Annotated in this window: 57 protein-coding genes and 1 tRNA gene (1 of these 58 only partly in view); 35 read left to right on the top strand and 23 right to left on the bottom strand. The window is 71.1% G+C overall.

Annotation, left to right across the window (positions count from 1 at the left end):
* From AB0A65_RS09060 to AB0A65_RS09050, 3 genes are all read left to right on the top strand, one after another.
* On the top strand, positions 1–940 hold the 3' portion of the coding sequence (locus AB0A65_RS09060) for a ComEC/Rec2 family competence protein (RefSeq protein WP_359948647.1). The gene continues 1,376 nt to the left of window position 1, outside the view; the window shows 940 of its 2,316 coding nt (coding positions 1,377–2,316); the start codon falls outside the window, past its left edge; it ends in the stop codon at positions 938–940.
* 156 nt (positions 941–1,096) lie between these two features.
* The gene (holA, locus tag AB0A65_RS09055; RefSeq protein WP_359948645.1) at positions 1,097–2,086 is read left to right on the top strand and encodes a DNA polymerase III subunit delta; all 990 of its coding nucleotides are present in this window, start codon (positions 1,097–1,099) and stop codon (positions 2,084–2,086) included.
* Complete coding sequence (locus tag AB0A65_RS09050; protein WP_359948642.1) at positions 2,079–2,330, top strand: hypothetical protein; 252 nt, start codon at positions 2,079–2,081, stop codon at positions 2,328–2,330. Before holA ends, AB0A65_RS09050 begins: the two co-directional genes overlap by 8 nt.
* 200 nt (positions 2,331–2,530) lie before the next feature.
* Here AB0A65_RS09050 and rpsT read toward each other — a convergent pair whose 3' ends face one another.
* Positions 2,531–2,803: a 30S ribosomal protein S20 gene (gene rpsT, locus AB0A65_RS09045; protein WP_359948639.1), complete on the bottom strand. Its 273-nt coding sequence runs from the start codon at positions 2,801–2,803 to the stop codon at positions 2,531–2,533.
* A 203-nt stretch (positions 2,804–3,006) separates the two neighbouring features.
* Complete coding sequence (locus AB0A65_RS09040) at positions 3,007–3,603, bottom strand: TetR/AcrR family transcriptional regulator (protein ID WP_359948636.1); 597 nt, start codon at positions 3,601–3,603, stop codon at positions 3,007–3,009.
* A gap of 84 nt (positions 3,604–3,687) precedes the next feature.
* Here AB0A65_RS09040 and AB0A65_RS09035 point away from each other — a divergent pair, with 84 nt between their 5' ends.
* Both AB0A65_RS09035 and lepA read left to right on the top strand, forming a co-directional pair.
* Complete coding sequence (locus AB0A65_RS09035; protein WP_359948633.1) at positions 3,688–4,710, top strand: hypothetical protein; 1,023 nt, start codon at positions 3,688–3,690, stop codon at positions 4,708–4,710.
* A gap of 211 nt (positions 4,711–4,921) precedes the next feature.
* Positions 4,922–6,754 carry a translation elongation factor 4 gene (lepA, locus tag AB0A65_RS09030; RefSeq protein WP_359948630.1) on the top strand — a complete coding sequence of 611 codons (1,833 nt, stop codon included), beginning with the start codon at positions 4,922–4,924 and terminating at the stop codon, positions 6,752–6,754.
* Between the two features lie 63 nt (positions 6,755–6,817).
* Here the strand turns inward: lepA and AB0A65_RS09025 are convergent, their stop codons facing one another.
* The 5 genes from AB0A65_RS09025 to AB0A65_RS09005 all read right to left on the bottom strand — a co-directional run bounded on the left by AB0A65_RS09025 (position 6,818) and on the right by AB0A65_RS09005 (position 13,012).
* Entirely contained in the window at positions 6,818–8,464 is a 1,647-nt protein-coding gene (locus AB0A65_RS09025) for a hypothetical protein (RefSeq protein ID WP_359948628.1), read from the bottom strand.
* 182 nt (positions 8,465–8,646) lie between these two features.
* On the bottom strand, positions 8,647–9,384 hold the full coding sequence (locus AB0A65_RS09020) for a hypothetical protein (protein ID WP_359948625.1): 738 nt from the start codon (positions 9,382–9,384) through the stop codon (positions 8,647–8,649).
* 187 nt (positions 9,385–9,571) lie between these two features.
* Complete coding sequence (locus tag AB0A65_RS09015) at positions 9,572–11,233, bottom strand: alkaline phosphatase D family protein (protein ID WP_359948623.1); 1,662 nt, start codon at positions 11,231–11,233, stop codon at positions 9,572–9,574.
* Between the two features lie 124 nt (positions 11,234–11,357).
* Positions 11,358–12,212 (bottom strand): hypothetical protein, encoded by an 855-nt coding sequence (locus AB0A65_RS09010; RefSeq protein ID WP_359948620.1) that lies wholly within the window; start codon positions 12,210–12,212, stop codon positions 11,358–11,360.
* Positions 12,191–13,012, bottom strand: coding sequence for an enoyl-CoA hydratase-related protein (locus tag AB0A65_RS09005; protein ID WP_359948617.1), 822 nt, complete (start codon positions 13,010–13,012; stop codon positions 12,191–12,193). Before AB0A65_RS09005 ends, AB0A65_RS09010 begins: the two co-directional genes overlap by 22 nt.
* A 42-nt stretch (positions 13,013–13,054) precedes the next feature.
* On the opposite strand from AB0A65_RS09005, the gene hemW reads away from it, so the two are divergent.
* The 13 genes from hemW (at position 13,055) to AB0A65_RS08940 (ending at position 23,852) form a co-directional block, all read left to right on the top strand.
* Complete coding sequence (hemW, locus tag AB0A65_RS09000) at positions 13,055–14,215, top strand: radical SAM family heme chaperone HemW (protein WP_359948730.1); 1,161 nt, start codon at positions 13,055–13,057, stop codon at positions 14,213–14,215.
* A 201-nt stretch (positions 14,216–14,416) separates the two neighbouring features.
* Positions 14,417–15,538 (top strand): CapA family protein, encoded by a 1,122-nt coding sequence (locus AB0A65_RS08995; protein ID WP_359948614.1) that lies wholly within the window; start codon positions 14,417–14,419, stop codon positions 15,536–15,538.
* A 114-nt stretch (positions 15,539–15,652) separates the two neighbouring features.
* Positions 15,653–16,669 (top strand): heat-inducible transcriptional repressor HrcA, encoded by a 1,017-nt coding sequence (hrcA, locus tag AB0A65_RS08990; protein WP_359948611.1) that lies wholly within the window; start codon positions 15,653–15,655, stop codon positions 16,667–16,669.
* Between the two features lie 15 nt (positions 16,670–16,684).
* Positions 16,685–17,818 (top strand): molecular chaperone DnaJ, encoded by a 1,134-nt coding sequence (gene dnaJ, locus AB0A65_RS08985; RefSeq protein ID WP_359948608.1) that lies wholly within the window; start codon positions 16,685–16,687, stop codon positions 17,816–17,818.
* 69 nt (positions 17,819–17,887) lie between these two features.
* Complete coding sequence (locus AB0A65_RS08980; RefSeq protein WP_359948605.1) at positions 17,888–18,364, top strand: hypothetical protein; 477 nt, start codon at positions 17,888–17,890, stop codon at positions 18,362–18,364.
* A gap of 20 nt (positions 18,365–18,384) precedes the next feature.
* Positions 18,385–19,110, top strand: a complete 726-nt coding sequence (locus tag AB0A65_RS08975) for a 16S rRNA (uracil(1498)-N(3))-methyltransferase (protein WP_359948603.1) — start codon at positions 18,385–18,387, stop codon at positions 19,108–19,110.
* Positions 19,111–19,122: 12 nt separating this feature from the next.
* Positions 19,123–19,476 carry a histidine triad nucleotide-binding protein gene (locus AB0A65_RS08970; protein ID WP_359948600.1) on the top strand — a complete coding sequence of 118 codons (354 nt, stop codon included), beginning with the start codon at positions 19,123–19,125 and terminating at the stop codon, positions 19,474–19,476.
* A 142-nt stretch (positions 19,477–19,618) separates the two neighbouring features.
* The gene (locus AB0A65_RS08965) at positions 19,619–20,674 is read left to right on the top strand and encodes a PhoH family protein (protein WP_359948597.1); all 1,056 of its coding nucleotides are present in this window, start codon (positions 19,619–19,621) and stop codon (positions 20,672–20,674) included.
* On the top strand, positions 20,652–21,125 hold the full coding sequence (gene ybeY, locus AB0A65_RS08960) for an rRNA maturation RNase YbeY (protein ID WP_359948594.1): 474 nt from the start codon (positions 20,652–20,654) through the stop codon (positions 21,123–21,125). The genes AB0A65_RS08965 and ybeY overlap by 23 nt, the downstream gene beginning before the upstream one ends.
* 6 nt (positions 21,126–21,131) lie before the next feature.
* A complete protein-coding gene (locus AB0A65_RS08955) occupies positions 21,132–22,433 on the top strand; it encodes a hemolysin family protein (protein ID WP_359948591.1) in 1,302 nt (433 codons plus the stop codon).
* Entirely contained in the window at positions 22,426–22,764 is a 339-nt protein-coding gene (locus AB0A65_RS08950; RefSeq protein ID WP_359948589.1) for a cytidine deaminase, read from the top strand. The genes AB0A65_RS08955 and AB0A65_RS08950 overlap by 8 nt, the downstream gene beginning before the upstream one ends.
* Positions 22,757–23,656, top strand: coding sequence for a GTPase Era (gene era / locus AB0A65_RS08945; RefSeq protein WP_091053491.1), 900 nt, complete (start codon positions 22,757–22,759; stop codon positions 23,654–23,656). The genes AB0A65_RS08950 and era overlap by 8 nt, the downstream gene beginning before the upstream one ends.
* A 122-nt stretch (positions 23,657–23,778) precedes the next feature.
* Positions 23,779–23,852, top strand: a tRNA-Met gene (locus AB0A65_RS08940).
* 143 nt (positions 23,853–23,995) lie between these two features.
* Here AB0A65_RS08940 and AB0A65_RS08935 read toward each other — a convergent pair.
* From AB0A65_RS08935 to AB0A65_RS08920, 4 genes are read right to left on the bottom strand one after another with little or no spacing between them, the layout of a single operon-like run.
* Positions 23,996–24,499 carry a hypothetical protein gene (locus AB0A65_RS08935; protein WP_359948586.1) on the bottom strand — a complete coding sequence of 168 codons (504 nt, stop codon included), beginning with the start codon at positions 24,497–24,499 and terminating at the stop codon, positions 23,996–23,998.
* 13 nt (positions 24,500–24,512) lie between these two features.
* The gene (locus tag AB0A65_RS08930; RefSeq protein WP_359948583.1) at positions 24,513–25,079 is read right to left on the bottom strand and encodes a hypothetical protein; all 567 of its coding nucleotides are present in this window, start codon (positions 25,077–25,079) and stop codon (positions 24,513–24,515) included.
* Between the two features lie 11 nt (positions 25,080–25,090).
* Complete coding sequence (locus tag AB0A65_RS08925; protein ID WP_359948581.1) at positions 25,091–25,804, bottom strand: hypothetical protein; 714 nt, start codon at positions 25,802–25,804, stop codon at positions 25,091–25,093.
* Between the two features lie 19 nt (positions 25,805–25,823).
* The gene (locus AB0A65_RS08920) at positions 25,824–26,138 is read right to left on the bottom strand and encodes a type VII secretion target (RefSeq protein WP_359948578.1); all 315 of its coding nucleotides are present in this window, start codon (positions 26,136–26,138) and stop codon (positions 25,824–25,826) included.
* Between the two features lie 194 nt (positions 26,139–26,332).
* On the opposite strand from AB0A65_RS08920, the gene AB0A65_RS08915 reads away from it, so the two are divergent.
* Positions 26,333–26,818, top strand: coding sequence for a hypothetical protein (locus AB0A65_RS08915; protein WP_359948575.1), 486 nt, complete (start codon positions 26,333–26,335; stop codon positions 26,816–26,818).
* Positions 26,819–27,053: 235 nt separating this feature from the next.
* Positions 27,054–27,404, top strand: a complete 351-nt coding sequence (locus tag AB0A65_RS08910; protein ID WP_359948572.1) for an Rv3235 family protein — start codon at positions 27,054–27,056, stop codon at positions 27,402–27,404.
* 92 nt (positions 27,405–27,496) lie between these two features.
* Here the strand turns inward: AB0A65_RS08910 and AB0A65_RS08905 are convergent, their stop codons facing one another.
* From AB0A65_RS08905 to AB0A65_RS08885, 5 genes are all read right to left on the bottom strand, one after another.
* Positions 27,497–28,228, bottom strand: coding sequence for a hypothetical protein (locus tag AB0A65_RS08905; RefSeq protein WP_359948569.1), 732 nt, complete (start codon positions 28,226–28,228; stop codon positions 27,497–27,499).
* A gap of 88 nt (positions 28,229–28,316) precedes the next feature.
* Entirely contained in the window at positions 28,317–29,564 is a 1,248-nt protein-coding gene (locus AB0A65_RS08900) for a phytase (RefSeq protein ID WP_359948566.1), read from the bottom strand.
* Between the two features lie 84 nt (positions 29,565–29,648).
* A complete protein-coding gene (locus tag AB0A65_RS08895) occupies positions 29,649–31,745 on the bottom strand; it encodes an iron ABC transporter permease (protein ID WP_359948563.1) in 2,097 nt (698 codons plus the stop codon).
* A complete protein-coding gene (locus AB0A65_RS08890) occupies positions 31,742–32,731 on the bottom strand; it encodes an iron-siderophore ABC transporter substrate-binding protein (protein ID WP_359948560.1) in 990 nt (329 codons plus the stop codon). Before AB0A65_RS08890 ends, AB0A65_RS08895 begins: the two co-directional genes overlap by 4 nt.
* 10 nt (positions 32,732–32,741) lie before the next feature.
* On the bottom strand, positions 32,742–33,569 hold the full coding sequence (locus AB0A65_RS08885) for an ABC transporter ATP-binding protein (protein WP_359948557.1): 828 nt from the start codon (positions 33,567–33,569) through the stop codon (positions 32,742–32,744).
* A gap of 273 nt (positions 33,570–33,842) precedes the next feature.
* On the opposite strand from AB0A65_RS08885, the gene AB0A65_RS08880 reads away from it, so the two are divergent.
* Positions 33,843–34,103, top strand: a complete 261-nt coding sequence (locus AB0A65_RS08880) for a helix-turn-helix domain-containing protein (RefSeq protein ID WP_359948554.1) — start codon at positions 33,843–33,845, stop codon at positions 34,101–34,103.
* A gap of 105 nt (positions 34,104–34,208) precedes the next feature.
* Here AB0A65_RS08880 and AB0A65_RS08875 read toward each other — a convergent pair whose 3' ends face one another.
* Together AB0A65_RS08875 and AB0A65_RS08870 are read right to left on the bottom strand one after the other, a co-directional pair.
* Entirely contained in the window at positions 34,209–34,490 is a 282-nt protein-coding gene (locus AB0A65_RS08875) for a Smr/MutS family protein (protein WP_359948551.1), read from the bottom strand.
* Positions 34,491–34,499: 9 nt separating this feature from the next.
* On the bottom strand, positions 34,500–35,441 hold the full coding sequence (locus AB0A65_RS08870) for a cation diffusion facilitator family transporter (RefSeq protein ID WP_359948548.1): 942 nt from the start codon (positions 35,439–35,441) through the stop codon (positions 34,500–34,502).
* Positions 35,442–35,820: 379 nt separating this feature from the next.
* On the opposite strand from AB0A65_RS08870, the gene AB0A65_RS08865 reads away from it, so the two are divergent.
* On the top strand, positions 35,821–37,038 hold the full coding sequence (locus tag AB0A65_RS08865; protein ID WP_359948545.1) for an MFS transporter: 1,218 nt from the start codon (positions 35,821–35,823) through the stop codon (positions 37,036–37,038).
* Positions 37,039–37,073: 35 nt separating this feature from the next.
* Positions 37,074–37,817 carry a hypothetical protein gene (locus tag AB0A65_RS08860; RefSeq protein ID WP_359948542.1) on the top strand — a complete coding sequence of 248 codons (744 nt, stop codon included), beginning with the start codon at positions 37,074–37,076 and terminating at the stop codon, positions 37,815–37,817.
* Here the strand turns inward: AB0A65_RS08860 and AB0A65_RS08855 are convergent.
* Complete coding sequence (locus AB0A65_RS08855; protein WP_359948540.1) at positions 37,814–38,503, bottom strand: Pr6Pr family membrane protein; 690 nt, start codon at positions 38,501–38,503, stop codon at positions 37,814–37,816. The genes AB0A65_RS08860 and AB0A65_RS08855 overlap by 4 nt on opposite strands.
* Before the next feature lie 41 nt (positions 38,504–38,544).
* Complete coding sequence (locus AB0A65_RS08850; RefSeq protein ID WP_359948537.1) at positions 38,545–39,510, bottom strand: AraC family transcriptional regulator; 966 nt, start codon at positions 39,508–39,510, stop codon at positions 38,545–38,547.
* Positions 39,511–39,641: 131 nt separating this feature from the next.
* Here AB0A65_RS08850 and AB0A65_RS08845 point away from each other — a divergent pair, with 131 nt between their 5' ends.
* Positions 39,642–40,064, top strand: coding sequence for a DUF6069 family protein (locus AB0A65_RS08845; protein WP_359948534.1), 423 nt, complete (start codon positions 39,642–39,644; stop codon positions 40,062–40,064).
* Positions 40,065–40,251: 187 nt separating this feature from the next.
* The gene (locus AB0A65_RS08840) at positions 40,252–40,782 is read left to right on the top strand and encodes a hypothetical protein (protein WP_359948531.1); all 531 of its coding nucleotides are present in this window, start codon (positions 40,252–40,254) and stop codon (positions 40,780–40,782) included.
* A gap of 57 nt (positions 40,783–40,839) precedes the next feature.
* On the opposite strand, the gene AB0A65_RS08835 is transcribed toward AB0A65_RS08840, so the two are convergent.
* Together AB0A65_RS08835 and AB0A65_RS08830 are read right to left on the bottom strand one after the other, a co-directional pair.
* The gene (locus AB0A65_RS08835; protein WP_359948528.1) at positions 40,840–41,754 is read right to left on the bottom strand and encodes a glycoside hydrolase family 19 protein; all 915 of its coding nucleotides are present in this window, start codon (positions 41,752–41,754) and stop codon (positions 40,840–40,842) included.
* Between the two features lie 99 nt (positions 41,755–41,853).
* Positions 41,854–42,588 (bottom strand): DUF2071 domain-containing protein, encoded by a 735-nt coding sequence (locus tag AB0A65_RS08830; RefSeq protein ID WP_359948525.1) that lies wholly within the window; start codon positions 42,586–42,588, stop codon positions 41,854–41,856.
* A 44-nt stretch (positions 42,589–42,632) separates the two neighbouring features.
* Between AB0A65_RS08830 and AB0A65_RS08825 the strand changes: the two genes are divergently transcribed.
* Complete coding sequence (locus AB0A65_RS08825; protein WP_359948522.1) at positions 42,633–44,324, top strand: FtsK/SpoIIIE domain-containing protein; 1,692 nt, start codon at positions 42,633–42,635, stop codon at positions 44,322–44,324.
* Here AB0A65_RS08825 and AB0A65_RS08820 read toward each other — a convergent pair.
* Complete coding sequence (locus AB0A65_RS08820) at positions 44,321–45,076, bottom strand: VOC family protein (RefSeq protein ID WP_359948519.1); 756 nt, start codon at positions 45,074–45,076, stop codon at positions 44,321–44,323. The two genes, AB0A65_RS08825 and AB0A65_RS08820, sit on opposite strands and share 4 nt — an antisense overlap.
* 111 nt (positions 45,077–45,187) lie before the next feature.
* Here AB0A65_RS08820 and AB0A65_RS08815 point away from each other — a divergent pair, with 111 nt between their 5' ends.
* The 9 genes from AB0A65_RS08815 to AB0A65_RS08775 all read left to right on the top strand — a co-directional run bounded on the left by AB0A65_RS08815 (position 45,188) and on the right by AB0A65_RS08775 (position 55,998).
* The gene (locus AB0A65_RS08815) at positions 45,188–45,799 is read left to right on the top strand and encodes a hypothetical protein (RefSeq protein WP_359948516.1); all 612 of its coding nucleotides are present in this window, start codon (positions 45,188–45,190) and stop codon (positions 45,797–45,799) included.
* Complete coding sequence (locus tag AB0A65_RS08810) at positions 45,796–46,905, top strand: PrsW family intramembrane metalloprotease (protein WP_359948513.1); 1,110 nt, start codon at positions 45,796–45,798, stop codon at positions 46,903–46,905. Before AB0A65_RS08815 ends, AB0A65_RS08810 begins: the two co-directional genes overlap by 4 nt.
* Positions 46,906–47,134: 229 nt before the next feature.
* Positions 47,135–47,845: a hypothetical protein gene (locus AB0A65_RS08805; RefSeq protein ID WP_359948510.1), complete on the top strand. Its 711-nt coding sequence runs from the start codon at positions 47,135–47,137 to the stop codon at positions 47,843–47,845.
* Positions 47,846–47,974: 129 nt separating this feature from the next.
* Entirely contained in the window at positions 47,975–48,592 is a 618-nt protein-coding gene (locus tag AB0A65_RS08800) for a LysE family translocator (protein ID WP_359948507.1), read from the top strand.
* Between the two features lie 207 nt (positions 48,593–48,799).
* Positions 48,800–49,612: a methyltransferase domain-containing protein gene (locus tag AB0A65_RS08795; protein WP_359948504.1), complete on the top strand. Its 813-nt coding sequence runs from the start codon at positions 48,800–48,802 to the stop codon at positions 49,610–49,612.
* A 102-nt stretch (positions 49,613–49,714) separates the two neighbouring features.
* Positions 49,715–50,653: a hypothetical protein gene (locus tag AB0A65_RS08790; protein ID WP_359948501.1), complete on the top strand. Its 939-nt coding sequence runs from the start codon at positions 49,715–49,717 to the stop codon at positions 50,651–50,653.
* A 6-nt stretch (positions 50,654–50,659) separates the two neighbouring features.
* Positions 50,660–51,958, top strand: a complete 1,299-nt coding sequence (gene fxlM / locus AB0A65_RS08785) for a methyltransferase, FxLD system (protein WP_359948498.1) — start codon at positions 50,660–50,662, stop codon at positions 51,956–51,958.
* 247 nt (positions 51,959–52,205) lie between these two features.
* Entirely contained in the window at positions 52,206–54,077 is a 1,872-nt protein-coding gene (locus AB0A65_RS08780; protein WP_359948495.1) for a potassium transporter TrkA, read from the top strand.
* A gap of 136 nt (positions 54,078–54,213) precedes the next feature.
* Positions 54,214–55,998 carry an ABC transporter ATP-binding protein gene (locus AB0A65_RS08775; protein WP_359948492.1) on the top strand — a complete coding sequence of 595 codons (1,785 nt, stop codon included), beginning with the start codon at positions 54,214–54,216 and terminating at the stop codon, positions 55,996–55,998.
* Positions 55,999–56,071: the final 73 nt, after the last annotated feature.

Below are 56,071 nucleotides of genomic sequence, written 5' to 3'. Positions count from 1 at the left end.
GGCCGAGGTGCCGGGGGCGCTGCTGCCGGTCCCCGGCGGGCTGTGGTGGGGGATCGGGTCAGCGCTGGTGCTCGCGCTGGTGATCGGGCTCCTCCAGATGCGGCGGTTCCGGCGGGCCGTGGTGGCGGTGCTCCTGGCCGCGGGGCTCGGGACCGTCCCGGCCTGCCTGTCGTCGGGAGGCGCACCCTCGGGCTGGGTGGTGACGATGTGCGATGTGGGCCAAGGGGATGCCTTGGTGCTTCCGGCCGGGGACGCAGCGATCGTGGTCGACGTCGGGCCCGATCCGGAACCGGTCGACGCGTGCCTGGAGGCGCTCGGGGTGGACCGGGTGGCGCTGCTCGTCCTCTCGCACTTCCACATCGACCACACGGCCGGGATCGGCGGGGTCATGGAGGGCCGCGAGGTGGCCGCGATCCTGGCGCCGCCGCCGGGGGAGGCCCGGTACGGGTACGAGTTGGTGGAGGAGCGGGCCGGTGAGGTGCCGGTGCTGGAGGCCGTCCCGGGCGAGGTGTTCGCGTTCGGGGACACGAGGCTGGAGGTGCTGGGGCCGCCCGCGGACCCGTTGAGCGGCACCCGGTCGGACCCGAACAACAACTCGGTCGCGCTGCGGGCCGAGGTCGCAGGGACGAGCGTCCTCCTCGCCGGGGACGTGGAACTGGAGGGCCAGCGGGCGCTGCTGAACCGCGGGGCGGGGCTCGGCGTCGACGTGCTGAAGGTGCCGCACCACGGGTCGTCGTTCCAGGTGCCGGAGTTCCTGGAGGCGGCCGATCCGGCGGTGGCGCTCGTCGGCGTCGGGGCGGGCAACGAGTACGGGCACCCGGACCCCGGTCCGCTGGGGCTCTTGGAGAAAGGGGGAGCGCTCGTCTTCCGGACGGACGAGGACGGGCGGATCACGGTGGCGCGCAGCGGCGGACGGATCGAAGTGCGGACGGAGGCATGATGTGAGGGATCGATTACACGGCGACGCCGTTCGGGTGATTGGGTGACGGACTCGCCGGGGTGAACCGGGATCTTCCGGCAGGATGCGGGCGCTGCGAGGAAGGCGCCGGACCGGTCGCGGCCCGGGGCGGCCCGCACCGCATGCAAGGATGGTGCCGTGGCTGCACTCGAACCCATCCGACTGATCCTGGGCGACGACGAGTTCCTCGCCGAGCGGGCCGCCGCCGAGTACGTCAAGGCGGTGCGGGCCGAGATGCCCGAGGGCGACCCCGCCCCGGCCGTCAACCGCGTCCCGGGCGCCGACCTCACCGCCGGGGCCCTGACCGAGCTGACGAGCCCGACCCTGTTCGGCGGCGCGGTCGTCGGCATCGTCGAGTCGGGCCAGGACGTCGACAAGGACACCATCGCGGCGGTCCTCGCCTACGCGAAGCAGCCCGCGCCGGAGATCTACCTGGCCGTCTGCCACAACGGCGGCAACAAGGGCAAGGCGCTCTCGGAGGGCCTGAAGAAGCTCGACGTGCCGATCGTGCGCGCCGCGAAGATCAAGCGGCAGCCCGACCGGGTCGCGTTCGTGCGCGGGGAGCTGCGGGACGCCGGGGCGTCGCCGCGGTCGGCGTCGGCGGAGATCGCCGACACGATCATCCAGGCCGTGGGATCGGACCTGCGCGAGCTCGCCTCGGCGTGCGCGCAGCTGGTCGCCGACACCGACGGGAAGATCACCCAGGAGAGCGTCGCGCAGTACTACTCGGGCCGCGCCGAGGTCTCCGGGTTCACCGTCGCCGACGCGACGATCGCCGGGGACGCGGCCGAGGCGCTCGGCGCGCTGCGGTGGGCCATGCAGGTCGGCGTCGACCCGGTGCCGATCGCCGACGCGCTGGCGATGGCGGTGCGGAACCTGTCGCGGGTCGCGTCCGAGCGGGGCGGGGCGGCGCAGCTCGCCGGTCAGCTCGGCATGGCGCCGTGGCAGATCGAGAAGGCCCGCAAGCAGGCCCGGAACTGGACCGCGGACTCGCTCGCGGAGGCGATGCAGGTGTGCGCGCGGCTCAACGGCGAGGTGAAGGGCGGCGCGGACGACCGCGGCTGGGCCCTGGAGCACGCGATCCTCCAGATCACCCGGTTGAGTGCCGCCGGGAGGGGTCGTGTCTGAGTACCGCCACGGACGGGTGAGCCGGCCCCGCAGGCCCTGGTACGCGAAGGCGCTGGGGATCAAGCACCTGTACCTGTCGAATTTGATGTGCGTGCTGCTGTTCGAGGGGACGGTCGGGCTCGGGGTGCTCATGGCGCTGACCGAGCTGGTGACCTGGTGGGTCGTGCTGATCCTGCCGCTCTCGGTGGCCGCCATGGTGAAGCTCAACGACCTCGTCGCGGGGGCGCTCAGCCGCCACGGCTGACGGCGGGCACGGCGAGAGGTCGGCACGGCCGGATCGAGCCGCCCCCGGATGAATGGTGCCTTCGGGGTGTGACATGACAATGGCGCGGGTGTGGGTGTGGGTGTGGGTGTGGGTGTGGGCGCGGTGGGGGCAGAAGACGCCGAAGGCCCGGGGCCGAGCCCCGGGCCTTTGAAGCTTTGTCGCTGTCTGCGGCGTCGCGGTTAGGCGGCGGCGGAGAGCTTGTTGAAGGAGGCGGCGAGCTTGGACTTGCGCTGCGCGGCCTGGTTCTTGTGGATGACGCCCTTGGTCGCGGCCTTGTCGAGCTCGCGGCTCGCGGCGCGGAAGTGGGTCTCTGCGGCAGCGACGTCGCCGGTGGCAGACGCCTCACGGAACTTCCGGACGGACGTCTTGAGCGACGACTTCACAGACTTGTTGCGGATGCGGCGCTTCTCGTTCGTGAGAATGCGCTTTTCCTTGGACTTGATGTTCGCCACGCGTGAAGCCTCAGTTTCGTGATTGCTTGGGTTCCTTAATTGATCGCGTCGGAGGCAGAGGGCACTCCGGAGCGCCTGTCAACGTTACCAGGACCCGAGCAACACGCACGCCCTGGGAGCATGACCGCGAGCCAGGTTACACCAGGTCGCGGGCGTCGGCCGAGCCAAGGCCCCGGGCTGTCGCGCACATTACCCCCGCGGGGTCAGACTTGGGCGCCGCGCGCCCGCAGGGCGGGGAGGACCACCTCGTCGACGATGCTCTCGATCGCCTCCCGCGGCACGGTCCCGTAGATGATGAACTCGTTGCGCACCAAGTCGATCGGGAGCCTGCGCAGGCGCTCGGTGAGGTGCTCCTCGGCAAGCTCGCCCCGCGCGATCGCGCGCTTGTACACGGCCCGGTCCAGGAGGTTCGCGAGCTCGCTCACCAGGGACCCGACCAGGATCTTGCGGACCTCGGGGTCGGTGCTGACGTCGGTGAGCATGCCGAGCATCGCGGTCTGGCCGACCAGGCGCATGCGCCGGTGCGCGACCGTGACCAGCGCGACGATGTCGCCGCGGATCGACCCGGTGTCCGGGACGGTCTCCGCCTGCGGGAGGCGGCTCGCGATGCACGCCATGAGGATGTGGACCCGGCTCGGCCAGCGCCGGTACACGACGGGCTTGCTGGTCCCGGCCCGCTTCGCGACGCCCTCCATGGTGAACCCGGCGTAGCCCGCGTCGCGGAACTCGTCGAACGCGGCGTCGAGGATCGCCTGCTCCAGTTCCTCGCCGCGACGCCTGGACGCTCCCTTGCGCTCCAACCCGACCCCCCTAGATACCGATGGTTTCTTATGTTAGCTTGAGGAAAGCAAGATACGGACAGTATCTTACGAGAGGAAACCATCATGGAAACCGCCCCCGAGCGCACCTCGATCGGACGCGTGATCGGACTCAGCGCCGGTCTCGCCCTGATCGTCGGCGCCGTCACCCTCGCCTTCGCCTGGCCCTCCGCGGGCATGGGCCCGAACGAGGTCCCGATCGCCGTCGTCGGCCCCGCCGAGGCGGCCGTGCAGGTCCAGGACCAGCTCGACCAGGCCGAGCCCGACGGGTTCGACGTCACCGCCGCGGCCGACGCCGACGAGGCCGCCCAGCTCATCGAGGACCGCGAGGTCTACGCGGCCCTCCAGATCGGCCCCGACGGGGTCACCGCCTACACCGCCTCGGCCGCCTCACCCACGGTCGCGCGGCTCGTCACCGGCATCGCCGACCAGATCGCCGCCCAGATGGGCCAGGCGAGCGGCCAGATCGTGCAGGTCACCGTCGAGGACCTGGTCGCGCTCCCCGCCGACGACCCGAACGGCGCCGGACTGGCCGCCTCGGGCCTGCCGCTCGCCGCGGGCGGCATCATCATCGCCGCGCTCATCGGCTCCGCCGTGCGCGGCTCGGGCCGCCAGGCCGCCGCCGCGGTCCTCGGGCCGCTCGCGATCGGCGCGGGCGTGGCCGCGATCCTGCTGTACGTCCTGGAGTCCATCGAGGGCGACTACCTGACGATCGCCGCCGCGATCAGCCTCGCGGCGGCCGCGACGGGCTGGTTCATCCTCGGGCTGCGCAAGCTCCTGGGGACGGCCGGGATCGCCGTGGGCGCGGTCGTCGTGATGCTCGTGGGCAACCCGATCTCGGGCCTGACCAGCGCGCCGGAGCTGCTGCCCGCCCCGTGGGGCGAGGTCGGCCAGTACCTGCCGCCGGGCGCGGGCGCGACGCTGCTGCGCTCGACCGCGTACTTCGACGGGGCCGGGGCGCAGACCGCCGTGTGGGTCCTCGCCGCGTGGCTCGCCGCCGGAGTGGTGATCTTCACGATCGGGGCCGTGCGCAGCCGCGTCAGGGCCGTCGAGGTCCCCGAGCGGGAGGCCGCGGCGGTCGCCGCCTGACCCGCACCCGACCACCAGGAGACCGGAGGCCGTTCCCGCGACGTGGCGGGGACGGCCTTTCGCGCTGGGTGTGCGGGGGCACCGGGGCCGGTAAGGCAGAATTGTCAAGCCCGCCCCTTACACGACCGGACCGTGACCATGAACGGCCCGACGGCGGGGGAGTGGCGACGCTTGCGCGCCACAGTCCGTGCAGCCGAGAGGGAAGGTCAACGTGACCAACGCGCCAGGTTCGACCGCGCCGGAGTCGATCCGGAACTTCTGCATCATCGCGCACATCGACCACGGGAAGTCCACCCTGGCCGACCGCATGCTGCAGATCACCGAGGTCGTCGACGCCCGCCAGATGCGCGCGCAGTACCTCGACCGGATGGACATCGAGCGCGAGCGCGGCATCACCGTGAAGTCCCAGGCCGTGCGCATGCCCTGGACGGTCCGCTCCGGCGCGGCCGAGGGGCAGGGCTTCGTCCTCAACATGATCGACACCCCCGGGCACGTGGACTTCACGTACGAGGTGTCGCGGTCGCTCGCCGCCTGCGAGGGCGCGATCCTGCTGGTCGACGCCGCGCAGGGCATCGAGGCGCAGACGCTCGCGAACCTGTACCTGGCGATGAACAACGACATGACGATCATCCCGGTGCTCAACAAGATCGACCTCCCCTCGGCCGACCCGGACCGGTACGCCGAGGAGATCGCGCACCTCATCGGGTGCGAGCCCGAGGAGGTCCTGCGGGTCTCCGGCAAGACCGGCGTCGGCGTGGCCGAGCTGCTGGACGCGGTCGTCGCGCAGGTCCCGGCGCCCGTGGGCGACCCGGACGCGCCCGCGCGGGCGATGATCTTCGACTCGGTCTACGACGTGTACCGCGGCGTCGTCACGTACATCCGGGTGGTGGACGGCAGGCTCAACGCCCGCGACCGCATCCGCATGATGTCGACCCGCGCCGACCACGAGCTGCTGGAGATCGGCGTCATCAGCCCCGAGCCGGTCGTCTCGAAGGCCCTGAGCGTCGGCGAGGTCGGGTACCTGATCACCGGCGTGAAGGACGTGCGCCAGTCCAAGGTCGGCGACACCGTCACGCTCAACAAGAACCCGGCGGCCGAGGCCCTGCCCGGCTACACCGAGGCCAAGCCGATGGTCTACTCCGGGCTGTACCCGATCGACGGCTCCGACTACGGGAACCTCCGCGAGGCCCTCGACAAGCTCCAGCTCAACGACGCCGCGCTCCAGTACGAGCCCGAGACGTCGGCGGCGCTCGGCTTCGGGTTCCGCGTGGGCTTCCTGGGCCTGCTGCACCTGGAGATCATCCAGGAGCGCCTGGAGCGCGAGTTCAACCTCGACCTGATCTCGACCGCCCCGAACGTGGTCTACCAGGTCGTCAAGGAGGACGGCGAGGAAGTCGAGGTCACGAACCCCTCGGAGTTCCCCGAGGGCAAGATCTACTCGATCACCGAGCCGGTCGCCAAGGCCACCATCCTGACCCCGAAGGAGTACATCGGGCAGGTCATGGAGCTCTGCCAGACGAAGCGCGGCGTGCAGATCGGCATGGACTACCTCTCGACCGACCGGGTCGAGATCCGGTACACGCTGCCGCTCGCGGAGATCGTCTTCGACTTCTTCGACCAGTTGAAGTCCCGCACCAAGGGCTACGCGTCGCTCGACTACGACATCGACGGCTCGCAGGAGTCCAACCTCGTGAAGGTCGACATCCTGCTCCAGGGCGAGAAGGTCGACGCGTTCGCCGCGATCGTCCACCAGGACCAGGCGTACTCCTACGGGGTGCGCCTCTCGGAGCGCCTCAAGAAGCTCATCCCGCGCCAGCAGTTCGAGGTGCCGATCCAGGCGGCGATCGGGTCGCGGATCATCGCCCGCGAGACGATCCGCGCGCTGCGCAAGGACGTGCTCGCCAAGTGCTACGGCGGCGACATCTCCCGCAAGCGCAAGCTCCTGGAGAAGCAGAAGGAGGGCAAGAAGCGGATGAAGAACATCGGCCGCGTCGAGGTCCCCCAGGAGGCGTTCATCGCCGCCCTGCGCACCGACGAGGACTAGAGCGAGAACAACGAGGCGGCCGCCCCCTGTGCCGGGGGGCGGCCGCCTCTCACTGTGCCGGGCCTATAGATCGACCACGGCGCCGCCGATGGTCACCACGAGGGTGCCCCCGGAGTTGAAGCTCCAGGCGAGGGAGCCGCCGTAGGCCGAGCAGCGGGAGCCGTTGGAGCCGGTGTCCCACTGGTTCGACGAGTCGGAGTTGCCGACGATGCGGTCGTTGGAGCCGCTGTCGCACGAGGTGTTGCCGCGGAACACCGAGGTGCCCGCGTCGAAGTTGAAGTTGCGCTCGGTGTTGCGGACGCTCAGGTTGTTCGAGATCGTCATCGAGCCGGGGTTCGAGTTGTACGTGAACCCGTGCTTGCCGTTCTCGAACGCGATGGACCGCACGACCGTGTGGTTCACCGCGATGTCCTCGCCGCCGAGCTTGTAGCCGTTGCGGTCGCCGTTGCCGGCCTGCCCGCCGTTCGAGAGCGTCCCGTTGTCGTACGCGAGGGAGTCCTCGATGGTCACCGGGCCGATGGCGCCGGTGTCCGGCTTGGTGTACAGGTCCCAGCCGTCGTCGATGTTGTTGTGGGACACGCAGAACCGGAAGACGTTCCCGGAGCCGGAGGTGAGCTTCGCGGCGAAGCCGTCCGCGTCCTCGCCGTCGGAGTCGACGTTGTCGTGCGACTCGGACGAGAGGATGAGGTTGTTCGCGGGCCACTCGCTGGAGGGCGCGCCCGCGGTGTACCGGGCGATCTGGAGGCCCGTGTCGGCGTTGTGCCTGGTCACCACCCGCTCGATGATGTTGTTGCTGCCGCCCAGGAGGATCCCGTTGTCGCCGGCGTGCTCGACGGCGAAGCCCTTGAAGTGCCACCAGTCGCCGCCCATGGCGATGCCGCGGTTGGCGTCGGCCTCGGCCTGCGCCGAGAAGTTGAGCACGGGGGACTCGCCGGGGTAGGCGAACAGCTCGGTGCGGTTGCCCGAGGACCCGTCCTTGCCCGGCGGGATCGCCAGGGTGCTCGACAGGTTGTAGGTGCCGCCGCGCAGGTAGATGGTGCCGCCGGAGGCGATGCGGTCGACCGCCGAGGCGATCGTCGTCGGGCTCGCCAGAGTGCCGGGGGCGCTGGCGCTGCCGTTGGGGGACGCGTAGAGCGCGTCCGAGGTCGGCGGGGGCGTGGTCGTGCCGGGGTCGCCCGGGGTCGTGGGCTCCTCGGTCGGTTCGCCGTCCGGCGTGCCGGAGTAGGTCGCGAACTCCGCGATCCGGGGCGTGCCGGTGGCGCTGGAGATGACGAAGTTGATCTTCTTGAGGGACGTGGCGGCGAAGGTGATGGTGCCCGCGCCGGTGCCGGAGGCCAGCACGGCCCCGTTGTCGTTGTTGACGACCTGCCAGTTGCCGATGGTGCCGCCGCCGGAGGCGGAGGTGATGACGACGGTGGAGACGCTGACGGCCGAGCCCCACTTGACGGAGATGCGGCCGGTGGACCCGCTGGGGGACCAGTAGGTGCTCGCGTTGCCGTCGATGACGTTGCCGTAGCTGGTGCCGCTGGCCTTGCTGCTGCCGTCGGCGCCTGCGCCGAGGCTGAGGTTGGTGCCGAGGGCCTGGGCGGAGAACGACGGCTCGTCGGCGGTGTCCGCCGCCGCCATCGTCATCGACATGGCGGTTCCGGCGATCACCACCGCCGCCGCGGCCAGGGCCGCTCCGATCCGTAGTCTGGCTGTGCGTCGCATGCGCGTGACCTCTCGTGAGGGAAATATTGAGGCATTTGAATGAATCTAAGGCAAGGGCTTTCATGCGGTCAAGGGTCTGGGTGCAACCGATTGCCTAAATTTTTTCGCCGCCCCCTCGGCACGGCCCGGGCACGAAGAAGGGGCGGAACCGATCCGGTTCCGCCCCTTGGCGTCTCAATGCCCTACTGCTGCGGGTAGCCCGGCGGCGGCGGGACCTGGCCCGGCGCCGGGGGCTGCTGCTGCGGGTAGCCCGGGGCGGGCGGCTGCTGGCCGGGCTGCTGGGGGTACCCCTGGGCCGGGGGCTGCTGCGGGTAGCCCTGCGCCCCGGGCTGCTGCTGGTAGCCGCCCGGCGGGACGACCGGGGGCTTCGGCTGGTTGCCCGGCTGCGCCCGCAGGTAGTGCTCGACCTCGGGCTGGGTCAGCAGGTAGAAGCTGAAGCCGACGGCGCCGAGGCGGGCGATCGAGACCAGCGCGCCGACGGCCGCGATCCAGCCCCAGCCGACCCACAGGCCGCCGAGGGAGAACAGGCCGAGCAGGCCGTAGCCGATGTACAGGCCGATGCGCGGGTCCTGCGCGCCGAAGACGCCGAGCTTGCCCTTGGTGATGAACCACGCGATCGTGCCCGCCACGCCGCCGTGGAAGATCACGCCGACGATGGCCGAGGCCACGAGGAATCCGGTGGGGGCCCACCACGGCGCGGTCGCCATCGCGAGGATCGCCAGCGGCACCATGAGCACCGACAGGGCCACGTACCCCCACAGCACCTGCGTCAGCTGGTTGAACTTCGGGGGCCGGCCCGGGTGCGCCTTGGCGCCCCACTCGGTGAGGAGATCCGGGCCGCCGGGCTGCGGTCCGGGGGCTCCGGGGCCGGGGGCCGCGCCGTACTGATTCGGTTCGGGCGATTGCGGCGGATACGTCATAGTCGCTGCTCCGGGCATAGAGAAGGGTGTGCAATTACTGCTCACTGTAGCCGCACGCGGCAACCGCCGGTGTCCGCCGTTCCGCCCCGCACGCCCGTCCGAAACGGGCCTCCGAGAGGCGTTGCGGCGCACCGGGGCCGCCGGGCGGGAGGGCGCCCGCGGGGGCGCCCTCCCTTTGCGGGGGGAACTAGTTCAGGTAGTCGTCGGCGTTCTCGTCGGAGTCCGCGAACGGGCCCGTGTTGCGCGACATGACCGACGGGTCGACCGGCCGGTCGTACGTCTGGTGCAGCGAGCGGTCCCGGTCCTCGATCGTGTAGGACCGGCGCGTGTACACCGGCGCGTCCTGGACCGTGACCTGCGGGACGACCTGGAAGTTCACGTCCATCCGGTCGGGCGTGATCACGGTCTCCACATAGCCGCGCTGGGCGTTGCGGAACTTGATGTGCGGGTTGATGACCAGCGCCGAGTTGTCCTCCGGCACCGAGTCGGCGCCGTTCCCGCCCGAGGTGACCGACGTGGCGACCAGCTCCACGCCGACCGAGTCGCCCTGCGCGTCAGGGAAGTCCGGGAGGATCTCCCCGGCCCAGTGCGTGTGCACGTCGCCGGTGAGCACCACCGGGTTGCGCACCTCGGCCTCGACCCAGCCGTCGATGATCCGCTGGCGCGACGCGGCGTACCCGTCCCACCCGTCCATGCTGGTGCGCAGCACGTCGGCGGCGGCGCTGCTGTCGCGCTGCGTGAAGAACACCTGCTGGCCGATGACGTCCCAGCGGGCCGTCGACTCGTGGAACCCGTCGATCAGCCACTCCTCCTGGGCCGCACCGGTGATGGTGCGCGACTCGTCCCACGCGTCGGCGCAGTTGCTCTGGGTGCCGTCGCCGCACGCCTGGTCGTCGCGGTACTGGCGGGTGTCGAGCATGTGGAAGTTCGCGAGCCTGCCCCACCGGACCCGCCGGTACAGCTGCATGTCGATGCCGTCGGGCACGGAGGTGCGGCGCAGCGGCATGTTCTCCCAGTACGCCTGGAACGCGGCGGCCCGCCGGACCAGGAAGTCCGCGGTGTCCGGGGTGTCCGAGCCGATCTCGGGGACCTCGTCGGCCCAGTTGTTCTCGGTCTCGTGGTCGTCCCAGATCACCAGCCACGGCGCCACGAGGTGGGCGGCCTGGAGGTCCGGGTCGGCCTTGTACTGGGCGTGGCGCTGGCGGTAGGTCGCGAGCGTGACCGTCTCGGGCCCTTCGTGGTCGCGGACGTTCCCGTCGGGGGAGAGGTACACGCCCGCCTTGTACTCGTACTGGTAGTCGCCGAGGTGCAGGATCAGGTCCGGGTGCGACTCGGCCATGTGCCGGTAGGCGGTGAAGTAGCCGTGCTCGTACTGCGAGCAGGACGCGAACGACATGCGCAGCTCGCCCGGCATGGACCGGCGCGAGGGCGCGGTGAGGGTCCGCCCGACCGGGGACTTCCAGCGGCCGGTCGAGAAGCGGTAGTAGTACTCGCGGGCCGGTTCGAGGCCGTCGACCTCGACGTGGACGCTGTGGCCGACCTCGGCGGCGGTCTCGACGCGCCCGGAGGCGACGCGGTGGCGGAAGCGCTCGTCCTTGGCGACCTCCCACTTGACGTCGAAGACCCCGGCGGGCATGCCGCCCATGCCGTCCTCGGCGAGCGGGTCCACGGCCAGGCGGGTCCACAGGACCACGCCGTCGGGCTCGGGGTCGCCCGAGGCGACGCCGAGGGTGAAGGGGTCGGTGCGGAGGACGGGGTGGATCTTCGTCTCGGCCCACGCGGCGGCGGGGACCGCGGTTGCGGCGGCGGCGCCGGAGGACGCGAGCAGGATGCGGCGCGACATGCGCATGTCATTGCCTCGCTTCGGGGGGAGTTGAGCGGGTTTGCGGTCCCCCACAGCCCAGCAAGCGCGCGTGGATTGCCCGGAACGTCCGCCCGAAGGGCCGGTGAACCGGGGCCGAACTCTGCCCCACCTACGCGGCGGCGAAGGTGATGATGACCGCCGAGTGGCTGTCGTTCGCGATCTCCACGGCGGCCTCGCCGTCCGCTTCGGCGTTCGGCTCGGTCCAGGCGTCCTCGCCTGCGGCCCAGAGCTTCCCGCCGTACGCGACGCTCGCGATCCCGTGGTCGTAGGCGCGGGCGACGGCCCACGCGGCCCGGTTCCAGCCGCCGGCCGCGTCGTCGGGGTCGATGACGACGGTCGCGTCGCCGGACTCCGAGACCTCGGCGCCCCACTGGTACGCGTACGCCTCCGCGAGGGACGCCGGGTCGCCCGCGACGTCCCCGGTGTTGCCCTTGACGCACCCGATGCCGGACTCCTCGCCGCCCGCGAACACGGCCGCGATGACGGTGGCCTCGTCCTCCCACTTCTCGTACAGCTCGGGGTAGGCGCTGACCTGGACCGCCTGCGCGGCCTGCGCGAGCGTCATGTCCTGCCAGCCGTCGGTGCGGTCGAGCTTCTCGTAGAACTTGAACGAGGCGTAGACGGGGTCCATGAGCTCCTCCTCGGAGCCCCAGCCCATGCTCGGGCGCTGCTGGAACAGGCCCAGCGAGTCGTCGTGCCCGTAGTTGACGTTGAGGAGCTCCGACTCCTGGAACGCCGTGGTGATCGCCACGGCCACGGCCCGCTCGTCCATGCCGTCGCGCAGGCCCACGGCCGCGATCGTCGCCGCGTTCGACGCCTGCTCGGCCGTCAGGTGCGTCGAATCGGCGCCCGCGGTGAAGTAGCAGCCGGTCGGGGTGGGGCGCAGGGCGTCCCGCGCGTCCTCGGTGCAGCCCGCGAGGACGAGCACGAGGAGCAGTGAGGTCAGGGCCACGAAAGCGCGCACAGGTGACTCCGATCAGGTCGGTCGGCGGCTGGTAAGCCTACCCAAGAAGCGGGCCGCTTCTCAATGAACGAACGGACCCCTTCTCGCCCCTCTTCGGCGAAGAAGTACTCGGCCGTCAGTGCCGCGGCCGCACGCAGCTGCTCCCGCAGATCGACTGCGCCCGTGAGCCTCTTGATCCCGGCCTGCGCCGACGGCCCGCCCGCAGTGAGGCTCGCCACCACCGCGGCCCGCCGCTCGTCCGACCCGCCCTGGGCGACCGCCTCGGCGATGAGCCCCCACCGCTCGGCCTGCGGCGCGTCGAACGGCTCCCCGGTGAGGAACAGCCGCCGCATCAGCCCCGGGCCGATTTTGTGCCCCACGACCGGCGCGATCACCGCCGGGACCACGCCCAGCCTGACCTCGCTGAACGACATCGGCGAGCCCTCCTCGACCAGCGCGATGTCGGCCGCGGCGAGCAGCCCCAGGCCCCCGCCCTTCGCGCCGCCGCGGGCGTCCACGACGACCGGCTTCGGGGCCTCGCACATGTCCGCGAGCAGCTCCGCGAGGTGCGCGGCCGGGAGGTCCTCCAGGCCCGTCGCCGCCGCGGACTCCTTCAGGTCGGCGCCCGCGCAGAACACGGGCCCCGTGTGGTCGATCACGACCACGCGGACCGCCGGGTCCGCGACCGCCCGGGCGAGGGAATCGCGCAGCCCGCCGATCATGCGGGTCGAGAGCGCATTGCGCCGCTGCGGGGCGTCGAGGGTAATCGAGGCCACGTTCAGTTCCGCGCGGTACTTGATGAGAGCGTCGTTGCCGTTCACACCAGTACCGTAGACAGGGTGTCCACCAGTCCCGCAACCGACATCGCCGCGGCCGCCGCCCACCCCGACACGGGGAGGGACGGGTTCGGGTTCTACGTCCACGTGCCCTTCTGCGTCTCGCGCTGCGGCTACTGCGACTTCAACACCTACACCGCCTCCGAACTGGGCGCGGGCGTCTCCCGCGACACCTACGCGGCCATCGTCCGCAGCGAGATCCGCTCCGCCGCCGCGCGCTTCGAGGACCGCCCGAAGGTCGACACCGTCTTCTTCGGCGGCGGCACCCCCACGCTCCTGAGCGCCGCTGACCTCGCCTCGATCCTCGCCGAGATCGACCGCGAGTTCGGGCTCGCCGACGGCTACGAGGCCACCACCGAGGCCAACCCCGAGTCCATCGACGCCGACTACCTCGCCGAACTCCACGACGGCGGCTTCACCCGCCTCTCGGTCGGCATGCAGTCCACCGCCTCCCACGTCCTCAAGGTCCTCGACCGCGAGCACTCCCCGCAGAAGGCCCTCGACGCCGTCGCCCACGCCCACAAGGCGGGCTTCGAGCACGTCAGCCTCGACCTGATCTACGGCACCCCAGGCGAGAGCGCCGCCGACTTCGCGAACAGCCTCGCCGCCGCCGTCGACACCGGCGTCGACCACGTCTCCGCGTACGCCCTCATCGTCGAGGACGGCACCGCGCTGGCCCGCCGCATCCGCTCCGGACGCGTGCCGCAGCCCTCCGACGACGTCGCCGCCGACCGCTACCTCGCTGCGGAAGCCGCCCTCTCCGCGGCCGGGTTCTCCTGGTACGAGGTCTCGAACTGGGCCAAGAACGATACCGCCAGGTGCCGACACAACCTCCTGTACTGGGAGGGCGGCCACTGGTGGGGCGCCGGGCCCGGCGCCCACTCGTACCTGCCGGGCGTGCGCTGGTGGAACCACAAGCACCCCTCCACGTACGGCACCGCCCTCGCCGAGGGCCTGCCCGTCGCGGGCCACGAAACCCTCACCGACGACGACCGCCACCTGGAGCGGGTGCTCCTGCTCACCCGCCTCGCCAGCGGCCTCCCGCTCGCCGAACTGCGCCCCGACGGCCGCGCCGCCGCCGAACGCGTTGCGGCCGAAGGACTCGCCGACATCGCGGACGACCGGCTCGTGCTCACGCTCCGCGGTCGCCTCCTAGCCGACGCCGTGGTGAGAGACCTCACCGGCTGACGACGCCCGAGCGGGCGCCCCGTAGATTTGAGCCCGTCACGGACGAGCCTCCTTCACGTTGGCCGTCGCGGCGCGCCGGTCCCCAGCCGACGACGCCGGCGCGGGCCGCGCCGACCCCCGGCACCCGGTCCCGTCCCCGAACACCGGACGGAACCCCCAGGCCCCGACCCCTGAATCCTCGACACCGGAGCCCGAGCACCCATGCACACGCCATCCCCCGCCGCCACCCGCCGCGGCGTCCTCGCCGCCTCCTTCGCCGGACTCGCGCTCGCCGCGTGCTCCGAGGAGGAGCCGCTCCCGGCGGACGACGGCGGCGCCGGCGCCGCCGAGGAGACCCCCTCCGAGTCCCCCTCGCCCGAACCGCCCCGCGAGATCACCATCACCCACGTCGGCGACACCATGCCCGGCTCCTACCCCAACCAGATGGCCTCCGACGAGGGCGCCAGCTTCTTCGACGGCGTGCGCGACAACCTCGCCGGGGACGTCATCGTCGCCAACCTCGAAGGCGCCCTCTCCACCCTGGAGTTCGACAAGTGCGGCGGCGGCCAGTGCACCTACTTCCGCCTCCCCGCCGAGTACGCCCAGGTCTTCGCCGACGCCGGCTTCCACGTCCTCAACCAGGCCAATAACCACGGCTGGGACGCCGGACCCGACGGCGCCACCGAGACCCAGGACGCCGTCCGCGCCGCCGGCATGGAGATCTGCGGCATCAAGGACGAGGTCGCCCTCGTCGAGACCGAGTCCGGCCTCACCGTCGGCCTCGTCGGCTTCGCGCCCTACACCTTCTACACCGACAACCGCGACCTCGACGCCGTCGCCGCCCTCGTCTCCGCCGCCAAGGAGCAGGCCGACATCGTCATCGCCACCGCCCACCTCGGCGCCGAGGGCACCGACTACCGCCACGTCCCCGAAGGCGTCGAGAACTACCTCGGCGAGGACCGCGGCGACACCCGCGCCTTCGCCCACACCTGCGTCGACTCCGGCGCCGACCTCGTCTTCGGCCACGGCCCCCACGTGCTCCGCGGCATGGAGGTCTACAACGGCAAGCTCATCGCCTACTCCCTCGGGAACTTCGGCGGCGGCCAGAACCTCTTCAGCATGGACGGCGCCCTCGGCCGCTCCGCGATCCTCTCGGTCACCATCCGCGAGGACGGCACCATCGTCGCCGCCAAGGCCCAGGCCAGCCGCATGAACGGCGACGGCTACCCGACCATGGACGAGGACAACGGCGCCTTCGACGACCTCAACGAGCTCGCCGCCGACTTCGGCGACAGCGGCGTGACCGTCGCCGACGACGGCGCGCTCATCATCCCGGGCGTCTGACCCCACACGTACACTGGCACTCCTGGACAGGGAGTGCCAAACTTGAGTCCGGCAGACTGAGCTTCGGCTCCGCCTGCCGGACCGAAGAGGCACCGAGACCGAGGGGACGTGGCGATGGACGACCGCAAGCTCGAAGTGCTGCGCGCCATCGTCGAGGACTACGTCGCCACCCAGGAGCCCGTCGGCTCCAAGGCCGTCTCCCAGCGCCACGCCCTCGGCGTCTCCGCCGCCACCGTCCGCAACGACATGGCCTACCTCGAAGAGGCCGGGTACATCCAGCAGCCCCACACCTCCGCGGGCCGCATCCCCACCGCCAAGGGCTACCGCCTCTTCGTCGACCGCCTCGGCAAGATCAAGCCCCTCTCCGCCGCCGAGCGCCGCGCCGTCCACCGCTTCCTCGCCGAGGCCATCGACCTCGACGACGTCGTCACCCGCACCGTGCGCCTCCTCGCCCAGCTCACCCACCAGGTCGCGGTCGTCCAGTACCCGAGCCTCAACCGCTCCTCCGTGCGCCACCTCGAACTCGTGTCCCTCACCCCCACCCGGCTCATGCTCGTCATGATCACCGACACCGGACGCGTCGAGCAGCGCTACGTCGAGGTCCCCTCCGAGCTCACCGAGGACGACGTCCTCGACCTCCGCCGCCTCGTCAACGAGCAGCTCCAGGGCAAGGCCCTCGCCGACGCCCCCCGCATCATCGCCGGACTCGCCGGCCTCGCCCGCCCCGAACTGCGCGCCACCGCCTCCGCGCTGGCCCGCGTCCTCCTCGACTCCGTCGTCGCCCGCACCGAGGAGCGCGTCGCCGTCGCGGGCGCCGCGAACCTCACCCGCAACGGGAACTTCTTCGCCGGGTCGCTGCGGCCGATCCTCGAAGCGCTGGAGGAGGAGGTCGTGCTCATGCAGCTGCTCGGCCGCGCCGACTCCAACGCGCTGCTGACGGTCCGCATCGGCGACGAGAACGAGGTCGCCGACTTCCGGGAGGCCACCGTCGTCACCGCCGGGTACGGCCCCGGCTCCGTCGTCGGGCACATGGGCGTGCTCGGGCCGACGCGCATGGACTACCCGGGCACGATCGCGGCCGTCCGCGCCGTCGCCCGGTACGTCTCCGAGATTTTGGAACAGAACCGCTGACAGGACAGAGCGCACGTGGCTAAGGACTACTACGGCATTCTCGGCGTCGAACGCAACGCCACCGAGGACGAACTGAAGAAGGCGTACCGGAAGCTGGCGCGCAAGTACCACCCCGACGTCAGCGACGAACCCGACGCGCAGGAGCGCCTCCAGGAGATCAACGCCGCCTTCGAGGTCCTCATGGACCCCCAGAAGCGGGCGGTCGTCGACGCGGGCGGCGACCCGTACGCGCGCGGCGCCGCCGGAGGCTCCGGGGCCCCGTTCATGGGCTTCGAGGACATCATGGACGCCTTCTTCGGCGGCTCCATGGGCGGCTTCGGCCGCCGCGGCCCGCGCTCGCGCACCCGGCCCGGCAACGACGCCCTCCTCCGCCTCGACCTCGACCTCGAAGAGGTCGCGTTCGGCACCGAGTCCACGCTCACCGTCGACACGGCGATCCTCTGCGACTCCTGCGACGGCTCCTGCACCGAGGGCACCAGCGAACCGCAGACCTGCACCACCTGCGGCGGCTCCGGCGAGGTCCAGGTCGTGCAGCGCACGATCCTCGGCCAGGTCCGCACCGCCCGCCCCTGCTCGGCCTGCTCCGGCTACGGCACGATCATCACCGACCCGTGCCGCAAGTGCGGCGGCGAAGGCCGCGTGCGCTCGCGCCGCCGCATCACCGTCAAGGTCCCCGCGGGCGTCGAGGACGGCATGCGCATCCGCCTCTCCGGCGAAGGCGAGGTCGGCCCCGGCGGCGGACCCGCCGGCGACCTGTACGTCGAGGTCCACGAGAAGCCCCACGAGGTCTTCACCCGCGAGGGCTCCGACCTGCGCTGCCGCGTCCGCGTCCCCATGACGCAGGCCGCGCTCGGCACCAAGCTCAACATCCACACCCTCGACGACCGCGTCGAGGTCGAGGTCGCCTCCGGCACCCAGCCCGGCACCATCAAGAAGGTCCGCGGCCACGGCGTCCCCAAGCTCCGCGGCGGCGGCGCCCGCGGCGACCTCTACGTCGAACTCGACGTCCGCACCCCCGGCAAGCTCGACGCAGAGCAGGAGGAGCTCCTCCGCAAGCTCGCGAGCCTCCGCGACGAGGAGATCAAGGAAGTCAAAGGCGGATCCGGTTTTTTTAGCCGCATGCGCGATGCTTTCAACGGCCACGCGTAGGCCCCAGTCCGACGAGCCCCGCCCCCGCCTTTCTTTGCGGGGAGCGGGGCTCCGCTACACTCCGGCCCCGTGATCAGCCTCGACCCCGCGACCCTGTCGTTCATCGCCCTCCTCGTCGTCGCGGGCCTCGTCGCCCTCGTCGTGGCCCTGCGCCGCCGCGCCGCCCCCGCGGGCGGCCCCCGGCTCGACGCGGCCCCGCCCTCCGGCGGCCCGCAGACCGGCGAGCGCTGGCTCGCCGACGTCCCCTTCGAGGACGAGCCGCGCCGCTCCAAGGAGCGCCCCGTCCTCGTCATCGGCTACTCCGGCTCCGGCTACTGGGTCCTCAAATGCACCACCCAGGAGCCGCGCGAGGCCGAATGGCGCGTCGCCGCCCCCGCGAACCGCTGGGACCCGCCCGCCGACAAGGACGGCTGGGTCGACCTCGTCCCGGTCCACCTCCCGCGCCGCCGCTTCGACCACTCCTTCGGCCGCATCGGCGACCGGGCCCTCTACCGGAAGATCACCGGCCGCCTCCGCTGGGAACGCGCCGTCGACTTCACCCGCTGACCTCGGGTTAGGCTGGTGCGGTGAGCGATCCGGTCTTCCTCGTCGACGCCCTCCCGGCCACCGGCGAATACGTCCTCGACGGCCCCGAAGGGCACCACGCCGCCGACGTGCAGCGCCTCCAGCCCGGCGAGACCCTCCTCCTCGCCGACGGCTCCGGCGGCGTCGCCTCCGCGCGCGTCGCCCACGCCGAGCGCGGACTCCTGCGCCTGGACGTCCTCGACAACCGCACGCTCCCCGACCCCGACCCGAAGCTCACCGTCGTCCAGGCCCTCCCCAAGGGCGACCGCGGCGAGCGCGCCGTGCAGATGCTCACCGAGATCGGCGTCGACGAAGTGATCCCATGGGCCGCATCGCGGTCCATCGTCCAGTGGAAGGGCCCCCGCGGCGACAAGGCCCGCGCCAAATGGGACGCCACGGCCCGCGAAGCCTCCAAGCAGGCCCGCCGCGCCCACCTCGCGCACGTCGCCGAGCTGCACACCACCAAGCAGCTCGTGCAGCGCCTGCGCACGGCCGCGCAGGTCCTCGTCCTCCACGAGGAGGCGACCCTGCCACTCTCGAAAGTCGACCTCGTCTCGACCGGCGAGATCGCCCTCGTCATCGGCCCCGAAGGCTCCATCACTCCCGACGAACTCGCCGCCCTCTCTGAATTCGGTGACCCGGTCCGCCTCGGCGACACCGTCCTCCGCACCTCCACCGCGGGCCCCGCCGCCCTAGCGGTGCTCCAGGCCCGCCTCGGCCGCTGGTAATAAGATCCTCGGATGACCGACACCGACTGCATCTTCTGCAAGATCGTCGCCGGGGACATCCCCTCGACCAAGGTCCTGGAGACCGAGCGGGTCCTCGCGTTCCGCGACCTGCACCCCAAAGCCCCCACGCATGTACTGGTCATCCCGAAGGCCCACTACGCGAACATCGCCGAGCTCACGGCCGCGGACCCCGGGCTCGCCGGGGAGGTCCTCGCGGCCACCGCGGCGATCGCGGAGTCGGAGGGCATCGCCGAAACCGGGTGGAACCTCCTCGGGAACACCGGGGCCGAAGCCGGGCAGACGATCTTCCACGTGCACTTCCACGTGCTCGGCGGCAAATCGTTCGAGCCGCTGCTCGCGGCATGAAATCACACCGGCGGCCCGTTTACCCGCTGTCCCTTGTCGCAGGCAGGAACTACCATTGGGGCATGGAAAGCGCGGCTCCCGAGGGGCCGCTCGAAGTCTCTTTTGAGGAAGCAGGTGGCGAACAGCCCTCGCGGCGAAGCCTATGACCGACCGCTCTGACAACGGCAACAACTCTTCGACGATCACGTCCACGATCACCGTCGGCGACCAGAGCGCGCTCATGGCCCTGCTGGGTCGCGCCGACGAGAACCTGCGCTACATCGAACGCCGCTTCCCCGGCGTCGACCTGCACGTGCGCGGGGACACCATCACCCTCACCGGCATCAACGGCGCGCCGCGGGCCGCCGAACGACTCGTGAAGGAGCTGCTCGCCTTGATCGAGAACGGCGAGAACGTCGATCCCGACATCATCCGGCGCACCGAGAACATGCTGAAGTCCGCGCCGGGCGAGCGCCCGGTGGACGTGCTCACGCAGAACATCGTCTCCAAGCGCGGCAAGGCGATCCGGCCCAAGACCATCGGGCAGAAGCACTACGTCGAGGCGATCGACAAGAACACGATCGTGTTCGGCATCGGCCCCGCGGGCACCGGCAAGACCTACCTCGCGATGGCGAAGGCCGTGGCGGCGCTCCAGGCGAAGGAGATCAGCCGGATCATCCTCACCCGCCCCGCGGTCGAGGCCGGCGAGCGGCTCGGGTTCCTGCCCGGGACGCTCTTCGAGAAGATCGACCCGTACCTGCGCCCGCTGTACGACGCGCTGCACGACATGATCGACCCGGGCTCGATCCCGAAGCTCATGGAGTCCGGCACGATCGAGGTCGCGCCGCTCGCGTTCATGCGCGGGCGCACGCTCAACGACGCGTTCATCATCCTCGACGAGGCGCAGAACACCACGCCCGAGCAGATGAAGATGTTCCTCACCCGCCTCGGCTTCGGCTCCAAGATCGTCGTCACCGGCGACATCACCCAGGTCGACCTGCCGAACAACACGACGTCCGGGCTGCGCGTGGTCCGCGACATCCTCGAAGGCGTCGAGGACGTGCACTTCGCCACGCTCCGGGCGGAAGACGTCGTCCGTCACCAGCTCGTCAGCGATATCGTGAACGCCTACGAGAAGTGGGACGCCGCGAAGGACAGCCATCGCGCGCCCGCCGGGAAAGGGCAACGAGGGAACCGTGGGCATCGAGATCATCAATGAGTCCGGGCGCGAAGTCGACGAGTCGGGCATCCGCGCCGTCGCCGAGTTCGCGCTCCTGGAGATGGGCGTCAACCCGCTCGCCGAGCTCTCGGTCCTCATCGTCGACATCGAGCACATGACGGAGCTGAACAAGCGCTGGATGGGCGGCACCGGGCCCACCGACGTCCTGTCGTTCCCGATGGACGACGCGATGCCCGCCCGCCCCGACTCCTCGGAGCCGGGCACGCCGATCCTCGGCGACCTCGTGCTCTCGCCCGAGGTCGCCGAAGCGCAGGCCAAGGACGCCGGGCACTCCACCGCCGACGAGATGCACATGCTCTCCGTCCACGGCGTGCTCCACATCCTCGGCTACGACCACGCCGAACCGGAGCAGGCCAAGGAGATGTTCGGCCTCCAGAACCGGCTGCTCGACTCCTGGCGCGCCAAACGCACGGCCTCGGCGGAGAGTTAGGCCCCGATGCCGTACACCCTGCTGGCAGCCGCCGTCGCGCTCATCGTCGTCGCCGGGGCCGCCGCCATGGTCGACTCTGCCCTCACCGCGGTCTCCCCGGCCCGCGCGGCCGAACTCGCCGGGGAGCGCCGCCGCGGCGCCGAGTCGCTCGTGAAGATCACCGAGGACCTCCCCAAGTACCTCAACCTGCTGATCCTGCTGCGCCTCGCATGCGAGGCGGCGGCCATCGCGATCGTCGCGGTCATCGCGTTCGACACCTGGCACGACTCGTGGACGGCGGTCGGCATCTCCGCCGCCGTCATGACCGTCGTGTCCTTCGTCGTCATCGGCGTGAACCCGCGCACGCTCGGGCGCCAGCACGCCTACCCGGTCGCGCTCGCGGTCGCGGGCCCGGTGTCGATGCTCGGCACCGCGCTCGGGCCGCTCGCGAAGGTCCTCATCCTCCTCGGCAACGCGCTCACGCCCGGCAAGGGCTTCCGCGAGGGGCCGTTCGCGACCTCGGAGATCGAGATCCGCGAAATGGTCGACGCCGCGGAGGCGCAGGGCACGGTCGACCACGACGAGCGCGACATGATCGCGTCCGTGTTCGCCTTGGGCGACACCGTGGTCCGCGAGGTCATGGTGCCGCGCACCGCGATGGTGTGGGTGAGCGCCGAGACGCCCGCGGACGAGGCCAAGCAGGTCGCGCTCCGCTCCGGCTACTCGCGCATCCCGGTCGTGGGGGAGGACCTCGACGACCTGCGCGGCGTCGTCTACCTCAAGGACCTGGTGCGCCTGGACGACGGCGCGAACCCGCCCGTGGGCGAGGTCATGCGCGCCGTCTCGATCGTCCCGGACTCCAAGCCCGTGGACGACCTGCTGCGCGAGATGCAGACCGCCCGCATCCACATCGCGGGCGTCGTGGACGAGTACGGCGGGACCGCCGGGCTCGTCACCATCGAGGACATCCTGGAGGAGATCGTCGGCGAGATCACCGACGAGTACGACCAGGAGCTCCCGCCCGTGGCCTGGCTCGACGACCGCACCGCGCGCGTCACGGCCAGGTTCTCGCCCGAGGACCTCGCCGAGCTCTTCGACGTCGACCTGCCCGAGGTCGACGTGGACACCGTCGCGGGCCTCCTGGCCGCCGAGCTGGGGAAGGTCCCGCTCGCGGGCGACCGGGCTCGCCTCGCGGGCCTGGAGCTCACCGCCGAGGGGACCGTGGGCCGGCGCAACCGCATCGAGACGGTGCGCGTCGCGCGGCTGCCCGAAGCCGACGACGCGGCGCCCTCGACCTCCACTGACGAAAGGCACGAACTCAATGTCTGACCTGCACGTCGACGACCTCGACGCCGAGGACGCGAAACTCGTCACGCTGGCCCGCGGGGCCGCGGGGCGCGTCTCGCAGACCACCGGCGCGGCCGTGCGCGACGGCATCGGCCGCACCTACGCCTCGGCGGCGGTCGACCTGCCGTCCCTGCGCCTGACCGCGCTCCAGGCGGCGGTCGCGCAGGCGTTCGCGGCGGGGGCCGAGTCGCTGGAGGCGGCCGTGGTCTTCGGCGCGGAGTCGGACGAGGACGGCCTCAAGGCCGCGAAAGAGATCAGCAGCGACGTGGCCGGGTACTCGGTCATCAGGAAAGAGGTGAACCGTCTTGCCTAGCAACGAGTTCCGTGCAGGGTTCGCCTGCTTCGTGGGCCGCCCGAACGCCGGGAAGTCCACGCTCACGAACGCGATCATGGGCCAGAAGATCGCGATCACCTCGAACCGGCCGCAGACCACGCGGCACGTCGTGCGCGCGATCCTGCACCGCCCGGACTCCCAGCTCATCCTCGTGGACACGCCCGGCCTCCACCGGCCCCGCACACTCCTCGGCGAGCGCCTGAACGACCTGGTCCGCCAGACCTGGTCCGAGGTCGACGTCATCGGCCTGTGCCTGCCCGCCAACGAGAAGCCCGGCCCCGGCGACAAGTTCATCACCGGCGAGATCGCGAAGCTCGGCGCGAAGGTCGTCGCGGTCGTCACCAAGATCGACCTCGTCTCCAAGGACGCCCTGGTCCGCCACCTGACGAACGTGGCGGCCCTCGGGGAGTTCGCGGACATCGTCCCGGTGTCCGCGAAGACCGGCGACAACCTCGACGAGCTCGTGGGCGTCCTCTCCGGCCACCTGCCGGAGTCGCCGCAGCTCTACCCGGACGGCATGATCTCCGAGGAGCCCGAGCGGGTCATGATGGCCGAGCTCATCCGCGAGGCGGCCCTCGAAGGCGTCCGCGACGAGCTGCCGCACTCCCTCGCCGTCGTCATCGAGGACGTCGAGGACGAGGACTCCGACGGCGGCCCCCGCAAGAAGATCTGGGCCGAGATCTACGTCGAGCGCGACTCCCAGAAGGGCATCGTCATCGGCAAGGGCGGCGACCGCCTCAAGCGCGTCGGCACCAAGGCCCGCAAGGGCATCGCCCAGCTCATCGGCGGCCGCGTCTACCTGGACCTCCACGTCCGCGTCGCCAAGGACTGGCAGAAGGACCCCAAGATGCTCGAACGCCTCGGCTTCTAGCGCCTGCGCCCGGCCCCCGCGCGGGGGCCGGGCCCGGAACCCCAGGTGAACACGGCGTGACCCCACTCACCGAACCCGCTGTGGCAGGTGGTTTCAGGGATGATGTACTCTTTACATACCGACGCGGGATAGAGCAGCTCGGTAGCTCGCCAGGCTCATAACCTGGAGGTCGGTGGTTCAAATCCGCCTCCCGCTACAAGTAGAAAAACCCGGTTTCCTCAAATGAGGAAGCCGGGTTTTTTGTCGTCCTATGGGGTGAACGGCGGTTTCCCGATCCGGACCGGGACGCGGCCTTCGGGGCCCTCGGTTTCGAGTTCGGCGGCGGGTTCGAGGTCGGTCCTACCCGCGGCCGATCCTGCGGCCCACGTCCAGGAGGTAACGGTTGCCCCGCAACTGCGGGTGGGCGCCGTAGAGCAGGCCGAACGCCCTCGTGACCATGTCGTCGACCAGCTCGGTGAACGCCCCGAGGGGGACGGCGGCCGTGCCGGGGTGGAGGTTCGAGGAGACGTGGACCTGGTCCTGCTGCCGGACGAAGCGGTAGACGAGTCCCTCGGCGGTCATCGCGGTCTCGGCCCGGGGCTCGCCGGTGAGGGACTGGGGCACCCAAGACCAGGCGAGGGCGAAGTCCAGCACCGGGATGTAGGTGGTTGAGAAGTCCTGTCCCGCAACGGTGAGCACGGCGTTCACGCGGAAGCGGAACGCCAGGAACTCCGATTCCGGCAGGTCCTCCCAGGAGGTGGTCTCGCCATCCTCGCCGAGGGTGAGGGACGGGGTCCAGGAAGGGTCCCAGGACTCGTCCTCGCGGCGGACGTCATACCGGATCGCGGTGTCCTCAGTGGTCATTCGGAGTCCTCCATCATGTGCCGTCGTTGTGCGGCCAGGGGAACGCGGTCAGCATGTTGCCGTCGCCGTCGACCACCACGCGGATGCCGGTCTGCCCGTTGCGCCCCGTCGGGTTCTCGGAGTCGTGCGTGTTGTAGTCATGGTAGTTGCCGCCGCGCGGGTCGGTGGGGTTGCGCGGGTTCACCTGCACCTGCCCGGGCCCGGGGTTCTGGACCGTGGCGATCATGTCGCGGAGCCGCTGCTCGGTCATCTTGTCGTCGTGCCAGAGGTTCTCGTTCTTGCCGTCCTTGTCGTACTGGCTGCCCTTCTTGTGGTCGTCCCAGGCGTGCTTGATGGACTTCTCGCTGGCCTTGAACGTCGGCTTCGGCTTCTTGGTCTTCTTCGGCGGCCGAGGCGTGGTCGCGGGGGCGTCGGCCTGGTCGACGTTCGCGCCCTCGACGACGTCCCGGGACTTCTGCTGGTCGCCGGACACGCTGGTGCCGTCGTGGTGAGTGCGCGGCTTCTTCCGCCTGCGGGTGTGGAAGCCCGTCAGGACGATCAGGACGTAGACGGCGGCGGCGCGGAGGATCAGTCTGCTCATGCGGTCGCCCCTCATCCGAACAGCAGGTCGCGGAGGGCGGAGATGGAGTCGATGAGGCCGGTGATCCAGCCGAAGATCTTGCCGACCCATTCGGTGATCTTGATGACCGCCTTGGGGATCACCCAGGCGGCGCCGACGCCCACGGTGAAGGCGACCTCGGCGGCCCAGGCGATGAGGGAGCCGATGCACTCGGCGACGAAGTCCCGCACGAACTCGCGGACCATCGTCACGAGCTGACCCGCGCCGCGGGTCGCCGTGGCGAGGGAGAGGGCCGTGCCGCCGATGCAGCCCATGGCGTCGGCGTTCGCGTCTCCCTTGTCGCGGTAAGCGTCGGCGGCGTCGCCGTCCCAGCCTTCGATGTCGTTGTCGACGAACCCCTCCATCGCCTCCGACAGGGCGAAGCACTCGTCGGCGACGTTGTCCCAGGTCATCGCGTGGGCTTCAACGAGGTCCGGGTTGCCCGCGAGCATGTCGAGGGCCTCTTGGAGGGGCTCCACGTGCTCGATCAGCCACCCGACCCCGGCCGCCGCGAGCGTCCCGATCGGGTCGATGACGGCGCCGACGGTTTCGAGGGCCGCGCCGAGTCCGGCGACGGAGGCGTCCACCCACGATCCGGAGTCGATCGCGATGGCGAGGTCGGAGTACGACTCGACGATGCCGGCCCCCGCGACCGACTCGCCCGGTTGCGGCGGGACGTCGCTCTCGGTCGCTACTAAATCGCTCATGGCGCTTCCTCTCGGCGTGTCACAGTTCGCCCTCGATCTGGTCGAGGTCGGCCGCCGCCGCGTCGTCCACGTCGCGGTAGCTGGACGCAGTGTCCTTGAGCGCCTGGGCGAGCCGCTCCAGGTTGCCCTGCTCCATGGAGGTGAGCTCGCGCTGCTCCGACTGGCGGCCTTCGAGAATGGGAGGGAGGAACTGGCAGATGATCCCGTACGCCTGGTCGTCCTGGCTGACCGTGTCGATCGCGGACAGGACCGCGTCGAAGCGTTGGTGGAGCGTCAGGATGTTGGCGGCGTGGGCGTCGAGCTCCTCGGGATCGACTTCGATGTGCGTGCCCATGTCAGCCCTCCTCGGTATGAAACCGACCGGTCGGCCGGTCGGTAGGTGCAAGTCCGGACATTACCGAAGCGGCGCAGCCGTTTGGGTACAAGAATGTGCCGCCTGTAGTTCCCTGGGGTCCGGGGCGGTCAATGTGGCGGGATTTCCGGGCCCGGACCTCTGATGGGCTGCGTGAACTGCCTGAGGGGCCGGTGTTGCCGCGGATGGTGGCCAACGAGATCGCCGTGCTCGGGCTGGGGGCCCTGGACGGCTCGGTCGAGGGGGCCGGGGAGCGCGTCCTCGGCGGGGTGCCGTATCTGGTGTTCCGGTCGGCGTCGCTGAGCGGGCGGGACCTGCGGCTGCTGTCGAACACGTCCGGGCTGTTCGCGCTGTTCGAGATGCACGGGACGATGCTTGAGCCGGTCCCGTTGCAGCACGCGGCGGTGCGTGACACGCGGGAGCTCTCGCGGCGGCCCACGGAGCTGCTGGAGGCCGCGATCCCGGTGTGGGCCGGGCTGCTGAAGCCCGGTGGGGCGATGGGATTGTCGTGGAACACGTACACGACCGAGCGGTCCGAGATGGCCGACATGCTGGAGGCCGCGGGTCTGGAGGTCCTGGACGCGCCGCTCTACCTGGACTTCGAGCACTGCGTGGACCACGCGATAATCCGGGACCTGATCGTGGCTCGCGTGCCGCGGTAGTGCTTGCGCGACACGCTGAAGCGAAGTTTCCGATTTTTGTAGGGTTCCGCAGGCGGATTCGCTTACTGACGGGCGCCTGTCGTTTACGTGCGTGTCCACAAGTGACCCTCGTCGTACGGGTCCGACAAAAATCGCGCCGGTCAAGCTCTGTCATCACTTTGGGTGTCGTTGACTTCACTCAAAGTCGCCTTTAGATTTCCTTCCAACGACACCCACCTGTCGACTTGGAGGAACCGTGAACTGCCGCAAAGAGATCGCTCCGAACCCGCGCCAAGCCGTCTCCTACTCCTGCTTCTTCCTGAACGTGCTCACCGGCCGCAAGCCCGCGTCCGAGGCCCGCCTCTTCGCCACCGACGAGGGCTGGGCCGCCTTCGCCCGCGTCCGCCGCCGCGTCCCCGGCCACTTCAACCAGGTCCGCGTCCGCAAAGCCACCTTGCCGACCCCCGCCACCGCCGAGGTCGTCGCCATGGTCGACAACGGCCGCACCCACCTCGCCATGACCTTCTCTTTCACCGCCACCCAACATGGCTGGCGCCTGTCCCACTGCGAACTCCTCGACCGAACCCACCCCCGCCACCTGCTGTAGTCAGAAAGCGTGGAACGGAGGGGCCGCCAGATCCAATTGGATCTGGCGGCCCCTCCGTGGTGCCGCCCTGAAAACTGGTCTCAGGTTTCAACTCATGTCACGGGATACCAAGTGAGTATCTCGTCGATGTCTGTCAAGGTCTGTAGCAGCTCTTCGGCCTCGGCGATTGCGAACGCCTCGGCGACGGCGATTCTCAGCTCGGGGCCGACCGCCCATCGGACTATCTGTGCCTCGTGGTCGTGCGCAGTGGAATCGGTGCGTTGCACGGCTTCGCCGAGCGACCGGGGCGAGTGTTGCAGCAGGTCCAGGAGGGCGGCTGCCGCAGGCGGGCGCGTCAGCGATGTGGTCCATTGCCGGAGGTACGGGGAGAGGTTGCTCCCGGCGTTGCCGATCGCGTTCAAGACGCTGGAGGCGTCGGGGTCGCCGGGGAATGTCGCGATGGTCTTGCTCCAGAGGGCGCGGAAGAGCGCTTCGATGGCGGCGGTCTCTTCAACGTCCCAGGTCGACCATGAGGCGAGGTGGAGGCGGACGGTCAGGAATTCGAGATCCGGCCAGGGGAACCCGGTGGTGCAGGCGATCTCAAGGATCCGCGGGAGGAAGTAGCGGAAGTCGACGACATCGCCGATGGTGGTGAGGACATGGACGGCGTACGGTCGGAGCGCTTGCGCGGATATTTCACGCAGCGGGGCGGGGCCGAGGAGATCGGCGATGTCGTCTTCGGATCGGCAGTGGCGGCACCAGTCGATCGCGGTCGGCCGTCGCAAGGAGGCGAACGCGGCATAGAGCTGGTCGATCGCAGCGGGCAGGGGATCGTGTGAGGACACGAGTCGACTATAGGTCTGGGACCCTCAATATCGCTTGCTGAAGAAAATGCGGCCGCCCAGTCCGATGGACTGGGCGGCCGTTTTTGGGTTAGTGGCGGGTGCAGTTGGTGCGGAGGTCGAGGTTTTGGGCTACGTCCTGCCAGGCGAGGTATTTGAAGTTGGTGGAGGACTCTTCGGTGCCTTCGGGGGTGTTGTCGCCGTCTTGGACGACGAGGAGGCCGCCGGGGTAGCCGGGGAGGCTGACGTTGACGACGTCGGCGCCGTCGCTGTGCTGGGTGGAGTCGACCTCGCCTGAATCGATGCTGAAGCTGCCCAGGTGGTCGTTGCCGCGCTTGAGGTCGTAGACGGCGTAGGTGTTGTCGCCCTGGGAGGAGGCGAGGAGGTAGCCGGTGCCGCGGCCGGTGGAGTAGATCGTGAGGCCCTCGATGTCGGTGCGGAGGACGTCGCCGCCGTAACCGGGGTCGGGGCCGTAGACGCACTCGTCGGTCTCGGGGTCGTAGATGCCGGGGATGCCGAATTCGACTGCGGTGTCGACCAGTTCGGGTTCTCCCTTGAGGTCGGCACTGATCTTCCAGATGCCCACGAGTTCTTGACCGAGATAGGCCGTGCCGGTCGCCTCGTCGACGACCATGCCTTCTACCTGGGCGTACTGGCCCGGGTCGTCGCAGGTGGTCCACTCTTCTCCGTTGGGGAGCTCGAAGGAGGCCGGGAGTTCAAGGGTTCTCACCTTCTGCCACGTCACCTCGTCGCCTTCGGCCTTGAGCTTCAGAAGGGCCACTTCGGTTTCGGAGTTGCGGCTCACCAGGGCGTAACTGCCGGACCTGTTCTGGAACGTGGTCAGACCGTACGCCGTGTGCTCCCCGTTGATCTCCTCCTGGGAGTGGGTGAAGATCGTGCCCGCGTCTTCGTCGGTGACGTCGACCAGCCGGCCGTTCTCGATCTTGAAGATGCCCAGGTTGTCCATGCCCCGGTCGGAGGCCACCGCGAGGTCGACGCGTTCGCCGTCGAGCTTGAAGTCCTCGATCAGGTCGACGTTGTTGTAGCGGCCCGGGGCGTCGTCCTCGCCGGGGGCCGGGCGGGGGTCGACGTGCTGGAGTTCGTCGCCCTGCAGGTCGTAGACGTACAGGCCCGCTTCCTTCGCGGTGGTGATCACCAGGCTGTCGGCGGGGTTCTCGGCGTCGATCCAGATCGCGGGGTCGTCGGCGTCGGCGTCGTCCTCGGACCAGAGGGGCGGGGTTTCGAGGATCGCCGTCACGGGTTCGGCGGCGTGGGCGGGGGACGCCACCAGGGCGGCCATGGCGCCCAAGGCGGTGAGGGCGAGCAGGCGTGAGGGCACGGGGCCTCCATGAGAAGCGGGGGTTCAGCGGTCGGATCGATATTCGACCCTGTCGATGAACCCCCGGTGAATCCCGCCCCAATCTCAGGCGCTTCTGGTGCGCGTCCTCCACAGCAGCCAGACGAAGTACGGCGTCCCGATCAGCGAGCAGACCAGACCCGCCGGGATCTGCGCCGGGGCGATCACCGTGCGGCCCACGGTGTCCGCGAGGCTCACGAGGAGGATGCCGAGGAAGATCGAGACCGGGAGGACCCTGGTGTGGCGGCTGCCGACCAGGCCGCGCGCGAGGTGCGGGGCCACCAGGCCGACGAAGCCGATCACGCCCACCACCGCTACTGCGGCGGCGGTGAGGACGGCGGCGGCGCCCAGGAGGAGCAGGCGCGTGCGCTCCAGGCGGACGCCGAGCGTCCGCGGGGTGTCGTCGTCCAGCGCCAGGAGGTCGATCTCCTTGCGGTGCGCGATGATCAAGGGGAGGACGACCACGAGCGCGGCGAGGAGCGGGATGAGCCGGTCCGCGGTCCGCCCGTAGGTCGTGCCCGACAGCCAGGTCATCGCCTTGGGCGTGTTCCACGGGTCCGAGGCCAGGATGATCAGCGTGATCGCGGCCATGCCGATCGACCAGACGCCGATGCCGATGAGGACGAGGCGGGACGTGTCGAGGCCGCCGCGCCAGGCGAGGGCGTACACGAGCGCGAACGCGCCCAGACCGCCCACGGCCGCAACGCCGGTGACCGCCCACGCGCCCGACGAAGGGGCCCAGGTGATCAGGGTGACCGCGCCGATCCCGGCGCCCGCGGTGACGCCGAGGAGGCCGGGTTCGGCGAGCGGGTTGCGCAGGATGCCCTGGGTGACCGTGCCCGCGCAGGCGAGGGCGGCGCCGGCGAGGATCGCGGCGATGACGCGGGGGTAGCGCTGCTCGATGATCCACGTGTAGCTCGCGCCGGTCTTGCCCGCGACCCAGTTGAGGAGGTCGCCGCCGAGGAGCATCGTGTCGCCCGAGAGCATCCCGGCGAACAGGGCCCCGATCGAGGCGGCGGCGAGGCCGATGACGATGAGCACGAACGCGGTCCGGGACCGGTTGGCGGCGCCGTGGAGGATCGCGGGGCGGTCCTCCGAGCCCGCGCTGGTGACCGTGCGGGCCAGCCAGACCATGACGGCCGCGCCGAGGATCGTGGTCGTGACGCCGACGGGGATCTCGATGCTCTTCTCGGCGCCGAGGATCGCGCGGACCGCGAGGTCCGCGGCGACGATGACGAGCGCGCCGCACAGGGCGCTGAACGGGATGAGCACCCGGTGCGCGAGCAGCGTGGGGAAGCGCCGCGCGATCTGGCGGGCGATGACGGGCGCGGCGAGGCCGACGAAGCCGATGGGCCCGGCGATCGTGACCGCGCACGCGGCCAGCAGCAGCGAGCAGACGACCGCCACCGTGCGGGTGCGCCGCACGTGGACGCCGAGGCTCGACGCGGTGTCGTCGCCCAGGCGCAGCAGGTCCAGGCGCGGCGCCCACAGCATCGCGGCGACCACGGCGAGGACGACGAGCGGCGCGGCCTGCGCCATTGAGTGGAACCCGGCGAGGTTGAGACTGCCCGAGCCCCAGGCGAACAGGCCGGTCGTCTCCTCCTGGAACAGCAGGATCAGCAGGGACACCAGGGAGTTCGCGGCCATCGCGGTCGCGGACCCGGCGAGGATCAGGCGGGTCGTCGCCGACTCGCCGCCGCCCGCGGACAGCGCGAGCACCAGGCCCGCGGTCAGCAGCGCGCCGATGAACGCGACGCCGAGCCCGGAGACGAACGGCAGCGTGATCCCGAAGGCCGCCACCGCGGTCACCGCCAGGTACGACCCGGCGTTGACCGCGAGCGTGTCCGGGCTGGCGAGCGGGTTGCGCGCCACCGACTGGAGGAGCACACCCGATGCGCCCAAGGCGATCCCGACGAGGACCGCCCCGGCGAGGCGCGGCAGGCGCGCCCCTTGGAGGACGTGCCACACGCTGGCGTCGGCGCTGCCGGAGACCAGCGCGAGCAGGTCTCCGGCGTCCACCTCGGACGTGCCTTGCGTGAGGTGGAGGGCCGCCAGCGCGACCAGGGCTCCGACCGTGATGGTGAAGGCCGCCGCGGTGGGAAGGAGGCGCGGGGCCCTCGGGGCCGGAGCCTCCGGTCGCGCCGGCGGACTCAGGGTGCTCAACTGGCGTAGACCTCGGCGAAGTAGTCGAGGATCGCTTCGGAGGACTTGGGGCCGCCGAACATCCAGACGCCCTTGGGGACCTCGTAGGTCGCGCCGTTCTCGACGAACGCCAGGTTCTCCCAGATCGCGTTGCCCGCGACGCCTTCGGAGAAGATGTCGGAGCCGTCGGCGTTGTTCCAGACGAACTTCATGTCGGTGTCGGTGTACTGGGCCATGCCCTCGACGTCGGTGCCGCCCAGGCCCCACATGCCGTCGGTCTCGCCGGTCCAGACGTTCTCCAGGCCCACGGCGGTGCCGAGGGACCCGACGAGGGAGGTCGCGGCGAACGGGCGGATGGAGACGGCGTCGCCCTCGATCCAGCCGTCGGCGAACATGTAGGGGACGGTGCCGGTGCCGGCGGCCTCGATGGCGGCCTTGGTGTCGGCGATCTTGGCCTCGAAGTCGGCCCAGAGGGTCTCGGCCTCGTCGGTCGTGCCGGTGAGCTCGGCGATCATGTCGACGTCGCGCTTCATGCGGGCGAGGTTGTCGGTCTCGTTGGAGCCCTCGGTGACGAGGACGGGGACGAACTCCTCGATGGAGGCGATGAGGTCCTCGTCGTCGGTCTCCATGACGACGAGGTCGGCGCCGAGTCCGGCGATGGCGTCGATGGACGGCTCCTGGCGGGTGCCCACGTCGGTGACGGTGTCGTCCAGGGGCACCGAGGTCCCGGCCCAGGTGGTGTAGCCCTCCATGTCGGCGACGCCGACGGGCATGACGCCGAGGCTGGTGACGATCTCGACCTCGGCCCATTCGAGGGCGACCACCTTCTCCGCGGGGGCGTCGAGTTCGACGGTGCGGCCGAGGAAGTCGGTGACCGAGACGGGTCCGGCGCCGTTCTCGGAGCCGCCGGTCTCCTCGCCCTGCTCGGTGGTGCCACACGCGGCGGCGGCGAGGACGGCGGCCAGTGCGGCGGGCACGGCGAACGTCTTGAGGTTGGGGAGTCGCATCGATTTCCTTCTATTCGGTGGTGGTGCCCGCGAGCCTGCGGGAGTGGTGGCGGCCGATGGGCCGGGCCGTGAGCAGGCCGGTCGCGGGGTCGGCGTCGACGCGGATGTCGATGCCGTATGCGGCCGTGAGGTTCTCGGCGGTGAGGACCTCGGCCGGGGTCCCGGCGGCCTTGACGCGGCCGTCGTGGAGGAGGACGGCGCGGTCGGCGACGGCGGCGGCCTGGTCGAGGTCGTGGAGGACGACGCCGACGGCGGTGCCGTGGTCGTCGGCGAGGTCGCGCACGAGGTCGAGGATCTCGACCTGGTAGCGCAGGTCGAGGTGGTTGGTGGGCTCGTCGAGGAGGAGCACGGCGGTGTCCTGGGCGAGGCAGGAGGCGAGCCAGACGCGCTGGCGCTCGCCGCCGGAGAGGGCCTCCATGCCGCGTTCGGCCATGTGCTCGACGCCGCAGATCTCCATGGCGCGCTGGATCTTCGCGGGGCCGTCGGGGTCGCCGTGGCGCCAGCGGCCGCGGTGGGGGTGGCGTCCGTAGCCGATGACGTCGAGGACGCGGATGCCGCCGGGGACGGGGCGCGACTGCGACAGGAGGGCGACGCGGCGCGCGAACTCCTTGGGGCTCAGGGCCGCCGCCTGGGTGCCGTCGGGGAAGTCGACGGTGCCGGCCTCGGGGCGGTGGAGGCGGGCGAGGGACCGCAGGAGCGTGGACTTCCCGGACCCGTTGGGGCCCAGGAGGGCCGTGACCTCGCCACCGCGGAGGCCGAGGTCGGCGTCGTGGACGACTGTTTCGCCGAAGTAGGCGAGTCGGAGGGCGCGGCCGTTCAAGCCTGCGTCGTCTGGCATGTAGGTAAGGCTAACCTACGTCGGTCTCGATTGCATCTCGCAAGGTCACAGAGTGGGAACACTCGGTTCGCCCAGGTCGGAAGGGGGTCAGGTGGCAATGAATCCCGTTCGCGCCCAAAAGGTCCCTCATCCGGTGAGGACGCGCACACCACGCGTAAGAGTGAAAACCGGCGCGCCGCTCTGGACTCGGACGTGCCGCGTGGGTTCGACTGGTCCTTGGCAACATCGCGCCGATGCACCCCGTGTCGGCGCGGGACGCCGGAGAGGACGAACATGACACCGAATGCGAAGGTGGGGCCTTCGAGTGTCGCCACCATGGACGACATCTGGACGGTCGACCGAGTCAAGTCGCTCGGCGTGATGACCAATGTCGAGACCGCGGCGCAGATCCTGGGGATCGGCCGCACGGTCGCGTACCGATTGGCGAAGGACGGCGACTTCCCCGTCCAGGTCCTCCGGATCGGCCACAGCTACCGGGTCCCGGTGCTGCGGCTGCTGGAGGTGCTCGGCGCCGACGGCGACCGGGTCGACTGAGCCCGTCCGGGGCCCGGCAGGGGTCCCGGCGGCCTGAGCCGTACAGGTGAATACAGCGCGGCGGCGCGGCCCCTGGGGAGGAGGACCGCGCCGCCGTCGGCGTCTCTAGCGCTTCTTGCGCCGGTCTTTGTCCTTGTGCTGGAAGTGCACGAAGAGCCGCCCGAAGTTCTTCGAGTCCTTGTCGACCCGGTGGTACATGGCCTTGACGTCCTTCTGGTCGAGGAACCGCAGCACCTTCTTCTTGAGCTGCCCGGAGCCCTTCCCGGGGATGATCTCGACGAGGTCGATCTTCTTCGCGACCGCCTCCTCCATCACGTCCCGCAGGGCCTTCTCGATCTGGTCGCCCTTGTTGAAGATGTCGTGGAGGTCCAGCACCAGTTTCGCCATGACCGCAGCCTAAGCGCCCGTGCCCTCGGCGTCCGGCGCGTCCGCGCGACGGATGTCCGGCTCGATGTAGATGAGCTTCGCCTTCGGGACGGCCGCCCGGATGCGCGCCTCGGCCGCGTCGATCTCCGCGGCGACCTGCGCGCCGGTCTCGGACCGGTCGATGCCGACCTTCGCGGCGACCAGCAGCTCGTCGGGGCCGACGTGCAGGGTCTTCAGGTGGATGAGGGCGCTCGTGCCGTCCTGCTTGATCGCGCCCTCGATCGCCGAGATGTCCTCGGCCGTCGCGGACTCGCCGATGAGCATCGAGCGGATCTCGATCGCCAGGACCACCGCGATGCACACCAGCAGCACGCCGATGCTCATGGTGCCCAAGGCGTCGAACAGCCCGTTGTGGGTGATCCAGGTGAGGCCCACGCCCAGGAGCGCGAGCACGAGGCCGACGAGCGCGCCGATGTCCTCCAGGAGGATCACGGGCAGCTCGGGGGAGCGGGAGCCCTTGATGAACTGCACCCAGGACTGCTTGCCGCGCACCGCGTTCGACTCCTTCACGGCCGTGCGCAGCGAGAACGACTCCAGCGTGATCGCCACGAGCAGCACGACGACCGCCACGAGCGGCGCGTCCAGGCCGTGCCCGGTGTCGTGGAGCTTGTGCCACCCCTCGTACAGCGCGTACACGCCGCCGATGGAGAACAGGACGATCGAGACGATGAACGCGTAGATGTACCGCTCGCGCCCGTACCCGAACGGGTGGGCGGGGCTGGCGGCCTTGCGCGACGCCTTGCCGCCGATCAGGAGCAGGACCTGGTTCGCCGCGTCCGCCACGGAGTGGACGCCCTCGGCGAGCATCGACGCCGAGCCCGTGATCGCCGCCGCCACGAACTTGCTGATCGCGATGCCCGTGTTGGCCGCGAGAGCCGCGACGATCGCCTTGGTGCCGCCTTCTGCTGACATGCGCCCGTGATTCCTTCCATGAACGTGCGCACGCTGCGTGCGGCGCAGGACGAGTCTGTCATGGGCCCGCCACCCCCCTACCGGGGAGCGGGCGCCGTCCCGCCCGGTGGCGAACGATACCGCCGTTCGACCGGGCCGCACGCCCCCGAACGCTGGTACCTTTGAAGCAGGCGACGCCCCGGGAGCTCCGGCACCCGGTCAGGGCAGGCGCCCGTACACCGCCAAGGGGCCCTCAGCGCCCCGGCCGCGGCCCACCGGCCGCGGCCCCTGTACGGACGCGGCCCGCATCGCCCGCGCGCGGACCGAGTGGTGGACCGGTTCCGGCAATACGACCCGCAAGGGTCCTGCCGAGAACCGACTCTGCACCTGGAGTACCGCCGTGACCACCCTCGACCGCCCCCTGTCCTCAGCGACGACCGCTGACGCCGCCACCGCCGCGCCCGAGCGCGCCACGCCCAGGCAGTGGCTCGCCGTGGCCGCCGTCTCCCTCGGCGTCTTCGTCGTCATGACCTCCGAAGTCCTCCCTGTGGGCCTGCTCACGCCGATCAGCGCCGAGCTGGGCGTCAGCGAGGGCACCGCCGGGCTCATGGTCACCGTCCCCGGCCTCGTCGCCGCGATCTCCGCGCCCCTCGCCGTGGTCTTCACCCGCCGCGTCGACCGCCGCCTCGTCCTCCTCGGCCTCGCCCTCCTCGTCGCGGGCGCCAACCTCGGCGCCGCCTCCGCGCACGGCTTCGGGCCGCTCCTCGCCGCCCGCGTCCTCGTCGGCGTCTCCATCGGCGCGTTCTGGGCCGTCGCCGGCGGCATCGCCCTGCGCCTCGTCCCCGCCCGCGACGTGCCCCGCGCGACCGCCGTCGTCTACGGCGGCATCGGCGCCGCTACCGTCCTCGGCATCCCCGCCGGGACGCTCATCGGCGACCACTTCGGCTGGCGCACCGCGCTCCTGACGCTCATGGTCCTCGCGCTGGCGGCCATGGCCGCGATCGCGCTGCTCGTGCCGAAGCTCCCGTCGATCACGACCGTGTCGTTCGCGTCGCTCCCGAGGCTGGTGCGCCGCAACAAGGCCGTGCGCACGGGCCTGGCCCTGACGTTCTTCATCGTCACCGGCCACTTCATCGCCTACACGTTCATCAGCCCGATCCTCCAGGCCCACGGCATCGCCGCCTCGCAGGTCTCGGGCCTGCTCCTGGTGTTCGGCGCGGCCGCGCTCATCGCCACCGTCGCGTCCGGCTCGCTCATCGGCAAGCACCTGAAAGGCACGCTCGCCGCGCTCGGCGTGATGATGGCGCTCGGCATGGCGCTCATGGCGTTCGCGGTCGGCGACCTGTTCTCGGCCGCCGCGGTCCTCATCCTGTGGGGCGCGGGCTACGGCCTGGTGTCCCCGGCCGTGCAGACCTGGTACATGAACGCGGCCGAGCCAGGGGAGGTCGAGGTCGCGACCTCGCTGAACACTGTCATGTTCAACCTGTCGATCGCCGCCGGCTCGTTCGCGGGCGGCTACGCCGTGGACGGCTCCGGCCCGAACACGGTGCTGTGGATCGGCGCGGCCCTGTTCGTCCCGGTCGTGCTCATCGCCCTCCGTCGGGCTGCCACTCGGTAACCGCCGCAAGCCCGGTGGTCTGGGATCATCGATTGATGACGAGCCACCAGCCCCCTCCCGTCAGCAGTTTCCGCAACCGGATCAAGCGAGCCGCACGCCAGGCCCTCAAAGACGACCTGTGGGCTGGGATCGGCACAATGGCCGTGATCGGGGTCGTGGCGGGTGGAGTCATGGCGGTGGACGAGAGCACCGACATGTTCGACAAGGTCAACGGGTTCGTCGACTCGATCGGGGACGCCTCCAGGTCGTATGCTGTGGAGCTGCTCCTTGGCCTGTCGTCGGCGACGTTGGCGGTGTGGCTGGTCGCGGTCGGCGTACGTTCGATCATCGCTTGGCGCTCGCCGACCGAGGCGCTCGGCGAGAACAACCTGGAAGTCCCATTGGAGCAGCGCGTCTCCGAAGCGCAGGATTCCATGAGACGCACGGTCTCCGAAGTGTCGGCGCTGCTCGACAGGGCGGCGCTGCTCATGATCGCCGAGCAGGAGCGGGTCCGCCAGATGGTCGTCGAGCTGACCGAGGAGTTCAAGGCCCGGATCGAGACCCTCGACGATCTCGCGGCACGGGCAGAGCAGGCGGAGCGCCGCGCCGACGAGGCCCGCGCGCTCGCCGATATCAGCGAGCCCAGTCGCGCGGCGGTGGACGACCTCATCGACCGGCGCCTCTCGGAGCATCTCAAGGGCGAGCGGCGGGGTTCGCTGGTCTGGGGTTTCGTGTTCACGATTCTCGGCGCGCTGCTCGGCATTCCAGCGACACTGCTGATCGCCAACTGGCCGTTCTAGGGCACCCGGCGCCTTGCGGGCCCGGAAGCGGGTTTGAGGAGCCGGTCCACGAGCTGCGCGAGCGCCGCGAGGAGCAGCGCCGCGCCGAGCACGATCGCGGTGTTCAGTGCGGCCCTGGGCCAGCCGAGTTCCGTGGCGTCGAGGAACGGGTACGGAAACCAGCCGGTCTCGTGCCCGCGCCAGAACGTGTAGCCGATCCACGCGACCGGCCAGATGAACGCGAGCCACGCGGTTCCCCCGTCCACTTGGCCCCGCGGCCCGAACAGGAGCCAGCCGAGCAGGAACGCGACCGGGCTGACGTAGTGCAGCCCCGCGTTCACCCACCACGCGACCCCCACCGGGTGCACCAGCGGTGCGAGGACCAGCGCGAACACGAGCCCGGTGATGACGATGCCCAGCAGCGCGTCGAGGCGCAGCACGCGCCAGGCGCGCCCGTCGCGCTTCGGGTCCGCCGCGAGGAGCCCGGAGGCCGCGAGCACGAGGATGTTGCTCTGGATCGTGAAGTAGGAGAACAGCCGGACCAGCCGCTCCTGGAGCTCCGCGGGCTCGGCTTCGGCGGCGTTCACGTCGGTGCCGCCCTGCACCACCAGGACCGTCTGGGTGACCAGGGCCGCCAGTGCGACCGCGAACAGCGCCCCGTGCCACACCCGGCTCGCCCGCATCCGCCCGCTCATCCGCTTCCCCATGCGCGGGAGCGTACCGAAACCGGGCGGTTCCGGGCGGCGATTCAGACCGCGACGGCCTCGCGCCGCAGCTGACCGGCGGCCGGGTCGCACGCGGGCGCCTGCTTGCGGAACTGGCCCGGCGGCGTCCCGAAGTCGCGCTTGAACGCCGCGGCGAACGCGAACTCCGACCCGTACCCGACCTGCCGCGCGATCGACGCCAGGGGCGCCTCGGAATCGGCGAGGAGCCGCGCGGCCACCGTCAACCGCCACGACGTGAGGTACGCGAGCGGCGGCTGCCCGACCATCTCGGTGAACCGCCGCGAGAACGCCGAGCGCGAGAGGCCCGCGACCTCGCCGAGGGACGCGACGGTCCACTGGCGGGCCGGGGCGGCGTGGATCGCCTCCAGCGCGGGGCCGACCGCCTTGTCGGCGAGGGCCATCGCCCAGCCCGCGAAGCGGCACTCGACGGTGCGCGGGCCGAGGAGCGCGCGCAGCAGGTACATCAGGACCGCGTCGAGCAGCGCCGGGACGAGCGTGTCGCCGCCGCGCAGCTCGGAGGCCAGCTCGCCGTCGAGCATGGCGATGGCGTTCGCGAGGCCGGGGCGGGCCTCGGGGTCGGCCGGGAGGTGGACGAAGTCCGGGAGCGTGCCGATGAGCGGGTGGGTCCGGTTCGGCGCGAGTTCGTATGCGAGGCAGATCATCACGTGCGTGGCGTCGGGGTCGTCGGAGCGGAGCACGGCGCCGGGGAACGCCTGCCCCGGCTCGCACCTCGGGCCGGGCGGCGTGTCGGGGGAGTCGGCGACCAGGTGCGGGGCGCCGTGGGGGACGAGCAGCGCGTCGCCGGGGCCGAGCTTGAACGTCTCGCCGCCCTCGGTGACCGCGACGGCGCCGCCGCGCACCATGAGCTGCACGCCGAACCCGTTCGGGCGCCCGAGCCGGTGGTCCGACCACGGCCCCGACTTCGCGAACCGGGCCGCGAACGGCCTGCCGGTCCGCAGCACCGTCATGACATCGCTGAGCACGTCCATCGCTGAAGCCTAGCCGGGGCGGGACGATCGGACATGAAGCGAGGACGCTCGCGGATTGGCGAGCGGCGTCCCCGGCTCTACCTTCGATGGTGTTCCCCCGACGTGAAACCCAAGGCAGTGGAGACCATCAGATGTCCAAAGTAGATAGCCCTGTGCTCGCCCCGACCTGGCGCCCCCGCCTCATCGCCCTCGTCGCGGCCGCTGTCGCAGCCGGCCTCACCGCAGTGATCGCCTCCGCGCTCGGCGTCGAGATGCGGGCCGCCAACCCCGGCCAGGACCCGATCGAAGTCGGCTTCGCCGCCGGTGCCTTCATGACCCTCCTGGCGGGCGGCCTCGGCTGGATCGCCCGCGCCGTCCTCGACCGCTTCGCCCCCCGCAAGGCCGTCCTGCTGTGGCTCATCGGCGCCGGAGCCATCTTCGCCCTCGAGATGGTCCCGCCCTTCTACACCGAGGCCACCACGGGCACGACGATCGTCCTCATCGTCATGCACGTCGTAGTGGCAGCAATCCTCATCCCGGTCTTCGCCCGCCCCAGACGCCCCCGCGAGAACTGAGCCCCCCGCAAGGGCCGACCCGCCTCCCGAGTCGGCCCTTGCAGAGGGGTAGTCCGGGCGAGGAGGCGGAGCAGGTGTCCCTGCGGTTCCGTCCGTACTGGACCGGGGGGCGGGTCTGGTTCTAGAGTTGGTCGGATTGCCGTGCTTCCCCTCTGCGCTGCAACGGACCCTGTGAAGGAGCCCCGCAATGGCAACCCCGACTCCGGTGGTCATCGGCCATCTTCTCGGTTCGGTGTACTACGACGAGGACCGGATGATCCGGAGCAGCCGGATCGATCTCGCGGCGTCGGTGGACGTGCCTGACGCCGGGTCGGCGTCGATCGAGCTGCCCTGTCCCGAGTGCGGGCTGCGGCTGCCGGTCGTGGTGTCGGCGGCCGAGGAGCACGTGCGGCTCCAGCGGCGGCGCAACGGGATCGTCCTGGGAGTGTTCGGGCTCGCCGCGGTGCTCGTCGCGGTCGCCGTGCTGCTGTTCGCCACCGGCGGGTTCGCGTGGCCGCCGATGATCTGCGTGTTCGCCGCGATGGGCGCGCTGGGGCTGGCCGCGTCGAACGGGGTGCGGAAGATCGACCGCGGCCCCGGGGTGCGGATTCCGGAGCGGCTGCTGAACAGGGCCGTGAAGGCGCAGGCCGCGGAAATCCAGAAGTGGGCGGTCGGCCACAGCATCCGCTTCGGCGTGATCGAGGTGCGGCGCAACCGGTACTCGGGCGAGCTGATGTAGGGGCGCGGGCCGGCCGGGGCGATGGGTTCCCGGCCGGCCCGCGTTCTCATCCCCTCATCAGCAGTAGAGGTTGGATCCCGGGGCGACGCCGAGGATCGAGGTGAAGGACTGGTACTTCGTGACGCGGCTCTGGACCTGGGCGGGGTTGCCGCCGTTGCATTCGATGGAGCCGTTGATGGACCGGATGGACTCGCCGAAGCCCGCGCCGGAGGTCATCGCGGTGTGGCCGGTCATGGTGCCCGGGCCGGACTGGGTGTTCCAGTACCAGAGGGCGGTCTGCCATGCGACCGTGGCGTTCTGCTCCACGAGCCACGGGTTGGTCAGGAGCGGCAGGCCGAGGGCGTTGCCCGCGGCGTTGTAGTTGAAGTTCCAGCTGAGCTGGATCGGGCCGCGGCCGTAGTAGGCGGCCTGGCCGGCGGGGCAGCCGAAGGACTGGCTGGTGTCGCAGTAGTGGGGGTAGTTCGCGGTGTTCTGCTCGACGATGTGGACGAGGCCGCCGGTCTCGTGGGAGACGTTGGCGAGGAACGCCGCCACCTCCTGCTTCTGGACGGTGGCCGAGCCGGTGTTGCTGAAGGCCGGGTAGGACGCGGTCGCGTTGACGAAGCCCTGGTACGTGTAGAAGGAGTTCCGGCCCGGGAACATCTGGTTGAACTGGGCCTCGGAGACGTCGAGGCCGGCGGGGGTCCCCGGGTTGCCGGGGTCGGTGCCGCCGCCGCAGGCGACCGGGTTGCGCCACACGCCCCACTCGCCGGTGGTGCCGGGCGTCTCGCCCTGCGTCCACCACTGGGCGGTCCAGTTCTGGCCGCTGTAGGAGACGGTGTTGCCCTGCGTGTAGACCGAGCCCGCGTTCCACGCCGCGGCGCAGGCGGTCTGCGCGTTGGCGGCGGACATCGAGATCCCGGTTGCCAGGGCCAGTGAGAACACGAACGCGCCTATCAGCGCGATCAGCTTCCGGCGGGGTCGACGGAGCATTGGATCACCTCATATCATTAAGAAGCCTTCCTTATAGATAAATGTAACTTTCTCAGCCGAACCGCACAAGAGCCTGGAAACGGTGTCCTGCCGGATTTTTCACGAACTGACGGTCATCGGCCGTCCGAAGCGGACCGGCACCCCCGGCGTCCACATGACGCTCACCGGGTCGCCCCCGACCGTGAGCCCCGCGGCCTCCACCAGGTCCTCGTCGCATTCGAGCAGCTCCGCCCGGTGCAGCGGCCACCGCGGGTGCTCGTTCGGGATGAACCGCAGGCGCCCGCCGATCACCGTGTGGAGTCCCCATCGGGCGGTGAGGAAGTGCTCCAGACCGGACGGCTCCTCGATCGGCCCGCCCCTGCGGACCGCGATGCGGCTCGTCGGGTACTCCGGCCCCGGCCAGCGGCGGCGGCTCTCGTAGACCACGGTGTCGCCCTCGGCGCGAACGCCCATCTTCGACCACACGTACGGGAGCCGGAACCCGGTGCGGGCCAACAGGACCGGCACGAGCCGCGACGCGTCGAGCGTGCGGAACACGACGCCGCGCCGCCCCGTGCCGTCCACCGAGTACAGCCGCACGTTCGTCTCCGGGAACGTCCCGAAGTACGGGACGCCCGGCAGCTCGAACCACCCCACCCGGTGCATCCGGAACGGCACCAGCCCCACATAGGCCCGGCCCTCGAACAGGTCCGGGACCGTGCCCGGCGGCAGCAGCAGCGCCACCTCCTCCGGGTCCGCCTCCCAGTGCAGGAACGCCAGGTCGAGCCACGACTGCGTCATCAGCACCCGGCCCACCGGCCGCGGCGGATCGGGCGTCACCGGTTCGGGGAGCATCGTTCCAGCATCCCAGACCGGTGCGGGCCGAGTAGGGTGCGGGCGTGGACGAACCCGACTTCGCCGCCCGCTCACACCTGCTCGTCCAAGGCGAGCCGGGCAGCGGCAGGACCGCGATGGTCCGGAGTGTGATGCGGGGCCTCGAATTCGAGCGCCGCTGGAACCCCGCCGTCGTGCTGACCACCGCGCAGATGCCGCCGTACGCCGACCGCATCCGCGAGGTCCTCGAACGCCGCGCCGCCACCCCCGGCACCTGGCAGGGCCCCGAGCTGTTCCTCATCGCCGACGACTACGCCGACCACGTCGCCCGCCCCGAGGCCGACCCGCTCCTGCCCCTCGCCGACCTGCTGCGGCACGGCGCCGCGATCGGCGTCCACGTCGTGCTCACCGGGAGCCCACTCCTGCGGTACTGCACGCTCGCCAAGGGCCTGCTGCACGACTGCCGCGTCGTCGACCTGGACGAGACCGGCGAGCGCCCGCCGCCCGACACCGGCGCGGCACCGCGGTTCGCCGCGGTCACCGAGCTCTGGCACCAGGGCCACGTCTACCGGCCCGACCCCGACTCGCGGACCGCGCTGATCGGCACCGGGAGCGACGGCGGGCCCGTCCACCTCGACGTGCGCAGGCACGCCTGGATCGGCGGGGCCGTCGGCTCCGGGAAGACCGCCCTGCTGCGGCGCATCGCGCACAGCCTCGCCGCCCGGTACCGTCCCGATGAGCTGCGGCTCATGGCGATCGAGATCGAGTCCGACCAGCTGGCCGACCTCGCCGCGCTCCCGCACACCGACGCGTACCTCTCCCTCCCCGATCCGCTCCGAGCACGCGACGCCACCGCGCTCCTCAACGGACTCCGCGGGCGCGGCGGCCCGCCGCTGGTCGTCCTCATCGACCGGGTCGGCCTGCTCCTCGCCGCCGATCCCGCGCTCGCGGCCGAGTTCGACCGGATGGGGCGGTGCGGCGACCGGCTCGACACCGCGATCGTGGCGACCTCCCGCGAACCCCTCGACGGCCCCGGCGGACCGGTCCACCGCGACCGGTTCTTCACCCGCGTCAGCGTGCGCGACCACAGCCGCGCCGCCGTCGAGGCCGCCCTCCACCACCCGGTGGGCCGCGCCCCGGAACCCGGCGAAGGGCTCGTGCGGGTCGGCGCGCGCGACCCGCGGCCGTTCACCGTCGCGACCGCGCTCCCCCAGGTGAAGGAGACCGAGGTGATCGACGCGCGAGCCCGTGTCGCCTACCGCATGCCCGGCTCCTGGCACCGCGCCACCGAGACCGAACTCGACGACCTCGCCGCCGTCTACCTGCGCCGCCCCACCTCCCGGCTCACCCGCGAGACCCAGGGCCGCAAGGGGTTCCACAGCGTCGGCCCCGCAAGTGCGTTCAACGGCGAACCCGACCCGGCCGACCTGGAGGCGTACGTGCGCGACCGCGTCACCGGCCCGCAGGGCATCGTGTTCGCCGACCGCCACGACCTCGAATCCCGCACGCTCGCCGTCGACGGGTGCCCCGCCGCGACCGCGACGGTCCGCGCGTTCGTGCGCATCGAGACCGGCACCCCGCGCCCGCACTGGTGGTGGCTGCGCGCGACCGCCGTGCGCCGCAAGGACGGCGAGGTCGTCGTGGCCTCGTCCACAGTGCGCGCCGAATGCGACGTGCGCGGCTTCGAGGACGACCCGACCGCGGACTGCGACCGCGCCCACGAGTCGCTGACCCTGCTGCCCGAGCCCCCCGCCTAGACCGGGACCGCGCCCGTGTCGGGGTCGCGGGCGGTGATGCAGTACTCCAGGCCCGCCGGGTCGCGCATGACCTGCCACCAGTGGTGGCGGCGCACCGCCGTCGCGCCGAGCTCCGTGTGGCGCAAGGTCTCCGCATCCACATCCGAGCACGCCAAGTCGACGTGCGCGGCGCTCGACTGGCCGCGCTCGGCCGCGTCCAAGCGCTGGATCAGGAACCGCAGCGGCAGGTCGGACGGCGACAGGAGGCGCCGGAACTCCGGCGAGTTCGACGGCACCTGCGGCCAGCCCGTCAAGCGCTGCCAGAACACCAGCTCGTGGTCGAACGCCTGCGGCGGCACGTCCAGGCACAACTGGTCCGCGCGGCTGCGCTGGCCGCCCGGCCACGCCTCCGGCGCCGGGACCTTCACCTCGCCGTGGTGGTCGACCAGGCAGAACGCGAACCCGCCGGGGGAGTGCAGCACCACCAGGCCCGGCTCCGCGAACACCGGCGCCGCGCCGAGGACCTGCGCGCGCTCGGCCTCCGCCTCCACATCGTCCACGTGCAGGTCGAGGTGGTTGCCGCCCTTGCCCTCCCGCACCCGCTGCACCCGCAGACACGGGTCCGCGCCCGGCGGCACCAGCGTCGCGAACGACCCGTCGGGGCCGCGGCGCGGCGACAGGGTCGAACCGGTCGCCTTGAGCCAGAACGCGACACCGGCCTCGAAGCCCTCGGCGGGGAAGTCCCAGAACGCGGTCGTCCATCGAATCGCCATCCACCGAGCGTAGTACGGATGATGATCGAAGTTCGCGTTCCCGCTCCGACGTACATCCGACTGCTCACCGTTTCCCCAGCTAGCCCACAGTCCAGCGGTTAAGTTGAGCTGGTGGACGATTTCAACAGGGCCGGGAACGCGGTCCACGGCGCGCGCCGCATCTGGGTGCCCCTCGCCGTCATCGGCGTGCTCCTCGCGCTCACCGCCGTCGAAGGGCTCATCCCCAAAGCGCTCCCCGCGGGCGAGGCGCTCCCCGCCGGGACCGTCATCGAGTTCGGCAGCGACCGCGACGCCTCCGCACAGGTTGGCGAGGGCTGGACCCTCGACAGGGACGCCAGCGACCTCGGCTCCGGCCTCGCGTTCCTCCAAGGCGACGTCTCCGTGCAGCTCACCTACATCGGCTTCAACGCCGCCAAGCCCAGCGGCACCGCGGAGATGTGGGAGGGCATGGACCGCGTGCTCGACATCGAGCGGCACTCCGGCACCGACGTCGCCCTCGGCACACCCTCCGAATTCGACACCAAGTGGATCGAAGGCGGCCTCTACGGCACCCTCCAGATCGACACCCGCATCGGCACCGCGTTCGTCCTCCCCGCGCAAGACGGCACCAAGGCCGTCGAGGCCAAGGTCCTCGGCCCACTCCACGCGCGCGCCGAGGTCTGGGACTCCGCGATGTCGATCATCGACTCCGTGGCCTTCGACGACGAGGAGCAGCACGCATGACCGCCATCGCCAGGCCCGAGACCGCCGTCCGGCCCGCCGTCGACGCCAAGTCCCTCGCCCTGTGGGCGATGATCGCCGCCTCCGCGTTCGGACTGTGGACCCTCCAGAAGAACCTGCTGCCGATGGCGCTGGCGTTCCCCGGGTCGGCGGCGCTGAACGTCGCGGTGCTCGGAGTGTGCCTGGTCGTGGGCGTGTGGCTGGCGCGGCGCACGATGCGTCCGGTGCAGGCGCCGCCGTGGTCGGGGACGTGGCTGGCGCTCATGTGGGGCGGGCTCGCGGCGTGCGGGCTGGCGCTGCTGATGAACACGCGCACGTTCTCGATCTGGTCGCGCACGTTCGACCTGGAGACGGCCGGGAACTGGTCGGCCGCACTCACCGCTCCTTTGAACGAGGAGGTCGCGAAGATCGCCGGGGTGGTCCTGCTCGCGGCGGTCTCGACGCGGCTGGTGCGGAGCGCGGCCGACGGGCTCGTGTACGGCGTGCTCGTCGGGTTCGGGTTCCAGGTGGTGGAGAACTTCCTGTACGGGTTCAACGGGGCGGTGATGGCGGGCGGCGTGGAGCCGTTCGCGGCGACGTTCCAGACGGTGGTGGTGCGGGTCGGGCTCACCGGGATCGGATCGCACTGGACGATGTCCGCCGTCGCGGGCGCGGGCATCGGGTACCTGGTGAGCGCCACGGGGCGGTCGGCGGCGCGGCGCGTGTGGGTCGCGCTGGGGTGCCTGGCGCTCGCGATGGGGATGCACTTCCTGTTCGACAGCCCTTGGTTCGAGGGGGTCGCGGGGGCGATCGGGAAGCCGCTGTTCAACTTCGCGGTGCTGCTCGTCGTGTTCTTCACGGTGCGGCGCGGGTTCCGGGCGCGGTGGGCGGCGGTCTCCGCCGAAGAAGTCGCGGCCGGGACGCTCTCGGAGGACGAGGCCGGCGGCCTGTCGCGGCGGCGCTCGCGGCGCCGGTTCCTGCACGCGTTCCGGCCCGGCCCGGAACGGGAGGCGCAGCGGCGGTTGCAGCGCGCGCAGTTGGCGCTCTTGGAGGAGCGGGTGCCCGAGCGCCTGTCGTCCGAGGCGGCGCGGCCCTGGCGGGAAGCGGTCGCGGCGGCGCGCTCGAATTGAGCGTGTCGCGGAGGGTCTCCGCAAATCGGACTTCCGGGGGACCCCCCGTTTCCAATGCTGCCAGGCGGGTACGACGGTCCGACCGAAGTCGGGTCCGGCGCGACTAAAGTATCGCCGCCCGCATCCGTTCTCCTCCTTGCGGACTAGTCCTTCGGGATAGTGTTTATGCAGGTGGGAAGGCATGTTATATGCTTGCCTTGTTCGCATTCAACGGAAAGGCGGCGGCCCCATGCCCACCGAGCACACCCGGACCGACGGCGACGGCGGCACCGTCGTATCCGAGGCCCCCTGGGTCGCCCCGGCGGCCCTCATCGCGCTCCCGCTCGTGGGGGCGGCGCTCGGGTGGGGCCTGGTCCTCATCGCCGAGTGGATCACCGGGCTGTCCTGGTTCCCGTTCCAGGGCCTGTTCGAGCTGCTGACCGACCTGCCGCGGACCGTGCAGCTCATCGGCGGGACCGCGCTCGGCCTCGTCGTCGGGCTCGTGCTCGCCCTGTGGGTGGTCAGCGAGATGCTCAAGGTCACCGTGGGCCGCGACTCGCTGCGGTTCAAGCGCGGCGACGACGTGCAGGAGGTGGCGCGCGGCGACGTCGCGTCCGTGTTCCTCGACGGCAAGCGGCTCGTGGTCCTCGGCCACCGCCGCCGCGAGATCGCGCAAGTGGACTTCGACCTCGACCGCGACGCCCTCGCCGCGGCCCTGCGGCGCCACGGCTACACGTGGCAGCCCGGCGGCGACCCGCACGGCGGCGAGCTCAAGCGCTGGGTCCCCGGCGCCGACGGCCTCCCGCGCGGCGCCGACGCCCTGCTCAAGGCCCGCGACCGCGCCCTGGAGAAGTCCAACGACGGCGACCTGAAAGAACTGCGCGAGGAGCTCGCCGCGATCGACGTGGTCGTGCGCGACCGTGACAAGAAGCAGTACTGGCGGCTCTCCGACCCGGCCTGAACGTGAGGACCCCGCCGGTCCCGGCGCCGTGACCCCCGCATCCCGGTACCCCGACCCGGTCGATCGCCGGATGCGGCCGGACCCCGCAGGTGGCACCATCGGAGGCGTCCACTGGAAGGGGTACCCCGCATGACCGTGCTGCTGATCTTCGGGCTGGCGATCCTCCTCGCCGCCATCGTCCCAGGCCCCGACTTCGCGATGGTCGTGCGCAACACCGTCATGTCCGGCCGCGGGAGCGGCATGTGGACGGCGCTGGGCATCGGGCTCGGCATCGCCGTGTGGGTCGTCGCGACCTCCGTCGGGCTCGCCGCGCTCCTCGCGGCCTCCGCGATCGCGTTCACCGTCGTCAAGCTCGCGGGCGCCGTGTACCTCGTCTACCTGGGTGTCCGCGCGATCATCACGGCGATCCGGGAGCGGCGCCGGCCCGCCGCGGAGATCGCGCTCGACCGCGGGATGAGCAGCTGGGCCGCGTTCCGGTCCGGCCTGCTGTGCAACCTGCTCAACCCCAAGGCGGTCGTGCTGTTCACCGCGCTCATGCCGCAGTTCCTCGGGACGGGCGGCGACTGGTCCGTCATCGCGGAGCTCGCGGCCGTCGGCACGGCGGTCAGCGGCGGGTTCTACCTGCTGCTCGCCAACCTGATCGGGCTCATGCGGAAGGTCCTGGAGCGGCCGCGGGTGCGCGCCTGGCTCAACGGCGTGACCGGGGCCGTCATGGTCACCCTGGGCATCCGCGTCGCCGCGAACTGACACCGCTTCCGTTGCACGCCATGGCTTGACCGACTCCCGGGGGAGCCGCGCGCCGGCGCCGCGGGGCGATGCGGTGAGATAGCACAGCGGCGGCCAGCCGACCGGGCCTGCGCGCTTGCGGGAGCGCGCGGACCCGGCAGTCCGGCCGCCGTTCCTGCGCGCGAAACCAGGTGGCGGCGGGGGAACCGCTGTCAGAGAATCGTGCCCATGAACGAATGGGAACTCGAAGCCGAGATCGCGTCCTACTACGAGCGCGGCGGCGAGCGCGAGCGGTTGAGCCGCAACGCGCGCGGCCGCCTGGAGTTCGTCCGCATGCAGGACCTGCTGCGGCGCCTCCTGCCCGGCGAGGGACTGGACGTGCTCGACGTCGGCGGCGCCACGGGCGTCCACGCGTCCTGGCTCGCCGCGGACGGCCACAAGGTGACGCTCGTCGACCCGGTGCCCAGCCAGGTCGAGGTCGCCGCGCAGATCCCCGGGGTCGACGCGGTCGTCGGCGACGCGCGCGACCTGCCCTGCGGGGACGCGGCGTTCGACGCGGTCCTGCTCATGGGCCCGCTGTACCACCTGACCGACCGCGGCCAGCGGGTGCGCGCGGTCGCGGAGGCGCGGCGGTGCGCGCGTCCCGGCGGGCTCGTCGCGGCCGTGACGATCAACCGCACGGCGGGCTGGGGCGACTACCTGCTGTTCAAAGCGGGCGGCGACGACAAGGGCATCAGCGCCGAGGCGAGCCTGCGCGTCGTGCGCGAGGGCGTGCTGCAATTCTTCGACCAGGACCTGTTCACGACCGCCTACCTCGCCCACCCCTCCGAGGTCGCCTCGGAGTTCGCCGACGCGGGCCTGCCCGGCGCGGACCAGTACGCGGTGCAGGGCTTCCCCGGGTTCATCCCCGAGATGGAACGCCTCATCGACGACGAGTCCGTGCGCGCCCACTTCCTGGAGGGCCTGCGGCTCATCGAGCGCGAGCCGTCGCTGATCGGCGCGAGCAACCACCTGCTGACGGTGGCCGTCGTTCCGGAGTAGCCGGGGCGCGGGGGCTTCCGCCGGTGGCGCGGCGGTGCCAGACTGGATGCGCCCCAGGGCCGCAGACGCCGCCACTGGGACGCGAGTGCCGCGGGAGGCGCCATGCGTTGGGTCCGGGTCGGCATCATCGGCCTGTTCCTGCTGGCCGCGGCCACCGCCGCGCTCGGCGGGAGCGTCGCGGGCCGCGACGCCGGGCCCGGGATCGGCGCCGAGGGCGATGCCGACGGTGACGCCGGGCCGGGCGCGGACGACTCGGAGGCCGAGGCCGAGGGCCCTTCGGCGCCACCGGAGCTGACCGCGACGGCCGAGATCCGCCGCTCCTTCATGGCGCCGGGGAACGTCACCATCGCGGTGACCAACCACGGCGACGCGCCCGTCCACGTCACCGGCATCGAACTCGTCTCGGACTCCTTCGCGCCCTTGGGCGTCCAGGAGTTCGACAGCGAAGTCCCCGGCGACGACCGCACCCGCGCCCTGCTCATCGCGTACGGCGAGGCCGTCTGCCCCGACGGCGTCGACTCCACGGCGGCGCCGTCCACCGCGGTCCTCCACGTCGAGACCGAGGACGGGGCCTCCTATGAGGTCGCCGCCGAATTGTCGTACCCCAACGGCACGCTTGACCGGCTGCTCAGGGAAGCCTGCGCCGCCCAGGCGATCGCCGCCGCCACCGCGATCGAACTCGGCGACCTGACCACCGCAGCGGACGGCACGCTCGAAGGGGGGTTGACACTGCGGCCGCTGAGCGGGGCCGCCGTCGGCGCGACCGAAGTCCGCGGGAGCGTCATCTTCACGGTCGAGTCCGCGCCGCTGGCCGCCGCCCCGCTCCAGGGCGCCCCGGGCGAGACCGTCACGGTGCCGCTCGTCTTCGACGCCTTCCGCTGCGAGGGCCACGCGGTCGGCGATGCTAAGCAGCCCTTCGGCTTCACCGTCTGGGTCCTCCTGGACGGCGCCGACCCGATCGCCACGCCCATCACCGTGCCCGACGCCCAGCGCGAGGACCTCTGGGCGATGCTCGACGACCGCTGCGACCGCACCGAATAGCCGTCCGTGGTGGCCGGGGTCTCGGGGGCGGAAGTGGAGGAGGCGGTCGTGGCACATCGGACGTACGCTTGGCGCGTGGGTGATCACACCGATACCTCCGGTAATGAAGCGCATAAACTGCGAACCCGCCTCGTCGGCGGCCTGCGGACCAGCGGAGTGCTCCGGAGCGAATCGGTCGAGACCGCGATGCTCGCCGTCCCCCGCCACCGCTTCATCCCCGAAGCGCCCCTGCGCACCGCCTACGCCGACGACGTCTACGTGACCAAGCGCAACAGCGACGGCGACGCCGTCAGCTCCGCCTCCCAGCCCTCCATCGTCGCCGAGATGCTCGAACAGCTCGACGTGCACCCCGGCCACCGCGTCCTGGAGATCGGCGCCGGCACCGGCTACAACGCCGCGCTCCTCGACGCGCTCGTCGGCCCCGAAGGCAGCGTCACCACCGTGGACATCGACGCCGACGCCGTCGCCCGCGCCCGCGGCGCCCTCGACGACGTCGGATGCGAACGCGTGCAGGCCGTCCAAGGGGACGGCGAACTCGGCTGGCCCGGCGGCGCCCCCTACGACCGCGTCATCGCCACCGTCGGCACCTGGGACCTCCCGCCCGCGTGGTGGGACCAGCTCGCCGACGGCGGCCGCCTCGTCGCCCCGCTGAGCATCCGCGGCTGCGAGCACTCCGTCGCCTTCGACTACGACGGCGGCGTCATGCGCAGCCGCTCCATCGTCAGCTGCGGCTTCATGCCCATGCGCGGCCTCGGCAGCCACGAAGGGCGCACCGTCGAACTCGCCTCCGGCCGCATCCTCACCTTCCACGTGGACGAGGAGGTGGAGGCCGCCGGCGCCGAGAACGCGCTCGACGGCCGCGGCTCCACCGTCTGGACCTCCGTGCGGCTCAAGGTGAACGAGGACGCCTCCCAGCTGTCCCTGTGGCTCGCCTGCGCGTTCCCCGGCTACGGCCGCATGAGCGCCCCCTTCGGCGACCACGGCCTCCAGCGGCTCCTCATGCGCTGGGCCAACCCCGCGGTCGTGGAGGGCTGCGACTTCGCGTACGTCGTGTGCCGGAAAGTGCCCGGCGGCAACGAGATCGGCGTCCGCGGGCACGGCCCGGACGGCGCCGCGCTGGCCGCGAGGGTCGCGGCCCAGGCGAACCTGTGGGACCGCGAGTGCCGCGACGGCGTGAGCCTCCAGATCGCCGCGTACCGGGACGGCGGGCCGCCCGAGGACGCCGCCGGGGTGCGGTTCACCGTGCCGAAGCGCCACACCCGCTTGGCGATCCGCGTCGCGCCCGTGTCCGGCGCCGCCGGGTAGCGGCCCGCCCGGCCCCATTCCGACGCCCGTTCTAGGGTGGAGGGGTTCAGCACCCGACGGCCGCCGCCCGCCCCCTCGCGGCCCCCGAAAAGGCCGCGGGTGACCCCGAGTATCGAAAGCGCTCCGACCGGTCGCAGTGGACGCAATGCACTATGAATGGTCCACGCCCCGAAACCCTCCCGGCCCCACTCGCCTCCGCCCCGAGTCGGCCGGACGACAACACGTGAAATGAGAAAGGACGCCCCCGATGTCCGATCCGACATTCAAGCAGCGGGCACGCTATTGGTTCGACAACACCATGTCGCAGGGCACGAAAGCGCTCATCGGATGGCTCACCGTCATCACGCTGGTGCTCACTGCGATCGGTGCCCTCTTCCTGCTGATCGTCGGCGGCGGCGACGGCCTCAGCGGGTCACTGTGGACCTCGTTCGCGCACATCCTCGACGCCGGGACCATTACCGGCGACGACGAGTCCGGCGCATTCATGGTCGTCATGTTCATCACGACCATCGGCGGCCTGGTCATCCTGTCGTCGCTCGTCGGTGTCCTCACCACCGGTCTCGACGCGAAACTCGAAGACCTCCGGAAAGGGCGCTCCTTCGTCGTTGAGAAGGATCACACCGTCATTCTCGGATGGTCCGATCAGGTCTTCATCATCATCTCGGAACTGGTGGAGGCCAACGAGAGCGAGAAGCGCGCGGTCATCGTGATCCTCGCCGACCGCGACAAGGTCGAGATGGAGGACGAGGTCCGCTCCAAGATCGGCGACCTGAAGACCACGCACGTCGTGTGCCGCACCGGCGACCCCGCCGACCCCGACGACATCGGGATCGTCAACCCCGGCCAGGCCAAGAGCGTCATCCTCCTCACCTCCGGCGAGGACGACCCCGACGCGCAGCTCGTGCGCAGCCTCCTCGCCGTCACGCAGGGCGGCCAGGGCGCCCTCAAATGCCATGTCGTGGGCGCGGTCTCGGAGAGCCGGAACCTCCCCGCGGCCCGCCTCGCGGGCGGGCGCGGCGCGCACGTGGTCGACGCGAACGACCTCATGGCCCGCCTCATGGTCCAGACCTGCCGCCAGTCCGGCCTCTCCGTCGTCTACACCGACCTGCTCGACTTCGGCGGCGACGAGATCTACATGGTCGAGGAGCCGAACCTGTTCGGCCGCCCCCTGAGCCAGGCCCTGCACTCCTACCGGACCTCCGCGTTCCTCGGCGTCCTCACCAAGGAGGGCCGGTGCATCGTCAACCCGCCCTCGAACGCGCAGCTCCAGCCCGGCGACAAGCTCATCCTCATCGCCTCCGACGACTCCGCGATCCGCCTCGACGGCTCGCGCCCCGTCATCGACGAGTCCGCGATCGTCGCCCGCGCCGAGCCCAAGAACCGGCCCGAGCGGACCCTCATCCTCGGCTGGAACGCCAAGACCCGCATGGTCCTGGAGCAGCTCGACCAGTACGTCGCGCCCGGCTCGGTCACCGACGTCGTCACCGACCACCCCGACGCGGCCGAGGCGATCCGCAAGATCGGCCCCACGATGCGCGTCCAGGGCCTCAACTTCAAGCAGGACGACACCACCGACCGGGTCCTGCTCGAATCGCTCAACCCCGGCTCGTACGACCACATCATCGCCCTGTGCTCCGACGACGTGGCGCCGCAGCTCGCGGACTCCCGGACGCTCGTGACCCTGCTCCACCTGCGCGACATGTCGCAGCGCGCGAACACCCGCTTCAAGGTCGTCTCCGAGATGGCCGACGACCGCAACCGCACGCTCGCGCAGGTCACGCAGGCCGACGACTTCATCGTCAGCGACAAGCTCATCAGCCTCCTGCTGACGCAGACCGCCGAGAACCCGCACCTGTCGCACGTGTTCGGGAACCTGTTCAGCCCCGAGGGCTCGGAGATCTACCTCAAGCCCGCCGACCACTACGTGCGCCCCGGTGTGCCCGTCAACTTCTACACCGTCGCCGAGTCGGCGCGGCGCCGCGGCGAGACCGCGATCGGCTACCGCGTGGTGGCCGAGGCGCAGCAGGCCCCCAGCTACGGCGTCCACCTGAACCCGGACAAGTCGCTCCAGTTCATGGTCCAGCCGACCGACAAGATCATCGTGCTCGCCGAGGACTGAGGTCTTACGACCTCCGGTGGAGCCGGAAGTACTCCCGTGAGCCGAGGCCGGTGTCGGTCGCCCCGGGTAGCTTCGAGGAAGTCCCGCAGCACCCGGCGGGAGCAGCGACGACGCTGCGCTTATTGAAGGAACCAGGATGACCGACACCACCCCGGCCACCGATGCCGGACCCGAGGCCCCGGCCAGGGCCCCGATCACCCGATTGTGGGCGTACGCCCGCCAGCACCTGCGCCTGCTGCTCATCGGCGGCGCGCTCTCGTTCGCGGGCGGGCTCGTCGGCCTCGTCCAGCCGCTCATCGCGATGGACGTGATCGACACCCTCTCCAACAGCGAGTCCCTCACGCGCCCGCTCCTCTACCTCGGGGCGGTCGTGATCGTCGGCGGCGCCCTGAGCGCCCTCGGCCCCTACCTCATGCAGATCGCCGGGCAGGACGTCGTCCTGACCGTGCGCAAGCAGCTCATCGGGCGGCTCGTGCGCCTCCAGGTCGCCGAGGTCGACCGGCTCAAGCCCGGCGACCTGGTGTCCCGGCTGACCTCCGACACGAACCTCCTGCGCACCGTCGCCAGCACCACCGTCATCGGCGGGGTCACCGACGCGTTCATGATCCTCGGCGGCATCGGCCTCATGGCCTGGCTCGACCCGGTCCTGTTCGGCACCACCATGGCCATGGTCGCGATGGTCACGGTCATGATGCTGTTCATCATGCCGCGCATCCAGAACGCCACGGTCGACTCGCAGAAGGCCCTGGGCGACATGGGGTCCCTGCTGGAGCGGATCTTCAGCGCGTTCCGCACCGTCAAGGCGTCCGGCGCGGAGGACCACGAGACCGCCCGCCTGGAGGCCGCGGCCACCACCGCCCGCGACAAGGGCGTCAAGGCGTCGTTCTGGGAGGCGCTCGCGGGCGTCGCCGCGTTCATGCCGGTGAACATCGCGTTCCTGCTGGTCCTCGGCGTCGGCGGCGCGCGCGTCGCCTCCGGGGCCATGGAGGTCGGCACGCTCATCGGCTTCCTGCTGCTGCTGTTCTACCTGATGGGCCCGATCAGCGGCCTCGTCGCGTCGCTCTCGCAGCTCCAGACCGGCCTGGCCGCGATCCACCGCGTGGAGGAGGTCGCGAACCTCGACTCCGAGGCCGAGCGGACCGAGGCGGCTCAGCGCGAGTCGCACGTGGCGGCCGCGGAGGGCCCGGCGCAGGTCGGGTTCGAGGACGTGACGTTCCGGTACGCCGAGGACCTGCCGTACGTGCACCACGGCGTGACGTTCGCGTCCGGCGGGCGCGGCCTGACCGCGCTCGTGGGGCCCTCGGGCGCGGGCAAGACCACCGTGTTCTCGCTGATCGAGCGGTTCTACCCGGCGACCACCGGGCGGGTCACCGTCGACGGCGTGGACGTGCGCGAGTGGCCGCTGGAGGACCTGCGTGGGCTCATCGGCTACGTCGAGCAGGACGCGCCGGTCCTCGACGGGTCGCTGCGCGAGAACCTCGTGATGGCCGCGCAGGACGCCACGGAGTCCGAGATCGAGGACGTCGTGAAGACCGCGCGCCTCACCGAGCTGGTCGAGAAGCTCCCCGAGGGACTCGACTCGCGGATCGGCTACCGCGGCACCACGCTCTCGGGCGGCGAGCGCCAGCGCGTCGCCATCGCGCGGGCGCTGCTGCGCAAGCCGCGGCTGCTGCTCCTGGACGAGGCGACCTCGCAGCTCGACGCCGCGAACGAGGCGTCGCTCAAGCAGGTCATGCTCGACGCGGCCGAGCACACGAACGTCATCGTGGTGGCCCACCGGCTCTCGACGGTGACCAGCGCCGACCAGATCGTGGTGTTCGACGCGGGCCTGGTGCGCGCGGTCGGCACGCACGCCGAGCTGGTCGAGAAGGACGAGCTGTACCGCGACCTGGCGGCCTCGCAGTTGCTCACGGCCGCTTAGCGGTCCGGAGACCGGGGGGGGGGGGGGGGCGCCCGCCCCCCCCCCCCCCCCGCGAGGGGGGGGGGGGCGCAAA

The sequence above is a fragment of the Glycomyces sp. NPDC047010 genome (assembly GCF_040644205.1).
Lineage (GTDB): Bacteria > Actinomycetota > Actinomycetes > Mycobacteriales > Micromonosporaceae > Glycomyces.
Note: the sequence above shows the minus strand (reverse complement) of the source record. Positions and strands in the feature narration are given on the sequence as shown.

Coding starts and splice junctions, on each gene's coding strand:
- AB0A65_RS08875 (WP_359948551.1), bottom strand. CDS start 34,490: ATGGCGAAACTGGTGCTGGACCTCCACGACATCTTCAACAAGGGCGAC.
- AB0A65_RS08845 (WP_359948534.1), top strand. CDS start 39,642: ATGTCCAAAGTAGATAGCCCTGTGCTCGCCCCGACCTGGCGCCCCCGC.
- AB0A65_RS08800 (WP_359948507.1), top strand. CDS start 47,975: ATGACCGTGCTGCTGATCTTCGGGCTGGCGATCCTCCTCGCCGCCATC.
- AB0A65_RS09035 (WP_359948633.1), top strand. CDS start 3,688: ATGGAAACCGCCCCCGAGCGCACCTCGATCGGACGCGTGATCGGACTC.
- AB0A65_RS08810 (WP_359948513.1), top strand. CDS start 45,796: ATGACCGCCATCGCCAGGCCCGAGACCGCCGTCCGGCCCGCCGTCGAC.
- AB0A65_RS08860 (WP_359948542.1), top strand. CDS start 37,074: ATGACGAGCCACCAGCCCCCTCCCGTCAGCAGTTTCCGCAACCGGATC.
- AB0A65_RS08820 (WP_359948519.1), bottom strand. CDS start 45,076: ATGGCGATTCGATGGACGACCGCGTTCTGGGACTTCCCCGCCGAGGGC.
- AB0A65_RS08955 (WP_359948591.1), top strand. CDS start 21,132: ATGCCGTACACCCTGCTGGCAGCCGCCGTCGCGCTCATCGTCGTCGCC.
- AB0A65_RS08850 (WP_359948537.1), bottom strand. CDS start 39,510: ATGGACGTGCTCAGCGATGTCATGACGGTGCTGCGGACCGGCAGGCCG.
- AB0A65_RS08855 (WP_359948540.1), bottom strand. CDS start 38,503: ATGGGGAAGCGGATGAGCGGGCGGATGCGGGCGAGCCGGGTGTGGCAC.
- AB0A65_RS08925 (WP_359948581.1), bottom strand. CDS start 25,804: ATGAGCGATTTAGTAGCGACCGAGAGCGACGTCCCGCCGCAACCGGGC.
- AB0A65_RS08880 (WP_359948554.1), top strand. CDS start 33,843: ATGACACCGAATGCGAAGGTGGGGCCTTCGAGTGTCGCCACCATGGAC.
- AB0A65_RS08805 (WP_359948510.1), top strand. CDS start 47,135: ATGCCCACCGAGCACACCCGGACCGACGGCGACGGCGGCACCGTCGTA.
- AB0A65_RS08780 (WP_359948495.1), top strand. CDS start 52,206: ATGTCCGATCCGACATTCAAGCAGCGGGCACGCTATTGGTTCGACAAC.
- AB0A65_RS08775 (WP_359948492.1), top strand. CDS start 54,214: ATGACCGACACCACCCCGGCCACCGATGCCGGACCCGAGGCCCCGGCC.
- AB0A65_RS08930 (WP_359948583.1), bottom strand. CDS start 25,079: ATGAGCAGACTGATCCTCCGCGCCGCCGCCGTCTACGTCCTGATCGTC.
- AB0A65_RS08790 (WP_359948501.1), top strand. CDS start 49,715: ATGCGTTGGGTCCGGGTCGGCATCATCGGCCTGTTCCTGCTGGCCGCG.
- AB0A65_RS09025 (WP_359948628.1), bottom strand. CDS start 8,464: ATGCGACGCACAGCCAGACTACGGATCGGAGCGGCCCTGGCCGCGGCG.
- AB0A65_RS08830 (WP_359948525.1), bottom strand. CDS start 42,588: ATGCTCCCCGAACCGGTGACGCCCGATCCGCCGCGGCCGGTGGGCCGG.
- AB0A65_RS09020 (WP_359948625.1), bottom strand. CDS start 9,384: ATGACGTATCCGCCGCAATCGCCCGAACCGAATCAGTACGGCGCGGCC.
- AB0A65_RS08995 (WP_359948614.1), top strand. CDS start 14,417: ATGCACACGCCATCCCCCGCCGCCACCCGCCGCGGCGTCCTCGCCGCC.
- AB0A65_RS08935 (WP_359948586.1), bottom strand. CDS start 24,499: ATGACCACTGAGGACACCGCGATCCGGTATGACGTCCGCCGCGAGGAC.
- AB0A65_RS08835 (WP_359948528.1), bottom strand. CDS start 41,754: ATGCTCCGTCGACCCCGCCGGAAGCTGATCGCGCTGATAGGCGCGTTC.
- AB0A65_RS08870 (WP_359948548.1), bottom strand. CDS start 35,441: ATGTCAGCAGAAGGCGGCACCAAGGCGATCGTCGCGGCTCTCGCGGCC.
- AB0A65_RS09015 (WP_359948623.1), bottom strand. CDS start 11,233: ATGCGCATGTCGCGCCGCATCCTGCTCGCGTCCTCCGGCGCCGCCGCC.
- AB0A65_RS08840 (WP_359948531.1), top strand. CDS start 40,252: ATGGCAACCCCGACTCCGGTGGTCATCGGCCATCTTCTCGGTTCGGTG.
- AB0A65_RS08885 (WP_359948557.1), bottom strand. CDS start 33,569: ATGCCAGACGACGCAGGCTTGAACGGCCGCGCCCTCCGACTCGCCTAC.
- AB0A65_RS08965 (WP_359948597.1), top strand. CDS start 19,619: ATGACCGACCGCTCTGACAACGGCAACAACTCTTCGACGATCACGTCC.
- AB0A65_RS08890 (WP_359948560.1), bottom strand. CDS start 32,731: ATGCGACTCCCCAACCTCAAGACGTTCGCCGTGCCCGCCGCACTGGCC.
- hrcA (WP_359948611.1), top strand. CDS start 15,653: ATGGACGACCGCAAGCTCGAAGTGCTGCGCGCCATCGTCGAGGACTAC.
- AB0A65_RS08795 (WP_359948504.1), top strand. CDS start 48,800: ATGAACGAATGGGAACTCGAAGCCGAGATCGCGTCCTACTACGAGCGC.
- AB0A65_RS08970 (WP_359948600.1), top strand. CDS start 19,123: ATGACCGACACCGACTGCATCTTCTGCAAGATCGTCGCCGGGGACATC.
- AB0A65_RS08950 (WP_359948589.1), top strand. CDS start 22,426: ATGTCTGACCTGCACGTCGACGACCTCGACGCCGAGGACGCGAAACTC.
- AB0A65_RS08920 (WP_359948578.1), bottom strand. CDS start 26,138: ATGGGCACGCACATCGAAGTCGATCCCGAGGAGCTCGACGCCCACGCC.